Source organism: Plesiocystis pacifica SIR-1 (genome assembly GCF_000170895.1).
GTDB classification, from domain to species: domain Bacteria; phylum Myxococcota_A; class Polyangia; order Nannocystales; family Nannocystaceae; genus Plesiocystis; species Plesiocystis pacifica.
Window position 1 is genome coordinate 1 of the sequence record NZ_ABCS01000017.1, and the last position, 57671, is coordinate 57671.

Genomic DNA, 57671 nt, shown 5'->3' on the forward strand with positions numbered 1-57671 from the left:
CCACCGCCGGCCGGCGCAGGCGCGGCGGGCTTGGGCTTGGCCACGGGCCGCGGCGCGGGCTTGGGCCGCGGCGGCGCCTTCTTGCCCATGCCGGGGATGTCCGCCTTTTGGTTGGTCATCACCATCGTCTTGGCGCGGGGACGACCGCCGGGGCGCTTGCCGCCGGGGGGCGGTGGGCCGCCAGAGGGCGGCGGTGGACGTTTGCCTGGAGGCGGCGGCGGCTTCTTCTTGCCGCCAGGAGGAGGCGGAGGCGGACGGTTCCCCGGGGGCGGGCTCATGGCTTTCTTGGGTTTGTTCGCAGGGGCCGGCGGCGGCACCTGTCGCGCGCGCTGCTTCTCCGCCTCGATCTCTTTGGCGAAGTTTTGCTGCATCCACTCGGCGAGGTTCTTGCGGCTGTAGAACAGCCCCTCTTCGAACATGAAGGCTTGCAGCGCGTCGTGGAATTCAGCGGCGGTCTGGTAGCGCTGGTTGAGATCGGCATGCAGCGAGCGCATGACGATCTGCTCGAGCTTGGTGGGCACCGCGGGGTTGATCCGGCTGGGCGGGTCGACGTTGACGGTGCGGACCTTCTCGAGGGTCGCGAAGTCGGTCTCGGCCTGGAACAGGCGCTGGTTGCAGAGGATCTCCCACAGCACGGCGCCGAGGGAGAACACGTCGCTGCGCCGGTCGATGGTCGCGCCGCGGACCTGCTCCGGCGACATGTAGCCGAACTTGCCCTTGAGGATGCCGGCCTGGGTCTGCGAGGCCCGGCCGGCGGCCTTGGCCACGCCGAAGTCGATGAGCTTCACCTCGCCCTCGTAGGACACGAGGATGTTCGGCGGGCTCACGTCGCGGTGGATCAGCCCCAGCGGGCGGCCGTGGCGGTCCTTTTTGTTGTGGGCGTACTCGAGCCCCTCGCAGACCTGCATGATGATGTAGCAGGCCTGGGCCAGGGGCATGGGGCGCTTGGAGCTGCGCCCGAGCTCGAAGATGGATCGGAGGTCTCGGCCCGGCACGTACTCGAGCACGATGTAGAAGCTCTCGTCCTCCGAGCCGAGCTCGTAGATGGACGCGATGTTCGAGTGCTGAAGCTGCGCAGCGATGCGCGCCTCATCCTTGAACATCGTGATGAACTCTTCATCCTCGGCGACGTGGGGCAGGATTCGCTTGATCGCGACGACCTTCTCGAAGCCTTCGACGCCGCGAGACACGGCCTTGTAGACCTCTGCCATCCCCCCGAGGGCGATGCGGCCGAGAATCTCGTATTTGGCTAGTTTCTTGGGCAGGTCCAACAAGGAGCGCTCCCGCGGATTTGATCGCGCCGGTGGGGCGCAGCGAGGGCCCGATCTCACCTCTGCGGGCCGCAAAAGTCAATCCTTTCGCACATCTGCGCGCGCGCGCCGGGGATCGCGGGCTGCGACGGGTTCGTTTGCGCAGGTCATCGACCGCGGAGGATTCGTTCACCGGTGCTATGGTGCGCAGACATGGGTTCTGGCGACGAACACGACGGCGCGGTTGGGTCGCCCCCCGCAGCCGGGGCCCTCGCCGGTGTGACCGCGGAACCCGCGGTGGAAGCCCTCGATGTGGCTCCCGTGACCTCCGCGCAGCGCAGCGAAGCACTGGCCGCGGCCATCGGCGCGGGGGATCTCGACCTCCGCGCCGCGCAGCTTCAGCTGATCGCCGAGGTCGTGCGAGGGCCGCTCACTTCGAGCCTCGGCGAAGCATCGCTGACCGCCGAGGCCAGCGCGCGCCTCGAGCTGCAGCTCGTCGAGCTGCTCGAGGACGACCCCACCCTCGCGGACCTGCTCCGGGCCTGAGCCAAGCCCGACTAGCGAGCTGCTAGCCGAGCAGCTTGCGGACCTGCGGTGACACGAAGTGCTTGTCCGTGTCGAAGCGGCGCAGCGCGTCGGCCACGACCTGCAGGCGCTCCGGCGGGCGCAGCTTGCGGTCGACGATGATCCGGTAGCGCCCACGCACCCGGCACAGCCCCCCGACGCCCTGCACGAGGCCGCCCATGGGCTCGTAGCTGACCTGCACTTCGAGCTCGTCGGCGAGCTTCTCGAGTTCGGAGAGTTGTTCCTGGGCGTTCATGCGTCGGCGTCGAAGCTTGCCCCAAAGGGCCTCGATCGCCAAGACCAAAACCCGCTTCGAGACGCCCGCGAGGCCTCCCAAAGCCGGTTTTTGCAGGCAGCCCGAAGCGATCACGGCGCGATCACGAAGCGATCGCGCTCGGCCTCGGCGCGATCGCTCTCAGTGACTGTCAACGAATCCACGCCCCCGCTCGCGGGGGCGACCGCATGCCCTCTCGAGGGCACGAACTCCATTGCCCACCAAGCCAAAGCGGCGGAGCGGACAGCGACGAAGCGCCCCCGGTCCCAGCCGGCTGCGGGGGCAAAACAGCGCTCAGTGACTGTCAACGAATCCACGCCCCCGCTCGCGGGGGCGACCGCATGCCCTCTCGAGGGCACGAACTCCATTGCCCACCAAGCCAAAGCGGAGGAGCGGATAGCGACGAAGCGCCCCCGGTCCTCAGATGCCTGTGGGGGCAGAGCAGCACTCAGCCCTCGGCGCCCTCGGCCAGGGGCAGGGTGAAGTGGAAGGTGGTGCCCACGCCGACGATGCTCTCGGCCCAGATCTCGCCGCCGTGCGCCTCGATCAGCTTCTTGACGATCGACAGCCCCAGCCCCGCCCCGCCGTGCTCTCGGGTGGAGCTCGAGTCGACCTGATAAAAGGCGTCGAAGATGCGCGCGAGCTGATCCTCGGGAATGCCGATGCCCGTGTCGCTGACCGAGACGCGCATCGCGTCGGCGACCTCCTCGCCGAAGAAGTCCTCCTCGAAGGGCCGGCGGATCGGCGCGAGCTCGGCCCGCACGGCGACGTGGCCGTCGGGGCGGTTGAACTTGATCCCGTTGGTGACCAGGTTGATCAGCACCTGCAGGACCTTGTCGGGGTCGACGAGCATCAGCGGGAGGTCGTCGGCGAAGTCGCGGACGAGGTTGACGTGGGCGCGGTCGGCCGGAATCACCGCCGAGCCGAAGGCCCGCCCGACGACGTCGGCGAGCGGGGTCGGGCGCAGCTTCAAGCGCACCGTGCCCATCTCCATCTTCGACATCTCGAGGATCTGGGTGATCAGCCGCAGCAGCTCCTCGCCGCGGTCGAGGATCATGTTGGCGTACTCGGTCTGCTCCTCGTTGAGCGGGCCGGCGATGCCCTTGGCGAGCATCTCGGAGAAGCCGATGATGCTCGTCAGCGGCGTGCGCAGCTCGTGGCTGACCGTGGCCAGGAAGTTGCTCTTGAGCTGATCGACGTCGCGCAGGTGGGCGATGGCCCGCTCGAGCTCGGCGTTTTGCTGCTGCAGCGCGCGGTGGTTGGACTCGCTCGCGGCCAGGTGCATCTCCGAGGTCACCCAGGTCGCAAAGCCGGCCTGCAAGAGCGCGCCGACGGTCCCGCCGAGGGCTTCGGTGACCTCGGCGAGGTGCTCGGCGCCCTCCCCTGCCATGCCGATGACCAGGCTGCCGACGCGGTCCGCCCCGGCGTAGCACGGGCGGATCGCGAACTGCACCCCGTCGTGCTCGAAGGCCCGCTCGGCGCTGCGCAGGCCCTCGACGGCCGCCGCCGGCAGCTGCGACCAGCCCTCGACGGCCGGGCCGACCCCGGCGTAGCGGGCCCCCTCGAGATCGAAGATGCCGAGGCCCCGGACCGGCCCGAAGGCCCCGCCCAAATAGGGCGCGAGGGTGCGCTCGATGTCTTCGCGCCGGATCAGTCGCTCGAGGGGAGCACGACGATCGGACGCGCTGAGCGTCGCAGCCTGGCTCGCACCACTCACCCAGACCCCTTCGCCTGGAACAGGGACTCGATCTTCTCCATGAAGTCGCCATGGGTCACGCCAAAGCGCTCGGCGAAATTGAAGTTGGTCTCGAGCTTCTCCCAGGTCAGCGAGGCCAACCCCTGGAAGGTCTCGGCGACCCCCGCCCCCTCGATGGCGATGGCCGTGAACACCGGCTCCGAACCACGGGTGGCGATCTTTTTGATCGCGTCGTCGCTGCGGATCCCGGGCAGGTCGCGCTTGTTGAACTGGATCACCCGGGCGACGTCTTTGAAGTCGATGCCGTTCTCGCGCAGGTTCTGCTTGAGGTTGGCGAAGGACTCGTTGTTTTGCCGGGTCTGCGACACCCGCGAGTCCGCGATGAACGCGACGCCGTCGGCACCTTGCAACACGATCTTGCGGGTCGTGTTGTGGATGACCTGACCGGGCACGGTGAACAGCTTCAAGCGGATGCGGAAGCCGCCGCGCGTCTCGAACTCCAGGGGCAGGAGATCGAAAAACAGCGTGCGATCGTCACGCGTGTCGAGGGTGACCAGCTCGCTCTCCGTGTGCCCGAGCATGAGCCGGTGGAGCTGCTGGAGGTTGGTCGTCTTCCCGCTCAGCGCCGGGCCGTAGTAGACCAGCTTGAGGGTGACCTCGCGGTGCTGAATGTCGATGTAGACCATTGATCGGCGCGCCCACTGTACCGCGGACCGGGGCCGACCGGGGACAATTCCAGGCCGGGCGAAGGGCCTCCGGGGCCTCGCAACCTGTACCTTTGCCCCGTAGTTTGGGGCCAGCTTGCGCTCGCTTTGGGGCCAATCGGCGCTGCCCGAGCAGCGCCCGCTAGTTTTGTTCGCCCTCGCGCTCGTGGGCCGCGAGGGCCTCGAGCAGCTTTTTGTGCTCCGGCATGACGCCCTCCCGGACCATGGTCCGCTCGAGCTCCAGCAGCAGCTCGCGGGTCCGCGTCCCGGACAGGTCCCGGGGCGTCTCGACCACGAGCTCGACGAACTGGTCCCCCCGGCCGCCGCGGGTGTCGGGCACGCCCTTGCCCCGCAGGCGCAGCCGGGTCCCCGTGGCCACCCCCGCGGGGATGTCCATGTCGACCCAGCCGTCGATGGTCGGGACCGGCACCTTGCCGCCCAGGGCCATGCGCGGCAGGGGCACCGGCAAGCGGCACACCAGCTTGAGGTTGTCGCGGGTCAGCCACGGGTGCGGGCGGACGTTGACCTTGATGCGCAGGTCTCCGGGCTCGCCGCCGTAGCGCCCGGGCTCGCCCTGGCCGCGGAGCAGCTTTTCGCTCCCGGCCTCGGTGCCCGGGGGCAGGCGGACGTCGAAGGAGCGCTCGCGCTTGAGCACCCCCCTGCCCCTGCAGGTCTTGCAGGGGTCTTGCTGGATCATGCCCAGGCCGTCGCAGCGACCGCAGCGGCTGCGCCTCGACAGGAAGCCGCCGGTCTTGACCTCGCCCGTGCCGTCGCAGTTGGGGCACTCGATGGGCGGGCGGCCGCCCGGCTCGGTGCCCGATCCCCCGCAGCTGTCGCAGGCCCCGCGCCCGTCGAAGCGGATCGTGTGCGAGGAGCCGAGCACCGCGTCCTCGAGGTCGACGGTCAAGGTGTAGCGGACGTCTCGCCCGCGGCGCCGCTGGTGTCGCCGGTTGCCGAACACGTCGCCAAAGAGCGAGCCGAACAGCTCCTGGGCCGAGGCCACCGTCGGCGGCTGGCGGGCCAGGTCGAGGCCCTGCTCGAGCAAGCGGGTGCTGTGGTAGCGGGCCCGTCGCTCGGGATCGCTGAGCACCTCGTAGGCCTCCGAGGCCTGGCGAAAGCGCTCGTGGGCGTCGGGGTCATCCGGGAAGCGATCCGGGTGACTCTCGAGGGCGATGCGCCGGTAGGCCTTTTTGATCTCGGCGTCGTCGGCGTTGCGCGCGATGCCCAGGACCGCGTAGTAGTCGGGTTTCTTGGCCATTAGCCAGGCTCGTCGGCGAGCATCGCCTCGTAGATCTGGTGCGAGGAGCTCTCGAGGGCCGCGAGCGCGTCGCGGACGGCCGGGGCGTCGACCTCGGCCGCGGCCAACAAGCTGCGCAGCCGGGCGATGTCTTGGTTGATCGTCTGGCTGTCGGCGGCGGACAGGCTGTCCCCGAAGGCCTCGACGGAGCGCTCACAGGTGTAGATCAGGGTCTCGGCGCGGTTGCGCAGATCGACCAGCTCGCGCCGGGCGATGTCCTCGCTGCGCTTGGAGGTGGCCTCCTCGGCGAGGCGCTCGAGCTGGTCTTCGGTCAGGCCCGAGGCCGGCTGGACCGTCATCGAGGCCGACTTGCCCGAGCCCAGGTCCTCGGCCGCGACCGACAGGATGCCGTCGGCGTTGATGTCGAAGGTGACCTTGATCTGCGGGACCCCGCGGGGCGCCGGGGGGATGTCGGTGAGCTGCAGGCGGGCGAGGCTCTTGTTGTCGTCGGCCAGCTCGCGCAGACCCTGGAGCACGTGCACGGGGACCACCGGCTGGTTGTCGACGCTGGTGCTGAACACCTCGGACTTGGTGGTGGGGATGGTCGTGCCCTGGGGGATCAGCGGGGTGAACAGGCCGCCCGCGGTCTCGACCCCGATGTTGAGGGGGACGACGTCGAGCAGGACCACGCCCTTGACCTCGCCGCCGAGGATGCCGCCTTGGATGGCCGCGCCCGAGGCCACGACCTCGTCGGGGTTGAGGCCCGCGCTCGGCTCGCGCTCGAAGAACTCGCCGACGAGCTCGCGGACCAGGGGCATGCGGGTCTGACCGCCGACGAGCAGCAGCTCGTCGATGTCGTTGACGCCGAGCTCGGCGGCGTCGAGGGCCGCCTTGCACGGCCCGAGGCTGCGCTCGACCAGCGCCCGGGTCAGCTCCTCGAGCTTGTTGCGGGTAAGCTGCAGCTCGAGGTGCACGGGCTGCCCGTCCTTGGCCGCGATGAAGGGCAGGTTGATCTCCGTGTCGAGGGACCAGGACAGCTCGTGCTTGGCCTTCTCCGCCGCCTCCTTGAGGCGCTGCTTGGACAGCTTGTCGTTGCGCAGGTCGATGCCGTGCTCGGCCTTGAAGGTGATCGCGGCCCAGTCGACCACGGCGTTGTCGAAGTCCTCGCCGCCCAGGAAGGTGTCGCCGGAGGTCGCCAGGACCTCGAAGGCGCCCTCGCGCAGCTCGAGGACGGAGATGTCGAAGGTGCCGCCGCCGAGGTCGTAGACCGCGACGGTCAGGTCCTCCTTACCCTCGCGGCCGTAGCCGTAGGCCAGGGTCGCCGCCGTCGGCTCGTTGATGATGCGCTCGACCTCGAGGCCCGCGATGCGCCCGGCGTCCTTGGTGGCCTGGCGCTGGGCGTCGTCGAAGTAAGCGGGGACGGTGATCACCGCCCGGGTGATCTCGCCGTCGCCGACGAAGTCCTCGGCGCACTCCTTGAGCATGCCCAGGACCGCCGCGCCGATCTCCGAGGGCGAGTAGCGCCGGTCGTCGATGGCGATCCACGCGTCGCCGTTGTCGGCCGCGACGATCTCGTAGGGCAGGAACCTGGCCAGCTCCTCGACCTCGGGGTCGCCGAACTTGCGGCCGATGAGCCGCTTGGCGGCGTAGACGGTCTTGGCCGGGTTGGTGATGGCCTGGCGCTTGGCCAGGGTCCCGACGAGCTGCTCGCCCTTGTCGCTGATCGCGACGACCGAGGGGGTCGTGCGCGAGCCCTCGGGGTTGGGGATGACTCGTGTCTCGTCGTCCTCGAGCACGGCGACACAGGAATTCGTCGTACCCAAGTCGATGCCGATGATGCGATCGCCCATGCTCGCCCTATCCTACCCGGCCGTCGGCGCAGTCGCCTAGCCGGTTCTCAGTTGGCCTCGGGCTCGGCGTCGGCGTCGGAGCCCTCGCCCTCGCTGGCATCGGGGGCCTCGCCCGTCGAGCCAGGACCCGCGACGACGACCCGGGCCGGACGCAGGAGCTTGTCCCCGCGCCGGTAGCCCTTTTCGTACTCGATGGCGACGACCCCCGGGGGGTAGTCTGGCGAGTCGATCTGCTGCAGCGCGTCGTGGACGTTGGGGTCGAAGGGCTTGCCCAGGGTCTCGACGGGGGTGATGCCCTGCTTGGCCAGGGCGCTGAAGAACTCCTGCTGGACCATGCCGATGCCCTTGACGAGCTGGTCGTTGGCGTCGGCCGGGGCCACGCTCAGGGCCCGCTCGAGGTTGTCGCCGATGGGCAGGAAGCTCGAGAGCAAGTTCTGCACGGCGCGGTGGACCGCGTCGTCGATGTCCCGCTTGACCCGCTTTTTGTAGTTCTCGTGGTCGGCGATGGCCCGCAGCCACTTGTCCTTCATGGCCGCGGTCTCGGCCTGGGCCGCGGCCAGCTCGGCCTCGAGCTCGGCGACGGGGTCTGGGGCCGGTGCGTCCTCTCCCTCGGCCTCGGCCTCGCCGCCGTCGAGGTCCGCCTCGATGTCGATGAGGTCGGCGTCCTCGTCGTCGTCCCGAGCCGCGCGGACCTTGTCGACGGCCTCCTCGGCCTCGCGCATCGCCTGCTCGATGGGGTTGCTCGCCTGGGGCTCGCTTGCGTCCTGATCTCCGCTCATTTCGTTCCTGATCGCTGTGTCGCTCGGCCGCGGCGGGGGTGTGGCGCCCGCTCGCACTCGCGCAGTGGGGTCAGACCCCAGACCCCCGCGCCCGAGGACGCGAGGGTCACCCGCGAGCGGCCATCGCTCGCGCGGCGTATTCTACCAGAGGAATCACCGCCTCGTAATCCATGCGGGGACTCCCCAACAGGGCGACCGCGGCGGTCGCCGGTGGCCCCTCGCCCTCGCTCGCGCCCCCCCAGCGCAGGCGGCAACCCACGAGGGACAGCCCAGCCCCGACGGCCAAACCCGTCCCCAAAGCGGCGCCAGCCCCCACGCTCGACCCCGCGCCCAGGCCCGCAGCACCCAGCTGGCTCAGGCCCAGGTCGAGGCGCACGGCTGCGCGGTGTTCGCCAACGCGCACCCCCGCCGGCTCGGGGAGCAGCTGGCACAAGATCGCGGCGAGCTGCTGGTAGTCCTCGAGCAGGGCCAGGAGCTCGGCGATGGACTGGGGATCGGCCCCCGGCCCCGCGCTCACGCCCCCGTCGGGGCCGACCAGGCTGCCCTGCCCCGCGACCTGCATCCACAGGGGATCGAAGGAGGCGACGCACAGCAGCAGGCCCACGCGCAGGGCCTCGGCCATGCAGCGATCGAAGCGCTCGTGCTCGACGGCGAGCAGCTCGCGCAGCTCTCGGCTCGCCTCGGTCAACGAGCGGCCGACGGTGAGCTCGCGCAGCAGCCCCTGGATCCGCCGGAGCTCGCCCTCGGTGCCCAGGACCTCGCGCTGGAGCTCCACGGTGCGCACGGAGCTGGCCCCGTCGTCGAAGCCGAGCATGACCAGGACCCGGCCCTCGCCGTCGGCGAGGGGGACCAGCTCGAGGCCGCGGACCTGGGCCGGGCGGGGCTCCCCGACGAAGCCAATGGCCACGCAGCCGGCGAGGTGCGAGAGCACGCGGGCCATGGAGCGCAGGCCGGTCCGGGCGTCCCGGCCGCTCTCGAGCCCCGCGTCGAGGAGGCGGCGGTGCTCCGGGGGCGCGGGCGTGCGCGGCAGCTGCTCGACGTAGACCCGCCAGCCCTCGGCGGTCGGGACCCGACCGGCGGCGGCGTGGGCCTTGGCCACGAAGCCCAGGCGCTCGAGGGCCGCGAGCTCGCTGCGGATCGTCGCCGGCGACCAGTCGAGCCCGTGCACGCTGGATAGCGCCCGCGAAGCCACCGGCCGCCCCGCGAGGGCATGCTGGCGACACAGCGCGATGAGGATCTGGCGCTGGCGCGCGGTCACGGTGGCGTCCACGTCGGGTAAATTCTTACGCTTTTTTCCCCCGCCACGCACCTACAGGAGATCGACGGCGATAGTGTCGTGGACGAGCCAGCGGCCCGGAGCGACCCGCAACCGTGCCGCGGGGGGATCGCCCACCCACTCGAGGTTACCCAGGCCCACCTGGCGGGCGACCCGAGCCTCCACCCACGAGCGGGGCAGGCCAAAGCGGCGGGAGAAAGCGGCGACGTCCACGCCCTCGAGCCGGCGCAGCCCCAGCCACAGGCCCTCGGCCGCGGCGCTCTCCCCCTCGAGGCGCTCGTACTCCGGAGCCGCCCCCGACAGCCAGCGCTCGAGGCCCCGCGGGTTCATGCGCCGCGCGACCACGCCGCGCCCTTCGACGAGGCCGTGGCGCACGGACACCGCCGAGGGGCCGAGCGCGACGACGTCTCGCCAGCGCCAGTACTTGCCGTTGTGGATCGCCTCGGCGCCCCCCGGCGCCGCGTAGCTGGCGACCTCGTAGTGGCGAAAGCCCCGGGCGGCCAGGTGCCCCTCGGCGACCTGCAGCAGCTCGGCCTGGACGTCGTCGTCGGGCAGCTCGCGCTGGCCCCGGGCGACCAGGCCCGGCCAGGGTGTGTCCTCCTCGATGGTCAGGGCATAGATCGAGAGGTGGCCGGCGCCGGCCTCGAGCAACGCGTCGATCTCCCGGCGCAGACCCGCCGGCGTCTGCCCGCGCCAGCCGAGCATCAGGTCCGCGCTCGTGCCCAAGCCGGCGCCGTGGGCCCGACGCACGCACGCCAGGGCCTGCTCCCGCGCGTGCACCCGGCCGAGCTCGCGCAGGCCCGAGGCCGCGAGGCTCTGCACGCCCAGGGACACCCGCGAGACCCCGGCGTCGACGAGGCGAGCGAGCAGCGCGGCGTCGAGGTGCTCGGGGTTGAGCTCCACGGTGACCTCGTCGAGGGCGGCCAGGCGCAGCGCGAAGCGGGACTCGACCCACGCGAACAGGCGCTCGAGCCCGGCGACCCCGATGGCGCTCGGGGTCCCGCCGCCGAGGTAGAGGGTGTCGACCCGCCGGCCGGCGAGCTCCCCCGCCCACCGCTCGTCTCGCTCGGCCTCGAGGCCCTCGAGCCAGGCCGAGACCCGCGGCGCCAGGGCCCCGGTCTCGCTCTCGGTCTGGCGCAGGACCTCGAAGTCGAAGTCGCAGTACGGGCACGCCCGCGCGCAAAAGGGCACGTGGACGTAGAGCCCGAGCGCCTCGGCAGGGTCGGAGTCGGTCATCCCCGAGTCAGGCCCGAGTCAGTACAGCTGCTGGATGAGCTCACCGGTCGCGGGCAGCTCGGACCACAGCTCGACCTCGCCAGCCGCGGCGTTGCCGAGCTTGGCCGCGACGCCGCGCCACCACCACGAGGGCAGCTTGTCCATGTCGACGCTGTGGCTCTCGAGCAGGCTGGTCTGCTCCTCGATGGACTCGAGCATGGACTCGTGGAAGGCCTGCCCCCGGCCGCGCAGCTGGACGCCCAGGCGCCGAGCCGTGCGCAGCGGGGTCCCCTCTTCGAGGCTGTCGACGCAGCCCTGGAGGGCCTTGCCGACCACGCCGATGTCGGGGAACTCGTAGACCTGGCCGACCACCGGGACGGGCTCCCCGACGATCAAGGCCATGCGCGAGGCCCAGGCCGAGACCAGGCGATCGTGGACCTCGAGGGACTGGCCCACGTCCTGCACGACCTCGCGGCGGATCACCACCAGGGACTCCTGCGTGTTCGCGTACACGAAGGCGACCATGCCCGTGGTGATCAGCCCGAGGCTCGAGCGGAGCACGGCCTGAGCCAGGGCGGGGTCGAGGTTGGGCTGAGTCTTTGCGCGGCTCTCGAGCACGCGATCGGTGCTGCGCGCGTCGACGACGAGCCGGAGCACGAGCGAGAACCCGTCCATCGGCACGTGGTCGCCGAAGACCTGAAAGGCCGAGAACGCGCTCCACGAGGACTGAGTCGCCATGTCCCCGGACAATACCGCTGCGCTCACTTGGCGGTCAAAATCTCGTAGCCGAAGTACAGAATCGCCCCGAGCAGGATGACCACGCCGATCCAGATCACCGGGTTCCCACGGCGCGTCTGTTCCGTGACCACGCCCTTGCCGAAGGACCCGGTGTTGCCATCGAGAGCGCTGCCGGAGGAGGTGTGGCGCGAGGTGCTGGCCGGTCGAGCGCGGCTGCCCGTCCGCGAACCGCCGCGCGTCGCACGCGAACTGCCGCTCTTGGACTTCTTGACCGCGGGCGCGGACACGGACGGGGCCTTCTTCTTGGAGACCCCCGCCTGGGGCCGCACGCCCGAGTCCTCGGGGGTGTTCTGCTTGATGTCGGCGACCAGGTCCTCGAGGTTGCCGATGGTCATCGAGCGACCCCGGCGGGGCATCTCGTCCTCGGTCGCCCGGCCAGCGCCCAGGTTGCGTGCCCAGTCCGGGGCGTCGTCGCCATCGCCGTCGTCGCCGAGGGACTCGAAGGCGTCGAAGTCGAGGGCCTCGTCCTCGAGGTCGTCGTAGAGGTCGTCGTAGTCGACCTCGGCCGGCGCGCCCTCGCCGAACATCTCACTCATGAACGCGCTGATGCGCCGGGGGCTCACGCTCCAGCCCGCCTCCTGCATGAAGGCGTCGAGCTCGCGATACATGTGATCGCAGTTTTGGTAGCGGTCGTTGGCGTCGACCTCGAGCGAGCGCATGATGATCGCTTCGAGGGCCGGCGGGAAGTCGGGGTCGACGAAGGTCGGCGCCGGGATGTCGCCGCTCAGCACGCGCTCGCGGACCTCGGCCGGGCGGCCACGGAACAGGCGCTTGCCCAGGCACATCTCGTAGAGCACGACGCCGATGGCGAAGATGTCCGCGCGGCCGTCGAGGTCGGCCCCGTGGATCTGCTCCGGGGCCATGTAGGACAGCTTGCCGGCGAACTGCGCCGGGCCCTTGGACACCGCCGTGGCCCGCGTGGCCGCGATGCCGAAGTCGACGATCTTGCACAGGCCGTCGTAGCCGACGTGGATGTTCGTGGGGTTGATGTCGCGGTGGACGAGGCCGATGGGCTGGCCGTGCTCGTCGGTGCGGGAGTGGGCGTAGTTGAGCCCCTCGAGCGACTGCATGATGATGCCGACGCTCAGGTCCATGGGCAGCATGTTCCCCGTACCCACGGCGCGGCGCAGGACGGCGACGAGCTCCTCGCCCACGAGCAGCTCCATGGCGATGAAGTACTCGCCGCCGAGCTCACCGAGGTCGTAGGTGTGGACGACGTTGTTGTGCGTCAGCGTCGCCGCGACGCGAGCCTCGTCCAGGAACATCTGGACGATCTCCGGGCGCTCGACGAACTCTTCGCGCAACCGCTTGACGACAAGCTCTTTGGCGAAGCCCTCGATACCCGTGTACTGGGCGCGGTAGACCTCGGCCATGCCGCCGGTGGCGATGTGTTCGACGAGGACGTACTTGTCGCCGAAGGGCGTGGGCTCGATGTTGCTCAAAACGCCGGAAGCTTAGACGATCCACTCCAGGGCCCACAAGGGTGAGACGGCGGGCCCGCGCGGCCCGCAGGAGGGGCCACGCGGCCTGCCGAGCCCCTGCGAGGGCCGCTCGGCGGGGCCGAGACCGACAAACCCAACCCTCGGGCCGGAGCTGGCGCGGCGGTCCTGACCCGCGGTCGTGGCTTCGCACAGGGGTCCCCGAGGGCTCGTGACCTGCCCGGAACCCGCCAGCCGCGCCAGCGCCATTCCCCGAGGCCAATGGGATTTACTCGCCGCCTCCGAGCCCCACTTCGGTCCGGGGTGCGAGCGTCCGCGCGGCGTCTCCGAAACCCCCGTGCGTCCGGGTTCGCGGGCGCGCTTGCGAGCATGCGGGGCCCCTCGGGATCGACTCGGGATCGACTCGGGATCGACGCGTCCCGCGTTTGGGGCCGTCGACGACGAACCCCGGAGCGCGCCGGTCACCGTTCGTCACGCGACGCGGCGGTGACAGCTGCGTCCCTTACGGTCGGCCGCTCGTCCCCAAAGCTGGTGTCTGAGGCCAGCAATCGTGAACGTCAGCACCGAGTCCACTCCCCCCACCGAGATCACCTTCAGCGTCGAGAGCGACACCGACGCCGCGCGCATCACCGCGGTGCTCGAAGCCCTCGGCTACACCGTCCACCGCATCCTGCTCGAGGGCGAAGCCGCCAGCCGCCTGGCGTGGGCCGTCGAGCGCCTGGGCGAGCGCCTCTCGCTCACTCCGCGTGAACAGGACGTGCTCGCGGGCATCCTCGAGGGCCACGACAACGAGGGCCTCGCGCAGGTCCTCGGCGTGCGCAAGGCGACGGTCAAGTGGCACCTGCACAACGTGTTCGCCAAGGCCAACGTCGGCAACCGCGAGGCCCTGCTGCGCCTCGCCCTGCAGCTGGGTCAGCCCGGCGCCGGGTCCAGCGGCGACGAGGGCAGCTCGGACGCCGAGCGCGTGCGCGAGGCCCTGGCCTCCCTCGACGAGCAGACCCCCCGCCACGCCGCGGGCCCCGACGACATCACCCGGCGCATCGAGTAGCCCAGCCGCCCGACCCAGGGCGAGCGCGGCACGACGGCTGACGAGTACGGGGAGGGGGGCGCCAACGGGGCGTCCCTCTTCCCGTGTCCCTCGACGGCAAAGACGCGATCAAAACAGGAAGGGGATCAACGCCTTGCGCTCGGGCGGGTAGTCCTCGAAGGTCGCCTGGTACCAGCGGTGATTCGAGCGCGCCCGCGGCCCGATGTTGGCCGCCGTGTACAGGGCGAAGGCCAGCCCCGGCAGCGACCAGGTCGCCACCGCCCAGCCCGTCCACTCGAGGATCTCGCCGAGGTAGTTGGGGCAGGACACGTACTCGTAGAGCCACCCCCGAGGGATCTTGTAGCCCGACTCTCCGGGCTCGCGCAGGGCGATCAGCATCGCGTCCGCCTTGAAGTTGATCGCCCAGCCAGCGAGGAACATCCCCGCCCCCAGCCACAGCCGCCAGTCCATGAGCCACTGCGGGTCGTAGCTGCCCCAGTGGGAGATCCAGCGCGCGTTGATGTAGGCGTTGATCAGCTGGAACAGCGCCCCCATGGCGCACACGAACACCGGCATGCGCTTTTCGCTGCGGGTCCGGAAGGGGAACACGTAGGTGCGCTGGACGTAGTGGAACTGCCACAGGCCGAGCAAGATCAGCGGCACGGTCTCGAAGCGGTGCTGGCCCTGCATGTAGATCCAGCAAAACACCACCACCGCCGGCGTCTCCATCAGCACCCAGCCCCAGCGCGAGGGCAAGCTCGGGCCCCAGCTCTTGCTCGTGTGCCGGCCGTAGGGCGCCGTCATCACGCTGGTCGAGATCAACGTGACCACGGCGAGGCCGATGAGGATCCAGGTCACCAGGCGATGAATCTCGGGCGTGTCTCCCACGCCCGCGGGCATACCACGCTGGGCTCAGCCTTGGGTTCGAAACCAGGCCAGCGTATCGGCGACGGTCTCCGCCAGCGGCCGGTTGCGGTGGCCCAGCTCCGCGCGGGCCTTGGCACTCGAGATCGAGCGGTTGGCCTGGAGGACCTCGATGGACTCCCGGGTGATCTTGGGCTCGGTCCGGGTCAGCCGGGCCCAGGCCTTGACCGCGGGCACCCCCGCGAGGGCGACCCAGGGCGGCAGGACCAGGCGCGGCGCTCGGCGACCGCCGACGGCCTCCACGGTCCGGGCGATCTCGTGGAGGGAGTACCAGGCCCCGCCGACGATGTAGCGCTCGCCCTTGCGCCCGCGCTCGAGGTCCGCCGCGGCGATCAGGCTCGCGCACAGGTCCCGGGCGTCGACGCAGTCGAAGCCGCCGTCGAGCACCGCCGGCAAGCGCCCGCGGGCCAGGTCGCGCACGACCTCGCCCAGGCGCGAGGGGCCGTAGTCGTGGGGCCCGAGGATGCCCGAGGGGTTGACGATGACCGCGTCGAGGCCGGCCTCGACCCCGCGCAGGACCTCGCGCTCGCCGAGGGCCTTGCTGCGGTCGTAGGCCGGGTGCCCGGGCGAGTCGCCGATCTGCGGGCGGGCCTCGTCGAGCACCGCGTCGAGGGGCTCTTGGTCGTAGGCGTGCACGGAGCTGGCGTGGACCAGGCGCTCGACCGCGCGGTCGAGGCAGGCCTGGACGACGTTGGCCGTGCCCGCCACGTTGACGTCGTAGACGAGGCCCCCGCGGTCGCCGTCGATGGAGATGACCCCGGCGAGGTGGTAGACGCGGCGCGCCCCCGCGAAGGCCGAGCGCAGGCTGTCGAGCTCGGTGACGCTGCCGTGGGCGAGCTCGATCTTCCCTTCGAGCTCGGCCAGGGCGGCGCTGCTGCGGTGGACCACGGCGCGGACGGCCTGGCCCTCGGCCACGAGGGCGCGGACGAGGTTGGCCCCGAGGTGGCCGCTGGCTCCGGTCACGACGACGGTCATCGCCGGGACGCTAGAGCACCGCCCCCGCGAGCGGTGGTGGCCCAGGTCACAGCCTCAGCCCGCCTCGCCCGTGTCCGTCTCGTCTGCGCCCGTCTCGCCTGACTCGGGCTCCGGCTGTGGCTTCGCCAGGGCATCGAAGGGGCCGTCGTGAGCGACCATGGCCGCCAGCGCCGTCGCCAGGGCGTCGTGGTCCCAGTCGACGGCGTAGACCACCTTCGCCCCCTCGCGGACCCCGAGGCCGTACTCGTCGTAGCCCGAGAAGCGCCCGATCTCGATCTGCGCCGTCACGGCCCCGTCGCGGCGCCGGTAGGCGTGCTCGTAGATCACCGCCACGGCGACGCGCGCGTGGGCGTCGGCGCCCTCGAGCGCCCCTTCGTAGCCCGCGCGCTCGAGCTGACCCAGATCGACGAAGGCCCGCAGCCGCCCCGCCGACAGCTCGGTCTGCACGGTCCCCTCGGGCAAGCTCGGCAGCCGCGGCCCCCACTGCTCCGGCTCGACCCCGGGCGGCAGCGAGAAGGCCTCGAGCAGCCGCGTCCCCGCCTCGACCGCCACGGGCGGCGCGTCGAGGCGCCAGGCCGGCGTCCGCAGGCTCCCGTCCTCGGTGTCGCGCAGGTGCGCGCGGACCTTCGGCGCGATCGTGGCCGCGAGCTGATCGCCGACGGCGTCGAGGGCCCAGGCCGCCGGGTGGACGCCCAGGACCGAGGCGTTGGAGAAGGGCACGACCTCGAGGTGACGATCGAGGATGGCGTCGCCGACCTCGACGACCTCGACCCCCCGGGCCCGCGCGAGGGCGTGGAAGCGCTGGATCCTAGGCAGCACCGGCCGGAGCCCGTCGCGGTTGCGGATCATGTAGGGCGCGGTGTCGAGGATCAGCAGCAAGCTGTCCCAGCGCGCCGCGAGGGCGACCATGTCGTCGAGGACGGCCTGCATCTGCGCCTCGGTCGCGTCCTCGGCCAGGAAGATCGAGCTGTTCGTCTCGAACACGAGCACGTCCGGGCGCCCGCCCGCGTCGTAGAAGTTGGTCGCGAACTCGACCTGCTTGGTCGCCACGCCCCCGGGGAAGGTGCGCATGTAGGTGTCGAGGGCGACGCGATCGCGGGTCGAGAGCACGTGCTCGAGGCGCTCGGCCAGGCGCCGGCCCATGGAGTACTGGGTGTCGATGTCGGCCATGGCCAGCATCGAGGAGCCGAGCATCAGGACCTGGTAGGGGCCCTCGCGCGGGACCGGCTCGGCCCCCGCGTCGACGAAGCGATCGGGGGAGAAGCGGGCGAAGGTCCGCTCGCCCGCCGAGACCCCGAACAGGTCCCGGGGCTTGCCCGTGTCCACGCTGCTGATCTTCGCCACGCCGAGCAGCCCGTCGCCCATGCGGACCAGCCGAGAGCGGCCGCTCTCGAGGTAGTAGAGCGAGGCCGAGCTCGGATCGAGGGCCATGAAGCCCTCGTGGAAGGCGCTCGAGTAGCCCAGCGTGCCCTTGTTGTGGTGGTAGTAGCCCGTCGCCGCCACCCGCGGCTCGAGCCAGGGGTAGATCAAGCCCTCGTCGAGGTCGAGGTAGCGCAGGTGCACGCGCTCGGTGATCGGGTTGGCGTACTTGCCCTTTTGCCGGTGCGGGGTGCGGTCCTGGATCAACAAGCCGCCGTAGCGCTCGACGTAGATCAGCTCGACCACCTGGCTCAGGTGGACCTCGTCGACGCTGAAGGGGAAGTGCTTGCCCTTGATCTGGGGGAACACCCGGTCGGCCGTGTTCGCGTAGACGAGCTCGAGGGGGCTGGCGAGCTCGGCCTCGAAGGCGCGCACGGCCGCGGCGAGGTCGAGGCGCTCGGTCCGGCTCGCGCCCTGGGGAAGGCGCCAGATTCGACCGTCCTTGCCGGCGAGGTAGAGGTCCCCCGTGGGCGACAGGGCGAAGGCGCTCAAGGGCGCGCTGGAGTCCGTCTGGAGCAGGACCTGCGTCGCGCCCGGGCGCGGCCGGACCTTCGCGCTCGCGTCGGCCGCGGGCTCGAGGGCCTCGAGCCCCTCGACCTCGATGGCGATGAGCTGCTGCCGCTGGCCCCGGGAGCCCAGCGCGAACAAGCGCCCGTCGTGGGCCTTCATCGAGCGGGCGCGCACGCCTCCGGGCAAGCGGAGCAGGGTCTCGAGGCGGCCGTCGACCACCCGGCGCAGGACTCGACCGTCGTCGTCGCCGAAGTAGGCGGCGTCCCCGAGGATCGCCGGCGCCGCGGGCCGGTGCAGGAGCGGGCCCATGCCCAGGGGAGGCTCGGGCTCGAGCGCCTCGTTCCCCTCATGCCCCTCGAGGAGGCGCTCCCGGGCCCGCGCCCGCGCGGACACCTCGGGCTCGCCGGCGAGGGTCCGGACCACCCGCAGGTCGCCCCGGAGCTCGCGCAGGACGTGGTTCTCCGCGTCGGCGATCACCACCCACCGGCCCTCCGGCGCCACCGCCAGGCCGCGGACCCCTCGAAAGCGAGCCTGCCACGCCGCCCCGTCGGCGTAGCCCGTCTCGATGCGCGCGACCAAGCTGGTGCTGCCCCCGTCCCGCGCGATCAGGCTGCGCGGATCCGGGCTGCGCTCGAGGCCCACGCCGAGCTGGTGCAGGAGGTTGGTCGCCCACAGCCGGTTGCCCTCGGGGCGCAGGTGCACGTGGTCCCAAAACAGCTCCGAGGCGAACATCGGGTGGTCGAAGGGCAGCAGCTCCACGCCCTCGCCGTCGACGTCGACGAGGGCGTCCACGGCCGCGAGGTAGGCCCCCTGCTCGGCCTCGCTCAGGTGCGCGGCCCAAAACGCGTCCTCGACGGGGGTGGCCACGAACACCAGGTGACGACCGCGGGCCCGGCAGCGATCGGCGATGGCCCGGACGGCCGCGGCCTGCTCGGCCTCCGCCTCGACGGCCAGGTCGCCGTAGTGCACGCCCAGGCGCGCGAGGGCCTCGAGGCGATCGACCTCGCCCTCGCCCGCCTCGCTGGCCTCGGCCTCCGCCTCGACCGAGGGCTCGAGCCCGGCCCGGGCCCACGCGAAGCGCTCGCGGTGACGGTACACGGGGATCCACGGACGCAGCGCGCTCAGGGCCCGGTCGCGGCTACGCCCGATCGTCTCCAGGAGCCCGCCCTCCCCTGCTTCGCCCGCTCCTTCACCGCTCGACAGCTCCGCCAGGAAGGGCCGGCTGAACGCGCGCTGCTCGGCGTAGCTGGGCGAGAAGTGCCGCGGCGAGAGCTCGACGACCAGGCCGACCTCGCCCCCGGGGTCGCGCGCGTCGAGGGCCTCGACCACGGCGAGCATGTCTACCGGCAACATGCCGTCGAGGGCGACCTGATCGAAGGCCACGTCCTCGGTGAGCGCGGCCTCGCGGCGCAGGTAGTCGAGGATGCGGTGCTCGTCCCAGGTCGCCAGCTCGCGCTGGCCGGTGTCGCCGACCAGCACCGAGTCGCCGAGCAACAACCACCGCCGGCTGGCGTCGGCTTCGCTCAGCGCCGCGATGCGCCCGCGGACGTCCTCGGCCGAGTCGAGGCGCGGCGCCTCGACGGCCGGCCCCGCGCTGCCGGTCAGCAGCAGCTCGGCGAACAGCACCAGCGCGACCAGGCCCACGAGCAGCTGCCGCGGCCAGGGGGCGACCAGCTTGGGGTCGGCCGGCGCGTCGGCGTCCGTGGTGTCGCGTGCGTCCTGCATGAGCCAAGAGAGAAGTCAGAACTGAAAGTAGATGAACTGCGGCGCGACGTCCCGGGCCAGGAGCAGGGCGGCCACGGCCATGGCCGCGTAGACCACGATCGACAGCCCCGTGGACTGGTGCAGGCGCTCCATCGCCTCGCCCTCCCGGGCGAGGAAGGACGCGGCCAGCACGGCGTAGAAGAAGCACACCAGCGCGACCTCGACGCGGGCCATGCCCTCGGCGGGGATCCGGGCCATGGCGCGCAGCAAGGTCCCGGCGTCGGCGGCCGCCTCGATGCGAAACAGCAGCCAGCCGAGGATCACCAGGTGCAAGGTCAGCGCCCAGGCCAGCGCGGCCATCAGCCGGGGGTAGCGCTCGCGCAGGGCGACCACCGAGCGGCGGTCCCGAGACTGGTGGTAGCCCAGCAACAGGGCGCCGTGGAACAGGCCCCAGAGCACGAAGTTCCAGGCCGCGCCGTGCCACAGCCCCGACAAGAACATGGTCGCGCCGAGGTTGAAGAGCACCCGGGACTTGCCCGCGCGGCTGCCCCCGAGGGGCTTGTAGACGTAGTCGCGGAACCACTCCGAGAGCGAGATGTGCCAGCGCCGCCAAAAGTCCGAGGCGTTCGCGGCCAGGTAGGGCTGGTCGAAGTTCCACACCAGCTCGACACCGACGAGGCGCGCCGCGCCCTTGGCGATCTCCGAGTAGGCCGAGAAGTCGAAGTAGATCTGGAGCGTGAAGCAGTAGAGCGCGGCCAGAGCCGCCCCCCCGCTGGCCCCCTGCGGGTCGGCGAACACCGGGTCCACGGCCAGGGCCAGGTAGTCGGCGATCACTACCTTCTTGAACAGGCCGAACACGATCAGCCGGGTGCCCACGGCGAGGTCTTCGGCCGTGGCCCGGCGGCGCTCGAGGGCGGCGATCTGCGGCAGCAGCCGCCCGGCTCGCTCGATGGGACCGGCGATCAGCTGGGGGAAGAAGCTGACGTAGAGCAGGAAGCGCAGGGGCGAGCGCTCGGCCTTCAGCTCTCGACGGTAGACGTCGATGCTGTAGCTCATGGTCTGGAAGGTATAGAAGCTGATGCCCGGGGGCAGCACGACCTCGACCCAGCTGCCGGGCTCGACCAGGCCCGCGGCCGCGAGGTTGTCGAGGAAAAAGCCCTGGTACTTGAAGTAGCCGAGGATGCCGAGGTTGACGATCAAGCTAATGGCCAACAATAGCTTGCGGGCCCCCGCCCGCTCCTCGCCCTCGCTGCCGTCGAAGCGCTCGAGGCCCAGGCCGATGGCGTAGTCGGTCATCCCCGAGATGAGGATCAGCCCCGTCATCGGGACGCTCCACGCCGCGTAGAACACCATGCTGGCCAGGAGCAGCAGCCCCGCCCGCCCCTTGCCCGGCAACAGCCACACCGCCGGGACCACGAGGGCCAGCAGAAGCATGAACTCGATGGAGTCGAAGGTCACGGGGCTCGGGTGAGGACAAAGAGCGCAGGGGCTCGAGTGCGCCTGCGCTCATACCACGGGTATCGCTGCGTCCGCGGGCTCTGCCCCCGCGTGCCTGCGCTTCGTGCTACGAAAAGCCGTGGCCCCCGCCCTCGTCCTCGCCCTCGTCTTCGCCCCGCCGCCGGAGCCCGCGGACGCAGGGGCACCCGCCGAGCAGCTCAGCGTACCGCCGCCCCGACCCGTCGAACCCGAAACCGAGGTCGAGGTCGAGGTCGAGGTCGAAACCGAGGTCGAGGTCGAGGTCGAGGCCGACACCGCAGACAGCGAGCCCGCCCCCGAGCCCCCGGGCGACCCCACCTGGCAAGCCACCGGCTTCGTCGACGTCGCCTACGCGTTCAGCTCGAACTGGGCCGACAACCACGTCTACCGCGGCATGGTCACCAACCCCCGGCTGACCGAGCTGGGCGTCAACGCCATCGGGGCCTTCCTGCGCCACCCCCTGACCGAGCGCCAGCCGTGGTGGCTCGAGGTCGGCCTGCACGCGGGCGCCTCCGTCGACGCCCTGACCGCGGGCGAGCCCGTGGCCGGCGGCGAGGACGGGGCCTTCGCGGGCCGGGAAGTCTACAAGCACATCGCCCTGGCCAACGCGGGCTTTCGCGTGCGCCGGACCGGCACCTCCTTCGGCGCGGGCGTGTTCGAGGGGCCCCTGGGCATCGGCTCGTTCTGGACGATCAACAACGCCAACTACACGACCAGCTGGGAGAGCAACATCGTCCCCTACTACCTCTCGGGCGCGCGCTTTGGCCAGGACCTGCCCGCCAACTTCCACGTCGACGCCTGGGTCGTCAACGGCTTCCAGGCCTTCTCCGACGTCAACAACGTGCCCAGCGGCGTGCTGACCCTGAGCTGGTCGCGCCCCGACCCCGACCCCGCGCTCGGGCCCGCCGCCAGCAAGCGCACCGGCGTCGACGCGGGCACGGGGGTCTACTTTGGACCCGAGGGCCCCTCCCTCGAGCCCGAGGACTGGCTCGTCTACTGGGACACCTACCTGAGCTTCGACTTCGGCGAGCGCTTCCACCTCGCCGGGGTGTGGGACCTGGCCTTCGATCGCCCCGGCCGCGCCCGCGACGATCAGTCGATGTACACCGGCGGCGCCCTGTTCTTCAGCGCCACCGCCTACGAGCGCGAGGGCGTCGCCCGGCTGAACTTCGCCCTGCGCCCCGAGGCCTCGTGGGACCGAGACGGGCGCTTTTACGGCGTCGACCAGTGGCTGCTCTCGGGGACCGCGACGGGCAACCTGTGGCTGTGGGAGCACCTGCTCTTGCGCTTCGAATACCGCTACGACCACAGCACGGCGGCGGACGGCTTCTTCTTCCGCGAGACCGCGATCGCGCCCCAGGACAGCCCCCTGGCCATCAGCCAGCACACCGTATTCATGGCTCTAGCTGGGCGCTGGGACTTTTGGTTCGGCCGACCCCGCGATTAAGTCGTGGACATGGGGCAGGCTCGCCTGGGGTAGCATCGAGCCGTGGCCAAGACCCTCAAAGGCTTCGGGTGGTTTTTCCTCGTGCTCGCGGCGATGAGCGCGGCCTGCTCCCCCCTGGCCTTCGCCGACAACGAGTCGAGCGTGGCGATCACCTTCCTCGTGTTCGCCAGCTTCCTCGGCATCCCCGGCGCGGTGTTCATGTACCTCGGGCGCAAGCGGGCCCGCGAGGACCTCGAGCAGCAGATGATGGTCAGCTTCATCCGCACCCGGGACGCGTTCACCATCGACGAGCTCGCCGCCCACATCGGCAAGGCGCCAGGCGTCGCCGAGATCGCCCTGAGCCGCGACATCGCCCGCTTCCACCTGCCGCTGTTCATGCACCGCGCCACCGGCCGGTACATGCGCCTCGATCGCGTCCAGAAGCAGGCCCGCGTCGCCGAGCGCTGCCAGAGCTGCGGCGCCTCGATCGGCCACCAGATCGTGTTCGACGGTGAGCTGCTCAGCTGCCCCTACTGCGGCAGCACCGTCGAGACCCACGCCCCCCGGGCCGAGGAGCAGCGCTGGCAAGCCCCGGCCCAGGCCGGCCCCTGGGCCCAGACGCAGTGGTCGGGGCCGCCCGCTCCCCAGGCGCACGGCCACGCGCCAGCGCCCCACGACGCCCCCGGCCACGGCTACGCCCCGCCCCCCAACTGGAACCCCGGCGCCCCGCCGCCCGGCGCCCCGCCGCCCGGAGCCCCCCAAGCGCCCGGCGGCTGGGGAAAACCACCAGGTCACTAGCTCCGCTCGCGCGCGAGAGCGCCATCGCCCCTCCGACTCTGCGATGATGGTTCCGACATGTCCGAGGCGACCGATCCGATCACCGCCAGCGTCATGGACATGACCCACGGCGGCCCCGCCAAGGGCCTGTCCGTCACCCTGTCCAAGCAAGCCCGCAGCCGCTGGGAGGTCATCGGCCGCAACCGCACCGACTCCGAGGGTCGCGTCCACGGCCTGCTCGCCCCGGGCAACCTCGAGGTCGGGGTCTACCGGGTCCGCTTCGAGACCGCCGACTACTTTCGAGCCAAGGGCATCACCGGGTGCCTGCACCCGTGGATCGACGTCGTGGTCCAGGTGACCGACGCCAACGGCCACTACGGCGTCCCGCTGGCCGTGAGCCCCTTCGGCTACTCGACCCACTGCGGGCGCTGACCGCTGCTGACCATCGCAGCAGATTCAGGGCCAGGCCACGCGGGTGTGCCAGATCTCGACGTCTCGCTCGGGGTACTGGCCGCAAGTGGCGAACTCCACGAAGGAGCCGGCGCCCCCCAGGAGCTGGTCGTGGTAGGCCGCCGACTCGACGAAGAGCGCGGAGGGAGAGCCGAAGCCCTGGCCGCCGTCGGGGAGCTCGATGTCCAGGCTGTCCGCGGACGCCCAGTCGACGGGCCCGTCGAGGGCGTCGATCTCGACCGCGCGCAGATCGACGCCTCCGCCTGCCCCGGCGCTGCCGCGGACCAGGACCAGGGGACCCCCGGCCGGCGCGAGCCAGCGCGCCCGGTAGGTGTCCGGCACGATCGAGGCGGGCGTGTCGTGGTCGGCCCACGACGCCCCCGCCGGGCGATGGAAGTAGGCCGCCGCCCCGTGGGAGGTCCGCGCGAGCACGTGCGCGTCCCCGCTGCGGGGGTCCACCCACACGTCGTTGCTCGACACGATCTCGAAGGCCTCGTCGGCGCTGCGCAGCTCGTGGAGCGCCGGCAGCTCGCCGAACTCGAACTCGGCCACGCTCGCGTGGAGCTGGCCGTCGGGGTAGGCCCCCGTGTAGCCCTGGCCCACCGCGACGACGGAGTTGGGCCCCGCGAAGGCGGCGTGCACGTAGGCGAAGTCATTGTACTCGGACAGCTCGAGCACGAAAGGGCCGTTCCAGCCATCGCCAAAGTCCACGGTGTAGATCCACTCACCCGGCAGGCCATTGGGCCCGACCACGGTGAACCACACCAGCTTGGCGCCCGTCGGGGACAGCGCGGCGCCGACGTAATTCGAGGACGGCGGCGTCGCGTAGGGGCCACCAATCGAGATCGCATTGCAGGCGAAGTCGTCGAGCTCGGGATCCGCCGTGTCGAAGTAGCACTCCTCCAGCGCGTGCTGGTCGACGTTGACCGAGTAGGTGAAGATCGTCGTCCCGCGCAGCACGCTCGCCGAGTTTTGCTGCACGCGATCGCCGTGGTCCTGGGCCGCGACCTGCGTCCAGCCCTCGGGGTCTTCGCGGTAGTAGAGCACCTCGCGGTTGTGCTGAACGTCCTCCCCCGCGTCGACGGTGAACCACAGCGTGTCGTCGGGAGCGCGCATCAGCCCCCGCAAGTGTGGGCCCCAGCCACCAAACATGACGCCCTCATAGCGGCGGTTTTGATCGCTCAGCAGCGCCGTGAGCTGCTCGGGCACGAGCTCCGAGGCCGTGTCCGTCTCCTCCGCGTCGGTGCTCTCAGACTCGCCCTCGGTGGACGTCTCGGCGCCCTCCGAGCTCGACGACTCCGACTCCGACTCCGACTCGCTGTCCCCCGAACCCAAAGACGTGGAGGAAGAAGACGACGAGTCCGCCCCCTCGCTGCCTCCGCCGTCCTGCCCGAGCGCGTCGCCCCGCCCCGCCCCCTGCCCGACGCAAGCGAGGCCCGGCGCGAGCATGAGGCAGAGGACGACCCGCGCGAGCTGCACGCCTCGAGAGTACCGCGCCCAATTGAAGACGGGCGAAGCCCCCCGGTCCGAGGCGCCCGTGGTTTGAGGGGTCAAAAGGTTCGTCTACGGGGTGTGAGGGGGCTGGTGCCCCTCCGTCTCCCGAATGTCTCCAAGCCGGGGCCCGGCCTTGGGCTCAGCCGGCTTCAAGACCGGGGCCGGCTGCTCGAGCAGCGCGATCGCGGCCTCGGTCGCTCCCGGGGACAGGTGCATGTAGCGCTGCGTCGTCACCAGCGACGCGTGCCCCGCGAGCTGCTGGATCACCCGAGCTGCCGCCCCGCGCATGGCGAGGTGACTACAGAAGGTGTGCCGCAGCGTATGCGGCCCTCGACGGCGCAAGTTCGCGGCGTCCTGGGCCTTCTCCAACATCGTCCGCCCCGTCTGTCGCGAGGTCGGGATCTCCCGCCCCTCGGTTCCCCGGTACAGCACGCGCCTGTCTCAACGAGCGGACATACGCACCAAAGCGGGCCCTCGACCGGCTCACTGGACACGCCCCCCCTGCCGGAGACGGTAGCGCGTCGAGCTGGTCCGACCGACGCGCTCGACCACGCCGGATTCGATGAGCCGAGCGAGCGCGGCCTGGAGCTTCCAGCGCGGCCCGCCCACGAGGTCGCGCAACAAGCCCGAGCCTACCCAGCCCTCTCGGCTGTTCTCCGCGTGGACCCCAGCCCGGGCCTCTTCGAGGACCTCGCGCACGAAGGCGTCGAAGTCGGGGCCGACGGCGTGGGTGGCTGCTTCGAGGCGAGCAGCGTCGGCGCGGCTCACCGGAGCTCGCGCAGGTGGACGACCGCGCAGGATGACGACAGGATCCGCGAGGACAAACTCCCCGAGCTGCAAGTCGCGCAAGACCGGGGCGTAGCGCCCCTCGCCCTCGATGTGCTCGAGCAGCTGCCCCAGCGTCCAGCTTGGGTGGGCCCGCAGAGCCTGAACGACCGCGCGGCGCTCCACTTGATCGAGGAAAGGCGCGAGGATCGAAGCCAAGTGATGCGTCGCCACTTCTTAGTTTCATCAGGCGAAGGAGCTGGAAGTTTCAACAGGCCTGAAAATTCGATGAACGGGTATGGAGTGTTGCCTATCTCCCGCCCCATCCGATGTGCCGGGTTTCGACCAGAAGATGTGCTTTCGGCTTGACGCCCTCCCTTGGGATGGTGTGGTCCAGCAGGGAGGAGAGAGGCCACAACGCCCCCAGCGACCGCTTCGGTAGTCACCGGGCGCCGCCGCGGTACTGTCCGTGCATGGCGAACGTCGATGAACTGAGCGCCCACGATCTCTTGACCGAGAACCTCCGTCGACTGACCCAGCTCGGCGGGATCCCGTTGACGGTCGTCGCGGATCGAGCTGGCATTAATCGTCGAGAGTTGTTCGCGGTGATGGCCGGAGAGATTGACCCAGACCTCGACTGGCTCTGCCGACTCGCTGCCGGGGTGGGTGTCCCGCTGTCGACCTTGTTCCTCGAGCCCGAGCCTCAGCGCGACGAGCTGCACAGCTGAAGCTGCTCGACCCGACTCTCCTTTACGACCTTTCCGCTCCTCCCTGCCATATGACTGGTGAGGTTATTCGGGTGGGCAATCGTGAATCGTTTCAGTATGGGACGTACTGACGCCGGTCTCTCGACGTCATGACATTCAAGATACCGCTGCGACCAAAGCGCACGAGTCTCACTCGCGCCTGACCATCACTCGAGCCCGCTGAGAGCGGCGCTGAGACTCTACCGGTATGCTCACAGCCTGATCGTCATTTTTCGATGTCGCGAACCAAAAGGGAACGGAATTTTCAGAGTTCGGCACTCAGCTGAATCCAGGACTGAAGCGTGAACGAAAAATTCCAGCAGTAGCGTAAGAGTCACCGTCCGAGGCACTTCATATTCCACGTGCATTTCTGATCTTCATTGCTAGCTTGCACACCCAAGCATCGAGTCTCCCCCGACTCGCCGACAATCATGCCCAGCTACACGATCTCCGGCCGTGTGGTCGCGCAGGACGGCTCGCCCGTCGTCGCCGCGACCATCTCCCTCTTCGAGCGCTTTGACCTCACCACCGATCGCTCGGTGGGTTCTCCTGCCACCACGGACACCGACGGTAGATACACGATCGAGTGGACGGAGGCCGAGGCTCCTGCCTCCCCCTGGGACTTGTTCGTGGTGGCGGATGACGGCGACGAGACGGCCCAGTCAAGCCCGCTGTGCGACCTCGAGGACTCGGCGACGATCGACCTGGTCCTCGGCGAAGGCGCATACGTGGGCCAGAGCGAGTGGACCCGCCTGTTGGCCAAGCTCGCCCCGCTCTTGGGCGGGACCGGGCTCGAGAGCGTCCCCGCAGATCGCATCGAGTGGCTGTCCAAGCGGGCGGATGTCTCCCCGGTGCGCCTGGGTCAGGTGATCCAAGCGCACCGGCTCGCCGACGGACGCACGGTCCGAGCGGCGAGCTGCTACGCGTTCATGCGCGCCGGGCTCCCGGCGGACATGCCCGGCATGCTGCGCGCTGGCGAGGCTGCGTGGGAGTCGGCGCTGCGCGGGGCGTGGACGCGACAGGTCATCGATCTGCCTGGAGACGGCTCCGAGTCCGCGCAGACGACCGAGGTCGCGCGGGAGGTCGACGCGATGCGCGAGCTCCTCGTCGACGCGGCCCTCGACGCGAACGCGGGGACGAATCATCGCGCCTTGTTCGACACGGCGGGGCTGAGCGAGGCGGACCAGCGCACCTTCCACGAGGCCTGGCAGACCCACACCGGAGACTCGGCCAGCTTCTGGACGGGCCTGGAGCAGACCCTCGACGCGGGTCGAGCAGCGAGCTTTCAGTTCACGATCCGGGCGGCGTCGCTGGTCGCCAACCACGTCCCGACCCTCGCCGGGCTCCAGGCCGAGCGCGTCGCGGGGACCTTCTCGACGACCGTGGAGCTCGCGGCGTGGTCGTCGAGCGACTGGGACAGCTTCCTGGTCAACCGCGCGGTGAGCTTGCCCGCAGACCTGCCGGGAAGCGACGCCACCGAGCAGCGGCAGCGCTACGCCAAGAGCCTCGCGCGCGCAGTGGAGGACCGCTATCCGACCGCCTTTGTTCGTCACAGCCTCGTGCGCGACGCGGGGGCAAGCGCGGCTCCGGCCTCGTCCGAGCACGTGGCGACCTTCCTGGGAGACAACGCCAGCTTCGACCTGCTGCGCTCGACCCTCTCGGTGCACCTGGCCGAGAGCAGCGACCCTTGGCCCAACATCGCCCCGGCCGATCAGGACGCGGCCCGAGCCAACGTCGCGCGCTTGCAGCGAGTGTTCCGCTTGGCGCCTCGGATGGAGCGCTACGCGACCACCAAGGCGCTCCTCGACCAGGGCGTCTCCGCGGCGGCAGACGTCGTCGGCTACACCCGCGAGGAGTTCATCGGCCAGTTCGCCGCGGGCCTCCCGGGTGAGCTCCACGATCCGTCGTCGCTGGCCGCCAAGATCTGGGACAACGCGACGAAGATCCACGCGCTCACGATCGGCGCGGCCTCGCAGCTGGCCCTCGCCAACAGCCAGGCCGACTTTGCGCCGGTGACCATGGCGGGGAGCGACGCCTTCGCGGAGTCGACCTCCGGCCTCGCGGAGCTGAGCACGATCCTCGGCGAGCTCGACTACTGCGCCTGCGAGCACTGCCGCTCGGTGTTCAGCCCCGCCGCGTACCTGGCGGATCTGCTCCACTTCTTGAAGGGTCGCCCCGCCGAGGCAACGGCCCCCGTCGACAACGCCCTCGAGGCCCTCAGCGCGCGGCGGCCCGACATCGCGCGCATCCTCCTGGACTGCGCGAACACCCACACCCCGCTCCCCCATATCGACCTGGTCAACGAGCTGCTCGAGGCGACGCTGAGCCAAGCTCCGAGCCCGTGGAGCCCGTGGCACCAGACCACCTGGACGCAGGAGGAGCTGCGGGCCCACCCCGAGCACCTCGACGCGTCGGCCTACGACGGCGCGGCCGTGGTGGCGACGGCGGTCCACCCGTGGAGCCTGCCCTTTTCGCTGCCGACGGTCGAAGCGCGGGTCTACCTGAAGCACCTCGGGGTCGAGCGCCACTCGCTGCTCGAGCGCTTCGAGAAGGTCGCCCCCGACGAGGCCGCAACGCGGGCCCGGGCTGGCGAACGCTTGGGTCTTAGCGCGCTCGAGACCGAGATCGTCGCGGGGACTTACGCCGGCAACGCGTCCGCGGACGGCCGCGAGTATTGGGGCTTTAGCGCGGGCGCAGCCACCGACAGTTGGGTCACCGACCTGAGCAGCGACGTGGGCGAGCTCCTGCGACTGGGCGGCTATACCCTCGATGAGCTCCGCGCGCTGCTGGCCCTCGACTTCATCAACCCCGACGGGGCAGCGAAGCTCCAGTGGGCCGAGACCTGCTCCCTCGACGACGCGACGCTCGGCTCCCTGGACGCCGCGCTCCTCGATCGGCTGCATCGCTTCACCCGACTCCAGCGGCGCTGCGCGATCCCGGCGCGCATGCTCAACGTCCTGCTGGTCGACGCCTGCGGCCAGCTCCCTGGACGGCGCGGCGCTCTCGACCCTCGCGGACGCCGTCGTGCTGAAGGCCCGGCTGCGCCTCGACTGGGACGAGCTGGCGTGCTTTTGGTCCACGGTCATCGACGCGCGGGCCTACGAAGACGCCCGCGCGCTCTACGACCGCCGCGTGCGACCCAAAGGCGCGGAGGTCCACGACTCCTTCAACTCCGTGGGCGACGGGACGCTCCAAGGGGAAGGCCAGACCAACTTGGGCGCGCACCTCGAGGTCGTGCTGCCGGCCTTACAGCTGAGCGAGGCGGACTATCAGCGCCTCGTCGACTCTGAGCTTGCCGGCGACGCGCTGACCTTCGCCAACCTGACGGGGTTGCTGCGCTGCGCGTTGCTGGCGAAGGCGCTGCGGCTGAGCGTCGAGAAGCTCGTGACCCTCGCAGGCGTTAGCGCGGGGTTGCTGGCGAGCGATCCCTTCGCGTCGTCCGCGGAGACTCGGCGCTTCGTCGCCATGGTCGACGGCTTGCGGGCGAGCGGCGTGACGAGCGCGGAGCTCGATTGGCTGCTGCGGGACGTCGGCGAGGGCGTGGACCTCGGGCAGATCGGGCTGGACCTGGCGGTGCTCGGGCGCGGCCTGGCGGTCATCGAGGAGGAGTGTCAGCAGCTCGTCGATCCCGACGGCGCCGCGCTGGCCACCAACGTCGACGCGCTCTTCGCCGACGCGAGCGTGCAGCAGCGCAGCGACCTGCTGGCGATCGTCGAGGGCAGCTCCCAGGACGAGGCGACGATCGACGCCTTGTTCGTCGCCGCCCTCGACCTCGACGCGGGCGCGGCCAAGGCTGCGCTGCTCGACGACCAGAGCCCCAGCTACATCGGCGCCGACGTGCCCACGCGCCGGGCGTGGCTCCTGGTCGTAATCGTCAGCGTGCTGCGGCGCCGGGCCCTGGTCGTGGACACGCTCTCGGCGAGCTTGTCGATCCCCGCCGCGCTGGCGAGCGAGCTGGCCTTTGGGCTGCTGCACGAGCCGGGCACGACGACCCTCGCGGGCGTGAGCTTGATGCGCACCACGGGCGCCGAGCCTCCCACCACCGAGCCTCCCACCAACACCTGGCTGCGCCTGGCCAAGGCGGCCGCGGTGTGCCAGCAGCTCGAGCTGGGCGCGGACGAGGTCACCTGGTACTCGGGCCGCGGGGACTGGCTGGACCTCGACGCCCTCCCAGTACAGACCGGGGACGCAGCGGCGAGCTTCGACGCCTGGAACCGGCTGCGCGAGGCCCTGGGCCTGCGAAGCGCCTGGAAGCGTGAGCCCATGGCCCACGCCAGCGTCGTCGGCGAGGCCAGCTTCTCAGCCGCCGTGGCTCGCCTGGCGCAGCTGTGCGGCTGGGACGCGAACGCGCTCGAGGCCGCCGCGACCAGCTTGGGCTACGGCCAGGTCGCGGACTTCGAGAACGAGCGCGCGCTGCAGCGGCTGCGGACGATCGCCGAGACCGGGGCGCGCGTGGGCCTGGGCGTCGACGTCCTCGACGGCTGGGCGTCGCAAGCCCCCGACGTCGCCCAGGCCACGGCGATCAAGCGGCCGCCCGCGCCAAGCACGACGAGGCCAGCTGGGCAAAGGTCGCGGCGCCCTTGCGCGACGCGATCCGCGAGCAGCAGCGAGACGCCCTCGTCGACGCGGTACTGGCACAGCTCCACCCTCGCACGCGCCACGACGTGTTCGAGCACCTGCTCATCGACGTGGAGATGAGCGCCTGCATGCAGACCTCGCGGATCAAGCAGGCGATCAGCGCGGTGCAGATCTACGTCCAGCGCGTGCTCTTGCACCTCGAGGCCGAGACTGTCGTGCTCGCAGACGACGCGATCGAGCGCTGGGAATGGATGAAGAACTACCGGGTCTGGGAGGCGAACCGGAAGGTCTTCCTCTACCCGGAGAACTGGCTCGAGCCCGAGCTTCGCGGCGGCAAGACGCCCGAGTTCGAGACCCTCGAGGCGACGCTGATGCAGGGCGTGCTCGAGGACGAACCGATCGAAAAGGCGCTGGTGAGCTACGTCGACCGGCTCGATCGGGTGTCGCGGCTGGAGATCGTCAGCGTCTACGAGGAAGAGGCCACGGGGGAGCTGTGGGTGCTCGGGCGCAGCGCGGGCAAGCCCTACGACTGGTTCGTCCGGCGTCGGCGCAACGGCGGCGCGTGGCAGGCCTGGGAAGAGGTGCCGCACAAGATCGACGGCGACGCGGTAGCGCTGGTCGTCGAGCAGCGGCGGGCGCATCTGTTTTGGGCGGAGAAGCAGTCGGGTCAACAACAAGGGCAGACGACCTTCCGACTCAGCCACATCGAGCGCTCGGAGGACGGCTGGGGCAAGGTCACCGTATCCGACGAGAGCAAGCCGAGCAGCTATGGCCTGCCGAATCAGCGGCTTCAGGTGTGGAAAGGCAATCACCACTTCGCCATCGCGTTGCTCGTGAAGCACGAGGAGTCCCCGACGGTGTTTGTGCCTGCGTTGTTCTCGCATGACCTGCATGACGGCGACATTCGCTACCGAGGAGCACTCCTCGAGCACTCGAGCTTTCACGTCGGCGAGAGCGTCTCCTCTTTGCTGAACAACACCCTCATCAGCCTCCAGCCCGGCTATGAGCTCGATGGTCAGCGCTACTTGAACACCTTGTTCACCTCCGAGCCGGGGGCCCAGGTCCAAGGCGACCAGGTCATCGAGGGCGGTACGCACTTTGAGCAAGGCACCTTCCGCGCCCTGCTGTTCGCCGACCGCTCGTCGAGCGAGGACGAGCCTGCCATGGTCCATCAGGCGGATCTTTGGACCTCCGAAGCAGGCGACCGCTTCCGGCCGGTCGTCTACGACGATCGCAAGCGCAAGTACCTGCTCGAGCCCCAAGCGGTGTACGACCTCGAAGGTGCGTCACCAGGCGCTCTCGGTCTGGCTGTGGCCACGGACTACCTCGGCGAATGCCCGCCTCCGCGAGCTGTCACGCCTCCCACAGCGCGACCGCCCCGAGCCAAGACGCAGGCCCTCAAGGACGGCCTCACGACGCTGACGGTCTGGAACGGCGTCGTCCCGGGTCAGGTCGAGGGCCTCGAGCCCGCCAACACCTACGACGCCGGCACCCTCTTGGAACAAGCGACCGCGATCCCCCAAGCGGGCGTCGGTCCGAGCGACCTTCAAAACAATTTCCCCGCCTCGCAGACCGCCTTCACCCTGGGCATCGAGCCCCTCTACCACCCCTACGCCCGCGACATGGTCGAGACCCTCGCGCGCCAGGGCCTGCCGGGCCTCTACGCTCCCGCGCCCAGCTCCGCGCTGTTCCGTCAGCAGGGCAGCTTCGACCCCTTCACCGCCGACGAGCTCGACCTCAACCCCGCGCTCGTCGACGACCCGGCCAGCCTCGCGCACAGCCTCGAGCACTTCGACTTCCGCTTCGACAGCCCCTACGGCCTCTACAACTGGGAGCTCTTCTTCCACGTGCCCATGCTCGTCGCCGCCAAGCTGACCGCCGAGCAGCGCTTCGAGGAGGCCCAGCGCTGGCACCACAAGGTCTTCAACCCGATCCAGCTCGTGACCCCCGGCGAGGGCGAGAGCCCCGCGTCAGGCTTTTGGCGCATCAAGCCCTTCGTCGAGCAGGCGGCGCAGCTGGCTGTGGATCAGTTCCAGGCCATGGCGGGCGTGGGTGTCAACGCGGCTCAGCAAGCCGCCGCGATCGAGGCCTTCACCGAGCAAGTCGGCGTGTGGGCGGACAACCCCTTCGATCCCCACGCGATCGCGAGGATCCGTCCGGGCGTGTACCAGCGGGCGCTGCTGCGCAAGTACCTCGACAACCTGATCGCCTGGGCCGATCAACTGTTCGCGCGCGATACCATTGAGTCGATCAACGAGGCCACGGTGCTCTACATCCTCGTCGCGCAGCTCCTGGGCGATCGGCCGCAGGCCGTACCCGGGCCACAGAGCGACGCGAAGACCTTCGAGGAGCTCGACGCCGCGGGGCTCGACGCCTTCTCCAACGCGCTCATCGAGCTCGAGAGCTACATCCACCTCCCCACCCAGGCACTCGAGAAGCTCGGCTGTGACGAAGACATCGAGCCGGGACCTTGGGCCCGCGTCCCCGTGCTCGCGCGCTCGTGGCACTTTTGCTACCCGCCCAACGCGGAGCTGCTGAAGTACTGGGACCTCGTGGACGACCGGCTGTGGAAGATCCGCCACTGCCAGAACATCCGCGGCGTCGCGCGCAGCCTCCCGCTCTTCCAGCCGCCGATCGACCCGGGCTTGCTCGTGCGCGCGACCGCGGCCGGGGTCGACATCCAGTCGGTGCTCGCCGAGCTCGACTCGGGGCTGCCGCCTTACCGCTTCCGCTCGGTCCACGGTCGCGCCGTGGCCTTCGCGGGCTCGCTGCGGGCGCTCGGCGGGGAGCTGCTGTCCGCGCTGGAAAAACGCGACGCGGAGGCCCTCGCCCGGCTGCGCTCGGGGCATGAGCTGGAGCTGCTCGACCGGGTGCTCGAGGTTCGGGAGCAGCAGCTCGAGGAGGCGCGGACGCAGCTGAGCTCGCTGCTCGCGGCCAAGGAGACCGTCGAGCAGCGACAGGCTCACTACGCGAGCTTGATCGAAGGTGGACTGTCCGAGCGCGAGCGCGCCCACTTCAAGTGGGCCAACCACGCGTATGAGAACCGGCAAATGGCCGGAGGAATCTCTGCGCTTGGTTCTGTCCTCGGGGCGATCCCCCAGATCGAGGCTAGTCTGACAGACCCAAAGGCAGAGTTTGGTGGCCTCCACCTGTCCAACATCGTCGGAGCCGCAGCTGGCGTCCAATCTCTCATCGCCGCGGGGTTCGACCACCTCGCCAACAAGGCCCAGCTCTACGGCAGCTTCGACCGCCGCAGGCAAGACTGGACCCTCCAGCGCGACCAAGCCGACAAGGAGCTCGCCCGCCTCGAGCGCGATCTAATCGCCGCCGAGATCCGCGTCGCCCTGGCCGAGCGCGAGCTCGACAACCACAAGCTCCAGCTCGAGCAGTCCCGCGAGTACGACCAGACCATGCGGGACAAGTTCACCAACCGCGAGCTCTACGACTGGATGGTGGGCCAGCTCTCGACCCTCTACTTCCAGACCTACCAGCTCGCCTTCGACCTGGCCAAGCGCGCCGAGCGGGCCTATCGCCACGAGCTGGCGATCACCGACGACCAGGCGATCATCCAGTACGGCTACTGGGACAGCCTGCGCAAGGGCCTGCTCGCCGGGCAGCGCCTGCTCCACGACCTCGAGCGCCTCGACCTGGCCTACATGGATCGGGACATCCGCGAGTTCGAGCTGCGCAAGAGCGCGTCCTTGGCCGAGCTCGACCCCGCCGCGCTCCGAGACCTGCAAGAGGCCGGCGAGGCCAGCTTCGAGCTGCCCGAGCTGCTCTTCGACCTCGACCACCCCGGCCACTACCTGCGCCGGATCCGGGCGGTGCGCGTGACCATCCCGGCCGTCGTCGGTCCCTACACCAGCTTGGGCGCGCGCCTCGAGCTCGAGCAGCACAGCACCCGCGTCAGCCCGCAGCTCGCCGACACCGTCACGGGCTACGGCGGCGGCGAGGCGATCGCCACGAGCACGGCCGTCGCCGACGGCGGCCTGTTCAACCTCGACTTCCGGGACGAGCGCTACCTGCCCTTCGAGTACGCCGGGGCCGCGAGCGCCTGGAAGCTGACCCTGCCCCAGCAGGTCCGGCAGTTCGACTACCGGACGATCTCGGACGTCGTCATCCACGTCGACTACACCGCCCGCGACGGCGGCTCGACCTTCCGCGGCGACGTCGAGAGCAACAACGCCACCGCGCTGACCAGCACCGGGCCGTGGGCGCAGCTGCTGGCCATCCACGACGCCTTCCCCAACGAGTGGGAGCAGTTCCTCCGCGCGCCCGAGCCCGGCGAGGGGCCCCAGGTGTTGACGATCCCGCTGACTCTCGAGCACCTCGACTACCTCGCGCAGCAGCGCGGCGTGGACGTCGAGGGCCTGAGCGTCGGGCTGCTGCTCACAGACGGGGCCACCCCCGCCGCGCTGCCGGTGACCCTGAGCCCGGGCGGCGCAACGACCCTCGACATCGACGGCCTCGTTCTTAGCAAGGGCCTCGACCTCGCTCCCGCGGTCGAGCTTGGTCCCATCACCCTCAGCGTCGACGAGAACGCGGCCCCGGCCAGCCTCGCCGATCCAGACGACAGCGGGCGCCTCGATCGCAGCAAGATCGCCGGCCTCGTGCTCATCGTCCACTACGTCCACAAGTCCTGAGCGAGGCCCAGCCATGAGCGACGAGAAGTTCAAAGGCCCAGGCCAGACCTCGGGACCCTCCCTGCCGATCCACGGCCCGCAGCCGCGGGAGCCCTTCAACGCCGGGGTCACCCCGGGCCGCGACGCCCCCGGCATGGGGGTGCAGTCCAAGGACGACGCCAACCCCTTCACGGGCCAGCTGCGCTCGCCCTTTGGCGGCGGGGCGGACTCGGGCCAGGTCGCTCCGACCGCGACCTTCGCCCCCTCGATCAGCCTGCCCACCGGCGGCGGCGCGCTGCGGAGCATCGGCGAGAAGTTCTCGCCCAACCCCTTCACGGGAGGGGGCTCCATGGCGGTGCCGATCGCCACCTCCCCGGGCCGCGGAGGCTTCGGCCCCTCGCTGTCGCTCAGCTACAGCTCCGGCCTCGGCAACGGCCCCTTCGGCCTGGGCTGGATGCTCGGCGTCCCGGCGATCTCGCGCAAGACCGACAAGGGCCTGCCCGAGTACCGCGACGACGACCCCGACCTGACGCGCCGCGACACCTTCGTGCTCGCGGGTGTCGAGGACCTCGTCCACGTCCTCGACGAGCAAGGCGAGCCCTGGGTGACCGTCCGTGACGGCCACCGCGTCCACCGCTTTTGTCCCCGAGTAGAGGGCGGCTTTTCTCGGATCGAGCGCTGGCGTTCGCTGAGCACCGGCGAGGTCCACTGGCGGACGCTCAGCCCCGGCAACGTCACCAGCATCTTCGGCAAGAGCGCCTCGGCGCGCATCAGCGACCCCAAGGAGCCAAGCCGAGTCTTCTCGTGGTTGCTCGAGGAGAGCCACGACGATCGCGGCAACATCGTCGTCTACCGCTACAAGCAAGACGACCTCGAGGGCGTCGACACGCACGCGCCCTATGAGCGTCCGCGCATCGAGGAGAACCCCGTCCAGGCCCAGCGCTACCTCGAGCGCATCCTCTACGGCAACGCGACGCCCTTCCAACAAGGCGGGTGGCTGTTCGAGGCCGTCCTCGACTATGGCGAGTACGGCACGGATCAGCCCAACGACCAGCTCGAGGTCTCCACTACCCCCGTCCGTCCCTGGCCCGCGCGCCTCGACACTTTTTCCACGCATCGGGCGGGCTTCGAGCTGCGCACCCGTCGGCTGTGCCGGCGCGTGCTCATGTTCCACCACTTCGCCGAGCTCGGTCCGGGCCCCACCCTGGTCGCCTCGACGGACTTCATCCACGCCGAGGATCCCGCGCTGACGCGGATCGTCGGCGTCGTCCAGCGCAGCTACCTGCGGGACGAGCAGACCGGCTTCTACGACTCCGCGGCCCTGCCCACGCTGGAGTTCGACTACAGCGAGCCCGTCATCGACGAGACCCTCCACGAGGTCCGCGATCCGACCACGCTGCGCAACCTCCCCGCGGGCCTCGACGGCCGGCAGCACCGCCTCGTCGATCTCGACGGCGAGGGCCTGCCGGGGATCGTCACCGAGCACGCCGGCACCTGGTCCTTCAAGCGAGGTCTGGGCGACGGTCGCTTCGGCGCGCCCGTGGTGCTGCCCTCGCGCCCCACCAACCTCGCCGCCCCGGGCACGCAGCTCATGGATCTCGACGGCGATGGGCGCAAGGAGCTCGTGTCCTTCGTCGCGCCCACGCCGGGCTTTTTCCGGCGCACCGCCGACGAGAGCTGGGGCAGCTTCCAGCGCTTTTCCTCCGTCCCCAACATCGACTGGCAGAGCCCCAACGTCCAGCTGCTCGATCTGAGCGGCGACGGTTTTCCCGACATCCTCGTCGATCGCGGCCGCGACTTCGTCTGGTACCGCAGCAAGGGCGCCGAGGGCTTCGAGGCGCCGCGCGTGGTCCCCAACCCCAGAGACGATCGGAGCCGGCCCGTGACGTGGTTCTCCGACGCTCGCACGGCGATCCAGCTCGCGGACATGACCGGCGACGGCTTGGTGGATCTGGTCCGGATCCGCAACGGCGAGGTCCTCTACTGGGCCAACCTCGGTCACGGCCGCTTCGGGCCGCCGGTGCGCATGGCTGGGCTGAGTCCCTTCGCGCCTGGGAAGCTGTTCGAGCCCAGCCGCCTGCGCCTGGCGGACGTCGACGGCAGCGGGGCGACGGACATCTTCTATCTGGACGACCGTGGCGCGAGCTACTACCGCAACCTCGCGGGCAACACCTTCGCGGCCAAGCAGCGCCTCAACCGCTTCCCCGGCCTGCGCAGCGTCGACTGGGCCGAGGTCGTCGACTTCAAGGGCACCGGGACGGCCTGCCTAGTGTGGTCGAGCGCGCTGCCCTCGGGGCGCGGACCGCAGCGCGGGGGCCTGCGCTACATCGACTTGATGAGCGGCCAAAAGCCGCACCTGCTCGTCGCCTCGCGCAACAACATGGGCGCCGAGACCCGCGTCGCCTACGCGCCGTCGACCAAGTTCTACCTGGTCGACAAGGCCGCGGGTCGGCCCTGGGCGACGAAGCTGCCCTTCCCCGTGCACGTCGTCGAGCGTGTCGAGTCCCTCGACCACGTCTCGCGCCAGCGCCATGTCCAGCGCAGCGCCTACCACCACGGGGTCTTCGACGGCCAAGAGCGCGAGTTTCGGGGCTTTGGCATGGTGGAGACCTGGGACACGGAGTCCTTCGAGGAATTTTCCCAGGATGGCCTGTTCGCCCTCGAGCAGTTCGACAATGTCGTCGAGGAGGGCCTGCACCAGCCGCCGGTGCACACCAAGACCTGGTTTCACACCGGGGCCTACCTGGGCGCCGAAGACCTCGCGGCCAAGTTCGAGGCGGAGTATTGGGCGGGCGACGTCCAGGCGCCGTCGTTGCCCAAGCCCTCGCTCCCCGCGGGGCTGACTGGCCAAGAGGCGCGCGAAGCCACGCGAGCGTTCGCGGGCATGACCTTGCGCAGCGAGGTCTACGCCCTCGACGGCTCGCTCGAGGCCTCGCTGCCCTATACCGTCAGCCAGGCGACCTTCGAGGTCCGCCAGCTCCAACACCGCGGCCCCAACCGCTACGGCGTCTACCAGGCCCTCCCGCGCGAGTCCGTCGCGCTGCACTACGAGCGCGTCGCCGACGACCCCCGCGTCGCGCACAGCTTCGTCGTCGAGACCGACGCCTACGGCACACCGCTGCGCAGCGCGGAGCTCGTCTACCCGCGCCGTGTGCCCCAGTACCCCGAGCAGGGCCAGCTGCACGCGACGCTCAGCGAGGCGAGCGTGGTCCACCTCGACGGCCTCGACGACGCCCTGCGTCTCGCCGTGCCCGTCGAGGCCCGTGCCTACGAGCTGACCGGCCTCGACCTGGGAGGCAGCCTCTACACAAGCTGGCAGGCCGTCCGCGACGCGGCCGACACCGCTACGGAGCTCGCCTTCGAGGCCACGCCGACCCCCGGCCAGCTCCAAAAGCGTCTCCTGACCCACAGCCGCACCCGCTACCTCGCCGACGACCTCTCTAGCCCCCTCGCGCAGGGCGTCGTCGAGAGCAAGGCGCTGGTCCACGACAGTCAGGCCCTCGCCATGACCGAGGCCCAGCGCCAGGCCGTTTTTTCCAGCCTCACGGGCGCCCCCACCAACACCGAGCTCCAGACCGAGGGCGGCTACCTGCTCGAAGGCGGCAACTGGTGGCTGCGAAGCGGCCACCCCACCTACGACGCGAGCAAGTTCTTCGCCGTCACGTCCGTCACCGACCCCTTCGGCCACACCTACAGCACCGCCTACGACGCCTACAGCCTGCTCACCACCTCGAGCACGGACCCGCTCGGCAACACCGTCACCGCCGAGCACGACTACCGCCTGCTCACCCCCTGGCAGCTCACCGACGCCAACGGCAACCGCACCCAGGTCGCCTTCGACGTCCTCGGCTTCGTGAGCAAGACCGCCGTCATGGGCAAGATTGGCGACAGCGACGGCGACACCCTCGCAGACCCCACCACCACCTTCGAGTACGACCTGCACACCTGGCAGACCACGGGCAAGCCCAACTGGGCCAAGACCCGAACCCGTGAAACCCACGCAGATCCAAGCACCGCCTGGCTCGAGCAGCGCACCTACTTTTCTGGGGCCGGCCAGACCCTGATGGTCAAGGCGCAGGCCCGCCCCGGCCTCGCTCCTTCCCGCGACGCCTCGGGAGCCCTCATCCTCGACGCCGAGCAACAACCCGTGCTCGTCGACACCAGCCCGGCCCTGCGCTGGGTGGGCAACGGCCGGGCCATCCGCGACAACAAGGGCAACGTCCTCGAAGCCTACGAGCCCTACTTTTCCAGCACGCCAGAGTTCGAGGACGAAGCCGAGCTCGTCGAGCAGGGCGTCACGGCCGTCAACCACTACGACCCCCTCGGCCGCCTCACCCGGACCGACCTACCCAACGGCACCTTTTCCAGGGTCGAGTTCACGCCCTGGCAGCAGACCGCCCACACCGTCAACGACACGGTCCTCGACAGCAGCTGGTACGCCAGCCGCTTCGACTACGCCGGCTCCGACGTCGCTCTGCTCAAGGAAAAACGCGCTGCTCTCGAGGCCGCCAAGCACGCCAACACCCCCAGCGTCACCCACCTCGACAGCCTCGGCCGACCTTTCCTCGCCATCGCCCACAACAAGGACCTCCAGGGCAACGACGAGTTTTTCCAGACCAAGTCCGTTCTCGACATTCAGGGCCATGTCCTCGATGTCATCGACGCCCGAGGAAACTCCGCCGAGCGCCGGACCTACGGCCCCCTCGGCCAGTCGCTGAAGGTCGAGTCCGTCGACGCCGGTGACCGCTGGCACCTGCGCAACGCCCTGGGCCAGCCCATGCGCAGCTGGGACAGCCGCGGCCACCGCTTCCGCGTCACCCACGACACCCTCCACCGCCCCGTCGACCGCTTCGTCTCCCACGCCGGCGCCCCCGAGCAGCTCCTGGGCCGCACCGTCTACGGCGACAGCCTCGCCACCCCCGAGGTCACCAACCACCGCGGCCGCGTCTACCGGGTCTACGACGGAGCCGGCGTCGCCACGACCGAGGCCTTCGACTTCAAGGGCCTTGCCCTCAGCGAGACCCGCCAGCTCGCCCTCGACCCCAAGACCACCCCCGACTGGAGCCCGCTGACCCCCCACGCTACAGTGGACGCCATGGCCACCGCCGCCGCGCCCTTGCTCGACGCCGAGACCTTCTCGGCCAGCAGCCAGCGCGACGCCCTGGGCCGCACGATAGAAGCCATCTCCCCCGACGGCAGCCGCACCCGCTACGCCTACGACGAAGGCGGTGGCCTGCGCCAGGTCACCCTCGAGCCTCGCGGCGCGACGCCTGCCCAGACCGTCGTCGGCGACATGAGCTACGACGCCAAGGGCCAGCGCCTCCAGGTCGTCTACGGCCCTGCTGCCTCGCCGACGAGCACCACCGACTACACCTACGACCCGCAGACCTACCGGCTCACCCGGCTGAAGACCACCCGCGGCTCGGACAGCGAGCGGCTCCAGTCGCTGCACTACCACTACGACCCCGCCGGCAACATCACCGACATCCGGGACACCGCCCAGCAGACGGTCTTTTTCCAGAACACCGTCGTCGAGGCCGCGAACAGCTACACCTACGACGCCGTCGGCCGGCTCATCGAAGCCACCGGCCGCGAGCACGCCAGCCAGGGCACGGCCCAGCGCACCCACGCCCAGCTCCCCGTCGGCCCCCAGCCGATGACCTCCGACCCGTCCGCGATGCGGCGCTACACCCAGCGCTACACCTACGACGCGGCCGGCAACATCCTCAAACTCCAGCACATCCCCAGCTCCGGCACGGGCTGGACGCGGCACTACGCGTACGCCACCGACGGCAACCGCCTCCTCTCCACCTCCGCCCCCGGCGACCTCCCAAATCCAGGTGGCGGCCCCTACTCCCACAGCTACACCTACGACGCCCACGGCTCCATGGTCACCATGCCACACCTGCCGGCGATGACCTGGAACCCCCTCGACCAGCTCCAGCACGCCACCGCGGGCACCCAGGAGGTCTATTTCCAGTACGCGGGCGGCAGCAACCGCAGCCGCAAGTTCACCGAGCACGCCGGAGGCACCACCGAAGAGCGCATCTACCTCGGCCCCTTCGAGCTCTACCGCAAGCGCATCAACGGCCAGCTCGACCTCGAGCGCGAGACGCTGCACGTCAGCGACGGTACCGGGCGCATCTGCATGGTCGAGACCAAGACCGCCGATGCCGGAACACCCGTGCCCAGCCCCACGCCGATGTGGCGCTTCCAGCTCAGCAACCACCTGGGCTCGACTGCCACAGAGGTGACTGAAACCGGCGCGGTCATCTCGCACGAGGAGTACCACCCCTACGGCACGAGCGCGTATCGGTCGGTGGACTCGAGCATCGACGTCTCTGCACGGCGCTACCGCCACACGGGGATGGAGCGGGACGAAGAGACGGGACTTGGATACCACACGGCGCGCTACTACGCGCCCTGGCTGGGACGATGGACCGCGGCGGATCCATCCGGCCTATCGGGAGGAATAGACCGATACTGTTACGCCGCTGGAAACCCTGCGCGGAACACCGACCAGAATGGGAAGCACCCCCCCGACGAAAGCGAAACTCTTGACTCTCAGTGGGCGGCCTCGAGTGCACCTACAGAGGGGCCCGGCTTCACAGAGACCTACCTCGGACAGAGTATCCATGTCTCGACTGAGGCGTATACAGGGAGCGTATGGGTGGCCGCCGATGAAAACCCCCAGGAGGTCATCGCGCAGAAAGTCGCTAGCGAGGAGGCCCGACTGAGTAGTGCCGCGGAGCCTGAGCGAACACCGGCGCCCGCCCACACGGCGACACCGGCCACGTCGACCCCAGCCCAACCTGCTCAACTCTATGCCCTCCCTCCTGTCGTTCCAAAATACCAACGCTCAGAGGGAAACTTCGGTCGACAGTTTGAAGCCGCAGCCCAAGAAATGACCCTAGCGTCGAACCCACTCGGCGGCAGGATGCTGATGGGAGGATTTTGGTTAGCCCTCGCTCCAATGGCATTGGCTGAGGACTTCGGGGAAGCCCTCTACAACGTTCCCTACCACGCGGACCTCATGGGCCAGTACGCGGCAAGGATGTACCTGGAGCCGGATGCAGAGCGAGCGCTCGGTGACTTCGGGGCAAGCTTCCAGCACTTCACCGCGGGCTTTGGCGGGGCCCTGGAGTGGGCGACGGTGGGGGTTGGTACATTTTCGAGTATCCCTAGGCGAACGATGAGTCCGTCAGCACCTCCTGCCGCAGAGGGGGGAAGGCCTGTCACATCAGAAGGCACCGCGAACCGTACCCAGTTTGAGCAGCTGAAAGCAGATCTGGCGCAACAAGAGCTTGCAGGTGCAGAGCCGGTCGGAAGTGCACTCAAGCAAGCGGGCCCATTCTCCCCACGAACCTTTGGAAGCAACATAGACATATCCCATGCGTCACCCACATTTGCACGGGACATGGTGTCTCAAGGACAGCACTTCACGATTCGCGGCGGAGATGGGGTAACCCGCAACCTCACACAGGTCATAGGTGAAGTCGATGGGGTTGAGGGGGTTTTTGAGTTCATCGTTGGGCCTAAGGGGCTAACTCACCAAAGATTCATTCCCGGTGGAAAGATCACCGGATTTCCGAACCAGAGGCCATGAGCAGCAACAGAAACATACCCCTTGAGTTCATTCGACGGCGTCATGTTCTCACTTGGCGCGAAGTCGAAGTAGGCGTTCGGGAGCAATGGCTCCGGCGAGGAGATGCCGTGGCCATCGCAGTGGAGCAAGTCGAGCGAGGGGGCGAGGCGGGCGATTTGTTGGACTTGGCCGGAGTTCTCAGGGATGACGAGGACCAGGTTGCAGGGCTGCTCTCAGCTTTGGTCTCCCGCGTCCCTGGAAACTCCGAACAGGACGCCAGGCTGACCTGGATGCGCATTCTGCTCGCATGGGCCTACGAAAAACGCTCTAGTTTCTCGGACCCACTCAGCATTGTGGAACAAGTCTATGTGGACTTCGGGTACCCGAACGAAATAAGGCATCTTGTCCGTTACAATCCTCCTGATGATTCCAGCTCCGAAAATGGGGAAAGTTACCTTCTACGTATGTGGGGGGAGTACGTGGGTGGGGCATAGGCATAGCTCACGCGGGGCACGAAGCCGCAGAGGACCACTCCGTGAGGACAAAATCCCCAAGCTGAAGGGGCACACAAGACGTCGATAGCCACGTCCTCGACGTCATCGACGCCCGAGGAAATTCCGCCGAGCGCCGAACCTACGGCCCCCTCGGCCAGTCGCTGAGGGTCGAGTCCATCGACGCCGGCGACCGCTGGCACCTGCGCAACGCCCTGGGCCAGCCCATGCGCCGCTGGGACAGCCGCGGCCACCGCTTCCGCGTCACCTACGACACCCTCCACCGCCCCGTCGACCGCTTTGTCTCCCACGCAGGCGCCCCCGAGCAGCTCCTGGGCCGCACCGTCTACGGCGACAGTCTCCCCAGCCCCGAGGCCACCAACCACCGCGGCCGCGTCTACCGGGTCTACGACGGAGCCGGCGTCGCCACGACCGAGGCCTTCGACTTCAAAGGCCTTGCCCTCAGCGAGACCCGCCAGCTCGTCCTCGACCCCAAGACCACCCCCGACTGGAGCCCGCTGACCTCTCACGCTACAGTGGACACCATGGCCTCCGCCGCCGCGCCCTTGCTCGACGCCGAGACCTTCTCGGCCAGCAGCCAGCGCGACGCCCTGGGCCGCACGATAGAAGCCATCTCCCCCGACGGCAGCCGCACCCGCTACGCCTACGACCAAGGCGGCGGCCTGCGCCAGGTCACCCTCGAGCCTCGCGGCGCCACGCCGGCCCAGACCGTCGTCGGCGACATCACCTACGACGCCAAGGGTCAGCGCCTCCAGGTCGTCTACGGCCCTGCTGCCTCGCCGACGACCACCACCGACTACGCCTACGACCCACAGACCTACCGGCTCACCCGCCTGAAGACCACCCGCGGCTCGGACAGCGAGCGGCTCCAGTCGCTGCACTACCACTACGACCCCGCCGGCAACATCACCGACATCCGCGACACCGCCCAGCAGACGGTCTTTTTCCAGAACACCGTCGTCGAGGCCGCGAACAGCTACACCTACGACGCCGTCGGCCGCCTCATCGAAGCCACCGGCCGCGAGCACGCCAGCCAGGGCACCGCCCAGCGCACCCACGCCCAGCTCCCCGTCGGCCCCCAGCCGATGACCTCCGACCCGTCCGCGATGCGGCGCTACACCCAGCGCTACACCTACGACCCGGCCGGCAACATCCTCAAACTCCAGCACCTCCCCAGCTCCGGCACCGGCTGGACCCGGCACTACGCGTACGCCACCGACGGCAACCGCCTCCTCTCCACCTCCGCCCCCGGCGACCTCCCAAATCCAGGTGGCGGCCCTTACTCCCACAGCTACACCTACGACGCCCACGGCTCCATGGTCACCATGCCGCACCTGCCGGCCATGACCTGGAACCCCCTCGACCAGCTCCAGCACGCCACCGCGGGCACCCAGGAGGTCTATTTTCAGTACGCAGGCGGCAGCAACCGCAGCCGCAAGTTCACCGAGCACGCCGGAGGCACCACCGAAGAGCGCATCTACCTCGGCCCCTTCGAGCTCTACCGCAAGCGCATCAACGGACAGCTCGACCTCGAGCGCGAGACGCTGCACGTCAGTGACGGTACGGGGCGCATCTGCGTGGTCGAGACGAAGACGGCCGATGCCGGCACACCCGTGCCCAGCCCCACGCCCATGTGGCGCTTCCAGCTCAGCAACCACCTGGGCTCAACCGCCACAGAGGTCACTGAGACGGGCGCGGTCATCTCGCACGAGGAGTACCACCCCTACGGCACGAGCGCGTATCGGTCCGTGGACTCTAGCATCGATGTCTCCGCTCGGCGCTACCGCTACACGGGGATGGAGCGGGATGAAGAAACTGCGCTGAGCTATCACTCTAGTCGGTACTACGCGTCTTGGCTCGCTCGCTGGATCTCCGCTGACTCTCTTGGGCGCGCAGAAGGGATGTGCCGATATCGGTATGTTCGAAACAGTCCTCCAAGCAAGCAAGATCTGAAGGGTCAACACGAGTACCCCGTCACGCGTAGCGAGTCAGAGACATACGCGCACCCCGCGGCGGCTAATTATGAGGGAGAATGGGTACCGATCTCCGAAGACGACTCTCTCGGTTGGGTATACATGCCCAAGGACCTGCTCGAGCAACCATCGGATGTGAGGACGGGTCGTCCCAGTGAGCGTAGTGCAGATGCGAAGACTGATGGGCAGTATGAGGCCGAAGCGATTGAGGAACTCGAAAACGAGTTAGACTCTGAGGATGCTCAGCACTATGACCGACCTCTGATCGTCGAGTTCATTCCGTGGCTTGGTCTCTACGATATCAAGCACGACGCTGCGCAGATGGGTGCTGCTTGGCAGTTGGGCGATGAAGACCGCTTTGGTCGCGCAGCGCGCTCTGTTCTCTTTGATATAGGGTCGATGTTCATCGATACAGCGACTCTAGGGGCAGACAGGCTCGTCATTGGTGGCAGCCGAAGCCTGAGCAAAGGGACAGTGCTGAGTGCCAAGGGTGTCGAGGATGTTGGCATCGCCGAGGGCAAAGCTGCTATACGCGAAGGAGAGGGGGCTGGTGCGAAAGCAACGTCTTCTGCAGGGGAGGGAGGGCGAGCAAAGGCTCATGAAAATTCGGCCGGTGAGACCGTGGATCGTGAGCTTGTCAAGGACGAAGATGCCCTCCTGCAAGTGGCCGAAGACGCGGCCGGAGGTTCACTCGACAACTTCAGAGAGATGAAGCCAAACGGTGGCAGTCTCCTGATGGTAATAGGCGGATTGAATTTAACCTTGACGGGCACGCAAACACAAATGAAGGCTCCCATGTGACAGTCCGAGACTTCGACGGGAGTCGCCACAGCGTCACAAAAAAGGTATTTATCGAGGGGTGGGAGAAATGGTTTTGAACAAAATGTCAATCCAAGATGCCTGTCGTCTAGCGGGGGACATGCTTGGAGTCGAAGCAGGGCTTTCATCGCTCACCCCGGACGTTCTCAACGCGAACATTTCGGCTCTCGTTTGGGACCCGCTGTCAGATTGGGAGTCATTGGACGACACCGAAATTGCCAAAACAACGGGACTTCTGGACTGGTTCGCTCAGGGAACTCTCGTTGTGGTCACAGAGGCATCCATTTTCGGAGGTGTTGGGGCGTTCGTTACCCCAGCGAGCAAACTCACCAGCCTCATCACTGAGCATCTCAGGTTACAGGGAGAGGCTTTCTTCAACGGCGACGTCGTCATTCTGGCGCCCGATGCGCCTGCGGTTTGGATGTTTCATCATGAGGGGGTTTTTGCGCGCGTTCGGCTAAGCCCGCCCTCCGTCAAAGCTCATCCGCCGAAGCCTGAAGAACCGGGCGGAGAGTAATTGGGCTCTCCCAAGGGTGGGTCCAAAACGGGTAGCCGTGGGCATGCGTTCTGCGCTACCGCACCTGCCGCGTCCGCTGTCCCCACCCGCGGTATCAAGGGGCGAGCCTTGGAACCTGACCCGCCCCGGACGATCCGCGAGGGCACCTCCGCGAGGCCCTCAACAACGGCCGCCTCGAGGGCCTCAACGTACGCCTTCCACTCGGCCAAGTCACTGTTCGCCACGCTCTTTACATCTACCCCTTCTGGATCCACTAAACCTTGAGAAGAGCCAGCGATCTTGGATCGTCTCCAGGATATCTCCAAAACCACGCAGGAACGAGTTGGGACAAGGCTCCACCAGCCTCCCCCAAAACTCCCTTAAACCCAGGCGCCCGCCGGCCCTACCGAAGATCCACGCCCGCGTCGTTCGCTGAACAGCTGAAAACGCCGGGCGAGCCGCCTGCGGGGGCAAGTCAGCGCGGCTTGACGCGCAGGGTGAACTCGCCGAGGAAGGGCACCAGCCCGCCGTCGCCCTCGGTGCACGAGTTCATGTTCGCGCCCTCGGCGTAGCTGACCTCGTAGTCCTGGCCCCAGTTGGCGAAGGCCCGCGGCATGTCGTTGTAGGCGCCCTTGTAGGGCATCGCCATGATCTTCGGGTTGAGGTACCAGTTCGGGTTGTCCGGGTAGACGATGATGCCGTAGCCGTTGCCCAGGTCCGTGTTGCAGGTGTAGACGCCGGCGTCGGCGTCCTTGCCCGAGATGAACAGCATGTCGCCGTTGTCGAGGGGGATCAGCTGGGAGTGGCCGTTCTCGTTGTACTCGGTGGTCGAGGGCCCGAGGGAGGTGATGTCGTCCTGGGTCCAGGTCCCGACCTTGGTGCCCTGGGCCTCGTAGATCACCGTGCCCTCGGTGTTGCGCAGCTTGACGATGACCAGGTCGCCCTCGGTCATGATGCACTCATCGAACCAGTCGTTGCCGGTGACGTCCTCGTCCTCGGTGTTGGTGATGATCGCGCAGAATTCGGCCAGGCAGTCCGAGTCGCAGCCGTCGTCGGACACGAGGTTGCCGTCGTCGCAGACCTCGCCGTTGTCCGTCCACACGTAGCCGTCGCCGCACACGGCGTCCTGACACGAGCCCGGGCACTCGTCGTTGTCGTTGTCGTTGGCGTCGTCGCAGGTCTCCTCGCCGTACCAGATGATGCCGTCGCCGCAGGTCGCCTCGACGCAGGTGTTCAAGCACGCGTCGTCGTCCTCGAGGTTGCCGTCGTCGCACAGCTCCTCGCCCTCGAACACGAAGCCGTCGCCGCAGTAGGCGAAGTGGCAGACGGCGCAGGCGTCGTTGTGGTTGTCGTTGCCGTCGTCGCACTGCTCGCCGGGATCGATGACCCCGTCGCCGCAAGTGCTCAGCGCGCACAGGTTGGTGCAGTCGTCGTTGTCGTTGTCGTTGCCGTCGTCGCAGGCCTCGACGCCCTCGTTGACGATGCCGTCGCCGCACACGTTCTCGGTGCAGTCGTTGAGGCAGTAGTCGTTTTGGTTGTCGTTGGCGTCGTCGCAGTCCTCGTACTGCTTGTGCACGTAGCCGTCGCCGCACGCCGCGATCTGACACTCCGGCGTGCAGCCCTCGGTCTCGCCGTTGCCGTCCCCGAAGTCGCACTGCTCCCCGTCCTCGACCACGCCGTTGCCGCACTCGGGATCGGCCGGGGTCTCGTCGGTGCCCTCATCCTCCTCGGTCTCGAGGTTGCCAGCCTCGAGGCCCGCGCTGAAGGTCTCCTCGTCGCCCCCGGTGCAGCCCGTCGCGCTGCCGAGCACGAAGAGAGTCAGGCCGAGCACGCCGGGCGCGACGACCGTCGACGCGCGGCCGCGGGAAGGGCTAGTCAGATCATGCATGCCGACACGCTATCCGAGGGCTGTGGCCGACTCAAGCGGCTGACGCACGCTCAGCCCGAGCGCCGGGGGGACAGATCGATCTTGATGCCTCCTTGCGAGCCCGCCGCAGGGTCCTCGGGCGTCGCTGTTCCCGCGCCCGTGTCCTCCGGTGATGATTTTTTTCCAGGCGCCGGAGTGACCGGATCGGGATCCACGATGGAGCCAGCCTCGCCCGGGCCCGAGAGCTCCTGGGTCGGGCCTAGGTCCATGGGCCCGTCGGGGCTGCCTCCCCGGGGAATCGCCACGTCCTCGCCGTCCGAGTCGCCCGCGTCAGAACCCGTTCCCGAGCCAGCGACACCGCGCGCCGAGCCGTCCGGCGCGTTCTCGAGGCGGTCCTCCTCGACGGCGAGCTCGGCCCGGCGGCGCTCTCGCTCGGCCAGCTCCTCGAGCTCGATGATCTCGAGCCAGCGATCGTCCTTGCCGCTGACCTGGCCGTCATCGTCGACCGCGAACTCGACCACGATCTCCGCCGGGCGCACGAAGGCCTCGGGCTCGGAGTAGATGCGCACCCCACGAAAGGCCTGGGCCACGCACGCGCTGAGGTCCGGGGCGAGCTGCCCGGGATCGACGCGGTTGACGATGGTGTCTCCGTCGCGGTCGAACAGGTTCACCCCGGACACGCGGTACTCGCCCGCGGGCAGCCGTCCCTGCAGGCAGGGCTTGGCCCGGCGCGCGGCCTCGGCCTGCTCCCGGCGCAGGCGCTCGTCAAAGCCCTCGGTGTTGGCCAGGCTGAACACGCCGAGGCTGACCCAGTAATAAACGTCGATCGAGTAGGCGAAGCTGTCGCGGCTCTCGGGGAAGCGCTGGCTCTCGAGGACCTCGCGCAGGCAGCCCTCCATGTGCTCGTCGACGAAGCCCGAGTCGAGCACCTCGGTGCTCATGACCTTGCCGTCGATGGCGATGCGCGTGCGGATCTTGATCTGCCCCTCGGGGACCTCGACCCAGCCCGCTTCGCCGTCGACCTCACCGGTCTGCATGGTCTGGATGGCCCGCTCGACGAAGCAGATGGCCGCGGGCAGGCGCAGCTCCTGGGCGATCTCACCGAGGCGCACGCGGTCGATGGAGCCGATGCCCGAGCCGCGGGGTTCGAGCAGCACGCCCTCGGAGGACATGCGCACGGCGTCGCGCAGGTAGTCGTCGGCCTGACCGCGGGTCGCCCGTCCGGTCTGGACCGCCCGGGACCCCGTGCAGCCCAGGCTCATGACCAGCGCGGCGAGCCCTGCCAGAACCGTGATTCGCGCTCGCCCGCGCTGCGTCGCTCGACCGTGCATCCAAGTCCTCATCGCGTGCGAAAAGGTTTTCTAACACCCGCGCCGCGAGGGCAAGGCCCGCTTTTGCTTGCACCAGCCCTCCCGGTCCTGGATAGTCGCCCGGCACCATGGCAGACCTGGCCAAGACACCCCTCCACGGCGCCCACGTTGCCGCCGGCGCCAAAATGGTCGACTTCACGGGCTGGCACATGCCCGTGCAGTACAGCGGGATTCTCAAGGAGCACCGGGCGGTGCGCAGCTCCGTCGGCCTGTTCGACGTCTCGCACATGGGCGAGATCGACTTCGCCGGCCCCCGCGCCCTCGAGGCCGTGCAGCGCCTGGTGACCAACGACGTCAGCAAGCTCGTCGACGGCCAGGCGCTCTACACCGCGACCTGCCGCCCGAGCGGCGGCATCGTCGACGACTGCATCGTCTACCGCCGCGGCGCCCAGGAGCTGCGCATCGTCGTCAACGCCTCGAACATCGCCAAGGACGAGGCCCACTTCCGCGAGCACGTCGGCGGCTACTGCGAGATCGTCAACCGCTCGGCGCAGACGGCCCTGATCGCCGTCCAGGGTCCGCAGGCCCGGGAGCTGTGCGCCAAGCTCGGCGGCGAGTCCCTGCTCGCCATCGAGGGCTTCCACTTTGGCCCGGGCCAGATCGCCGGGCACCCGGTCATCGCCGCGCGCACGGGCTACACCGGCGAGGACGGCTTCGAGCTGTTCGTCGAGTACGCCGGCGCGACCCCAGTGTGGGAGGCGCTCATCGAGGGCGGCGCGACCCCCTGCGGCCTGGGCTCCCGGGACACGCTGCGCCTCGAGGCGCGACTGTGCCTCTACGGCAACGACATCGACGAGACCACCACGCCCTACGACGCGGGCCTGGGCTGGGTCGTCAAGCTCAAGGCCGGCGACTTCGTCGGCCGCGACGCCCTCGTCGCGCAAAAGGCCAAGGGCATCGAGCAAAAGCTGATCGGCTTCGCCATCGAGGGCAAGGGCACGGCCCGCCCGGGCTGGGACATTCGCGCCCTCGACGAGGACGGAAGCCCCGGCGACGCGGTCATCGGCCGGGTGACCTCCGGCGGCCCCGCGCCCACCGTGGGCGGCTCCATCGGCATGGGCTACGTGCCCAAGGCCATGAGCAAGGCCGGCACCAAGATCGCCGTGTGCAGCAAGCACAAGTCCCTGCCCGCGACCCTGGTCAAGGGCCCCTTCTACAAGCGCCCCCAGTAGTCGCCCGCAACCCACTCGCCCAACGCCCAGCCAAGAGAGACCTGCCATGAGCCTCCCCGAGAACCTGTCCTACACCAAGGAGCACGAGTGGGCCCGCCGCGAAGACGACGGGACCATCATCGTCGGCATCACCGCTCACGCCGTCGAGCAGCTCGGTGACATCACCGCCGTGACCCTCCCCGACGTCGACGACGAGGTCGATGCCGGCGAGCGCTTCGGCGACATCGACTCGGTCAAGGCCGTGTCCGACCTCTACGCGCCCATCGCCGGCAAGGTCGTGCGCGTCAACGAGAGCCTCGAGGACGAGCCCGAGCAGATCAACGACGACCCCTACGGCAAGGGCTGGATGGTCGCGATCACGCCGAGCGACGCCGATGCCTTCGGCGCGCTGATGAGCGCCGCGGACTACGCGAAGCTCATCGCAGAGGGCTGAGAGCTTCCACAACCCGACCCCGCGAGCAGCATCCGGCACCGGCTGGGTGCTGCGCTTCGTTTGGGCCGCGAGCGGAGCGCGCAGGCCTGACGCTCCGGCGTCGATGCTGATACCTTCTCGACCATGGATGACGCCCTCGCCATCGAGCCGAAGCTCGATCCGAGCCTGGCCGAGTATCGGGCTGAGTACCCCATCCTCGAGACCACGACCTACATGAACTCGAACAGCATGGGCGCGATGCACCGGGACACCGGCTTCGCCCTGCGCGAGTACACCGAGACCTGGGCCGTCGAGGGCGTCGAGGCCTGGGACAGCTGGCCGGCGCTCATCGACGAGGTCGCCGACACGGCCGCGCAGTTTTGGAACGGCGGGAAGGGCAACACCACCCTCGGCGAGAACGTGGCCACCTTCCAGGCCCGCGTCGCCACGGCCCTCGACTACAGCGAGCGGCCCAAGGTGGTCATCGAGGAGCTGATGTTCCCCAACGTCATCTACGTGTGGGAGCGCTTTCGTCGGCTCGGCGTCGAGCTCGAGCTCGTGCCCAGCGAAGACGGCATGCACATCCAGACCGAGCGCATGCTCGAGGCCATCGACGAGCGGACCAGCTTGGTGTCCATCTCCCACGCCGTCTACGTCTCGGGCGCCCTGCTCGACGTCGCGGCGATCTGCGAGCGCGCCCACGAGGTCGGCGCGCTGGTCATGTGCGACGTCTACCAGACCGCCGGCGTGCTGCCCATCGACGTCCAGGCCTGGGACCTCGACATCCTCGTCGGCGGCAGCCACAAGTGGCTGTGCAGCGGGCCCGGGACCTGCTTTTTGTGGGTCAAGCCCGAGCTGCGCGACCGCCTGGCGCCGATGACCACGGGCTGGATGGCCCACCGCGACCCCTTCGAGATGGCCCCCGCGCCCATCGACTACGCCGAGGGCCCGTGGCGCTTCGTCGCCGGCACCCCCTCGGTGCCCGCCTACTACGTCGCCCGCAACGCCTACCGCAACCTGCTCGAGATCGGCCCGGCCCGGATCCGCGCCCACAACCTCGCGCTGTGCCAGCGGGTCATCGACCGGGCCCAGGCCGCCGGCTTGACCGTCCACTCGCCCCTCGAGCACTCGGCCCGCACCGGCTTCGTCGCCGTCGACTTCCCCAACAGCCAGCAGGTCAGCCGGGCGCTCATCGAGGAGCACTACAAGCACGACTGGCGCCCCGGCTGCGGGCTGCGGATCGGGCCGCACTTTTACAACACCGAGGCCGAGGTCGAGCGGATGATGGACCGCATCATCGCGCTCGCGGCCAAGGTCTGAGCCTCGGCTGACGCGGCGCCTCAACGGCGCGCGTGGACGAGGTCGTGCTCGATGAGCGAGCGCGCCATGGCGACCACCGCCGCCTTGGGGTCCCGCGGCTCCCACTGGAACACCCGCTTGGCCTTGGCGCAGCTGACGTTCTCCCGCTCGCCCAGCTCCTCGACGGCGTAGCGCACCGTCGAGTCGAAGCGGCCCAGCGCGCGCAGGGCCCAGTCGGGGATGCGCCGCTGGGGGATGCGCCAGCCCTCGGGGCCGAGGTGCTCGGCCAAGGCCGCGGCGATCTCGACCATGGACATGTGCTCGAGGGCGAGGATGAAGCGCTGGCCCGCGGCCTTGGGCTTGGCCAGGGCGCGGACGTGGAGCTCGGCGACGTCGCGGACGTCGATGGGCGCCCAGCCAAGGTTCGGCACGCCGGGGACCTCGCGGGCGAGCAGCTTGCGGACCGGCTCGGCCGAGGCGCTGACGCTGCGCGGGTGGAGGAGCGGCCCGAACACCATGCCCGGGCACATGGTCACCAGCTCCAGGCGCAGGTCCTGGACGAAGCCCCACGCCGCGCGCTCGGCCAGGACCTTGCTGCGTTGGTAGGCCGAGCAGCGCTCGGGGATGGACCAGCTGTCTTCGTCGTAGACGACGCCCTCGTCCCGGGGGTGCCCGCGGTCGATCGCCGCGGTCGAAGAGGTCAGGACCACGCGCTCGGTGTCGGGGGTGCGCGCGGCGTAGCGGAGCACCCGCGAGGTCCCCTCCCGGGCCGGCCGGACCAGCGCGTCGGGGTCGGCGATGTAGCGCCCGGGCACCGGCGAGGCCACGTGCAGCACGTAGCGACAGCCGGCCATGGCCTCGTGCCAGCCCTCCTCCTCGAGCAGGTCCGTGACCGCGAAGTCGAGCTGCTCGACGCTCCGAGCCTCGGCCTCGGCCTCGCCGAAGCTCGGGACCATCGCCCGCCTCAAGGTCGCGCGCAGCTCCTCGGCGCGGCCCCCATCGCGCAGCGTCCCCCGGACCGCGTAGCCCTGACGCAGGGCCTCGAGGGCGCAGTGCAACCCGATGAAGCCGGTGACGCCGGTGATCAGGACGCGGTCCACGTCCCCCGAGTATAGCGGCTTACTTTAGCCGTCGTGGACGACGCCACGCCCTCCCTGCCCCACGTCCACGACTCCTTTAGCCGTCGTGGACGACGCATCAGCTTTGGACTTCGGGCTCCGCGATCGGAACGAGGCGCGAGCGCATGAACGCGACGCGCTCGTCGAGGGTGCGCTCGGGCGCGCCTGGCAATTCGACCATCGCCTTGGCCAGCACGCGGTAGCGCCCGGTCATCAGCAGCACCCAGATCAGGAAGAAGTCCAGGCCGCGGAACACGATCGCGTCCTTCTCCCCGTAGAGCGCCTTGTTGGTCTCGAACTCCCCCGGGTAGTCGCTCCAGTGGCAGCGCGCCTTGACGTGGTGATGGATGTGGTAGCCGTCGTTGAAGCAGCGCCGGTTGTAGCGCGACTCGATGCAGGTGATCGAGTTTCGGTACGCGCACTCCGGGTGCGCGGGGTCGACGAAGGCGTGCTGGGCCCAGTTGCCGGCCATCATCAGGGTCCGGACCATGAGGACGGGGATGATCCACACCACCAGCGTGGCTCGCCAGTCCACGAACACCGCCATGGCCACGACCAGGCCCCAAAAGCTCAGCTCGCCCACGAGCACCCGGCGCGCCATCTTGGGCTGATCGCGGTCGTAGAAGTAGCGCGGCAGATCGACGACGGTCATCGCCATGAAGCGGGCGTAGTAGCGCAGCCAGTCGCCGAAGCGATCGCGCTGGAAGGGCAAGGTCGTGCTCAGATCCCGGTGCAGGTTGTTCTCCGGGTGGTGCATGCCCATGTGGTGGCAAAAATAGGTCTGCGGGGTCTCGCCGAAGAAGGGCCCGAGCAGCCACGGGATGACCTGGTTCAGCGCCTTGTACTCGCGCCGAAACAGGATCCGGTGCGAGGTGCAGTGCAGCATCAGGATGAAGCGATCGAGGGTCCACAGCGCCCAGATCAGCAGGTAGGCCGCGGCGGCCGCCCAAAACCACGGGCCCGTGAGCACCAGCTTGCTCAGGGGAAAGAGCGACAGGCCCAAGGCGATGGTGACCGCGCAGGCGACCATCAAGTGGACGAAGGGCAGGTCCCGAGGGTCTCGGATCATGCGCAGGGCCAGGCGGTCCCAGGGCGCGGGGCGCTCGGGGAGGATCGGCGGCCCCGGGTCGGGTCGGGCGGTCGCGGCCATCCGACGCACGCTAGCAAGCAGCCTCGATCCCAGACATGGGGGCGGGGGGGCTCGGGCCGTGACTCAGCTCGCGCTCAGGCCATGGCGCGGGCCTCGCGTCCCCCCTCGCTCAATCCCCATGGGGCTGCTTGCGGACCTCGAAGCGGCGCTCGCTCCCGTCGAGGACCGGCAGCGGGGGCTGCTCCGGATCGATGAGCCACTTCAGCTCGTCGAGCTCTTCCTCGATGTTGCCCTCGGCCCGACCCGCGTCCGCGCCCTCGACATCGATGTCGTTGCGCTCGATCCCAATCTGGATCTCGCGGTGGCCGTCGGGGCGGTCGCGGACCTTGACCACGACCTCGTCCTCGTCGAAGCCCTGGGCGTAGAGGCGCACGAGCAGCTCCTCCCGGGCCGCCTCGACGTCGGCCTCGCTCAGCGCGAGGTGGAAGGTGCGGTGCGCGAGGCGGCGGGCCCAGACGGTCTCGACCGCGCCCTCGAGGGGCCGCTCGATGACCTCGACGTCGGCGAGCAGCTCGGGGAACTCGGCGCGCAGCTCCTCCTCCAGGACGCCGTAGGGCAGGTCTTCGCCCCACAGGCGCACGGCCAGGCGGGTCGAGCTCGCCTCCACCCCGCCCCGCTCCGTGCGGACCTCGTGGACCATCATGTCGACGCGCTCGGCCCCGCTGGCCTCGGTCAGGAACTCGGCCATGGCCTTGGCGGGCAGCTCGGCGTGCTCGCCCTCGACGGTCAGCTCCACGCTCAGGCCGAGGTCGACGGCGTAGCTCGTCGGGACCACGCAGGCCGCGAACACGGCGAGCACGGCCACGCCCGCGACCAGGGCCAGGCGCGCGCTCGCGGCGAACCACGCCAGGCCCTGGACCAACGCCAACAGCCCGCCCTCGCCGTCCGCGGGGTCCCGATCTTCGAAGCAGCCCGACCACATCCCGAGCAGCTCGGCCTCGAGCTCCGGCGTGGGCTGAGGGATCTCGAGGGGCTCGCCGTCGAGGGGACGACGCTCGTGGAGCTCGCGCAGCAGCGCGTCGAGTTCAGATGGCATGGCGCACCTCCTCCGACTCGAGGCTGGCCGGGCTCAGCGCTCGGTCTTGCTGGGCCGTCCGCTCGCGCAGGTCTCGCAGCGCCCGGGACAGGCGCTTGCGCACCGCCGCCTCGCTGATGCCCAGGAGCTCGGCGATCTCGCGGTGGCGCAGGTTGTCGCCGTAGCGCATCGCGATGAGCTGGCGGATCTCGACGGGCGCCTGGGCCAGGGCCGCGTTGACCCGCGCGAGCCGCTCGTTGGCGAGCAAGCTGGCGAGGGGCTCGTCCTGGCCGTGGAGGCCGTCGGCGACCTGCTCGAGGGCGACGGGTCGCTTGCGCGCGCGGTAGTGATCGATGACCGCGTTGCGAGCGATGCGCAGCACCCACGGCCGGACCTGTCCGCGCTTGGGGTCGAAGTCCGCGAGGTGCTCGACGACCCGCCGAAACACCTCGGCGACGAGCTCCTCGGCGTCCGCCCGCGAGTCCACGCGCCGGGCGATGTAGCGCGCGACGAGCGGGTGCAGCTCCCGGTACAGCCGCGTGAACGCCCGCCGATCCCCCCGCACGGCGCGCCACACCAGGCGCGCCAGGGGGTCACGGGCGTCGAACAGACTCATCTCCCGACCCTACGCGAGGAGCGAGGATCCGTGACCGAGAAATCTCAAAAAGGTGTTGGCACAGGCGCAGGAGCGAGCCTAGCGGAACAGGCGACTCATGGACTCGAACCAGCCGGGCTTGCCCACGAGCTGCTCGAGCTCGCCGTCGTCGAGGTAGACGCCGCCGCACGAGAAGCACTTGTCGACCTTCACGCCGTTGAACACGACCTCGTGGAGCTCGGCCCCACACTTGGCGCAGCGCATCCAGTGCAGCTCCTTGAGGCGCTCGCGCTCCTCTTCGGCGAGCTCGGAC

At 69.5% G+C, this 57671-nt stretch carries 40 protein-coding genes (1 of these 40 running past the window's edge); 15 read left to right on the plus strand and 25 right to left on the minus strand.

The features are described from left to right. Positions 1–1211, minus strand: a 1211-nt coding sequence (locus PPSIR1_RS10950; RefSeq protein WP_157595427.1) for a serine/threonine protein kinase, incomplete at its 3' end; no start/stop codon positions are given. Between the two features lie 360 nt (positions 1212–1571). On the opposite strand from PPSIR1_RS10950, the gene PPSIR1_RS10955 reads away from it, so the two are divergent. Then, positions 1572–1796 (plus strand): hypothetical protein, encoded by a 225-nt coding sequence (locus PPSIR1_RS10955; protein ID WP_006971112.1) that lies wholly within the window; start codon positions 1572–1574, stop codon positions 1794–1796. A 22-nt stretch (positions 1797–1818) separates the two neighbouring features. Here PPSIR1_RS10955 and PPSIR1_RS10960 read toward each other — a convergent pair whose 3' ends face one another. The 10 genes from PPSIR1_RS10960 to PPSIR1_RS42415 all read right to left on the minus strand — a co-directional run bounded on the left by PPSIR1_RS10960 (position 1819) and on the right by PPSIR1_RS42415 (position 13085). After that, a complete protein-coding gene (locus PPSIR1_RS10960) occupies positions 1819–2070 on the minus strand; it encodes a hypothetical protein (RefSeq protein ID WP_006971113.1) in 252 nt (83 codons plus the stop codon). A 466-nt stretch (positions 2071–2536) separates the two neighbouring features. After that, positions 2537–3805 carry a sensor histidine kinase gene (locus PPSIR1_RS10970; protein ID WP_006971115.1) on the minus strand — a complete coding sequence of 423 codons (1269 nt, stop codon included), beginning with the start codon at positions 3803–3805 and terminating at the stop codon, positions 2537–2539. Further along, complete coding sequence (locus PPSIR1_RS10975; RefSeq protein ID WP_006971116.1) at positions 3802–4470, minus strand: GTP-binding protein; 669 nt, start codon at positions 4468–4470, stop codon at positions 3802–3804. Before PPSIR1_RS10975 ends, PPSIR1_RS10970 begins: the two co-directional genes overlap by 4 nt. A gap of 160 nt (positions 4471–4630) precedes the next feature. Next, entirely contained in the window at positions 4631–5746 is a 1116-nt protein-coding gene (dnaJ, locus tag PPSIR1_RS10980) for a molecular chaperone DnaJ (RefSeq protein WP_006971117.1), read from the minus strand. Next, positions 5746–7575 (minus strand): molecular chaperone DnaK, encoded by a 1830-nt coding sequence (gene dnaK / locus PPSIR1_RS10985; RefSeq protein ID WP_006971118.1) that lies wholly within the window; start codon positions 7573–7575, stop codon positions 5746–5748. The genes dnaJ and dnaK overlap by 1 nt, the downstream gene beginning before the upstream one ends. A 47-nt stretch (positions 7576–7622) precedes the next feature. Beyond that, on the minus strand, positions 7623–8354 hold the full coding sequence (locus tag PPSIR1_RS10990) for a nucleotide exchange factor GrpE (RefSeq protein WP_006971119.1): 732 nt from the start codon (positions 8352–8354) through the stop codon (positions 7623–7625). Between the two features lie 106 nt (positions 8355–8460). Continuing rightward, a complete protein-coding gene (locus PPSIR1_RS10995) occupies positions 8461–9624 on the minus strand; it encodes a heat-inducible transcription repressor (protein ID WP_006971120.1) in 1164 nt (387 codons plus the stop codon). Between the two features lie 39 nt (positions 9625–9663). Beyond that, a complete protein-coding gene (locus PPSIR1_RS11000; RefSeq protein WP_006971121.1) occupies positions 9664–10866 on the minus strand; it encodes a coproporphyrinogen-III oxidase family protein in 1203 nt (400 codons plus the stop codon). A gap of 18 nt (positions 10867–10884) precedes the next feature. Next, positions 10885–11583 (minus strand): hypothetical protein, encoded by a 699-nt coding sequence (locus PPSIR1_RS11005; RefSeq protein WP_006971122.1) that lies wholly within the window; start codon positions 11581–11583, stop codon positions 10885–10887. A 23-nt stretch (positions 11584–11606) separates the two neighbouring features. After that, positions 11607–13085: a serine/threonine protein kinase gene (locus PPSIR1_RS42415; protein ID WP_006971123.1), complete on the minus strand. Its 1479-nt coding sequence runs from the start codon at positions 13083–13085 to the stop codon at positions 11607–11609. 547 nt (positions 13086–13632) lie between these two features. Here PPSIR1_RS42415 and PPSIR1_RS42420 point away from each other — a divergent pair. Further along, entirely contained in the window at positions 13633–14130 is a 498-nt protein-coding gene (locus PPSIR1_RS42420) for a helix-turn-helix domain-containing protein (RefSeq protein WP_006971124.1), read from the plus strand. A 108-nt stretch (positions 14131–14238) separates the two neighbouring features. Here PPSIR1_RS42420 and PPSIR1_RS11020 read toward each other — a convergent pair whose 3' ends face one another. From PPSIR1_RS11020 to PPSIR1_RS11035, 4 genes are read right to left on the minus strand one after another with little or no spacing between them, the layout of a single operon-like run. Next, a complete protein-coding gene (locus PPSIR1_RS11020; RefSeq protein ID WP_198154492.1) occupies positions 14239–14997 on the minus strand; it encodes a DUF1295 domain-containing protein in 759 nt (252 codons plus the stop codon). Between the two features lie 24 nt (positions 14998–15021). After that, on the minus strand, positions 15022–16008 hold the full coding sequence (locus PPSIR1_RS11025; protein ID WP_006971126.1) for an NAD-dependent epimerase/dehydratase family protein: 987 nt from the start codon (positions 16006–16008) through the stop codon (positions 15022–15024). Positions 16009–16062: 54 nt separating this feature from the next. Further along, a complete protein-coding gene (locus PPSIR1_RS11030; protein WP_006971127.1) occupies positions 16063–19662 on the minus strand; it encodes a hypothetical protein in 3600 nt (1199 codons plus the stop codon). 15 nt (positions 19663–19677) lie between these two features. Next, positions 19678–21099, minus strand: a complete 1422-nt coding sequence (locus tag PPSIR1_RS11035) for an MBOAT family O-acyltransferase (RefSeq protein ID WP_006971128.1) — start codon at positions 21097–21099, stop codon at positions 19678–19680. A 118-nt stretch (positions 21100–21217) separates the two neighbouring features. Between PPSIR1_RS11035 and PPSIR1_RS11040 the strand changes: the two genes are divergently transcribed. The 3 genes from PPSIR1_RS11040 to uraH are packed head-to-tail and all read left to right on the plus strand — an operon-like array spanning position 21218 to position 23752. After that, the gene (locus PPSIR1_RS11040; protein WP_006971129.1) at positions 21218–22564 is read left to right on the plus strand and encodes an outer membrane beta-barrel protein; all 1347 of its coding nucleotides are present in this window, start codon (positions 21218–21220) and stop codon (positions 22562–22564) included. A 42-nt stretch (positions 22565–22606) separates the two neighbouring features. Further along, on the plus strand, positions 22607–23341 hold the full coding sequence (locus tag PPSIR1_RS50735; protein WP_006971130.1) for a TFIIB-type zinc ribbon-containing protein: 735 nt from the start codon (positions 22607–22609) through the stop codon (positions 23339–23341). Positions 23342–23398: 57 nt separating this feature from the next. After that, positions 23399–23752, plus strand: a complete 354-nt coding sequence (gene uraH, locus PPSIR1_RS11050; RefSeq protein WP_006971131.1) for a hydroxyisourate hydrolase — start codon at positions 23399–23401, stop codon at positions 23750–23752. Positions 23753–23776: 24 nt separating this feature from the next. On the opposite strand, the gene PPSIR1_RS11055 is transcribed toward uraH, so the two are convergent. The 3 genes from PPSIR1_RS11055 to PPSIR1_RS11065 form a co-directional block, all read right to left on the minus strand. Further along, the gene (locus tag PPSIR1_RS11055; protein ID WP_006971132.1) at positions 23777–25249 is read right to left on the minus strand and encodes a hypothetical protein; all 1473 of its coding nucleotides are present in this window, start codon (positions 25247–25249) and stop codon (positions 23777–23779) included. 84 nt (positions 25250–25333) lie between these two features. Continuing rightward, positions 25334–25696, minus strand: a complete 363-nt coding sequence (locus PPSIR1_RS11060; RefSeq protein ID WP_006971133.1) for a tyrosine-type recombinase/integrase — start codon at positions 25694–25696, stop codon at positions 25334–25336. A gap of 51 nt (positions 25697–25747) precedes the next feature. Further along, entirely contained in the window at positions 25748–26215 is a 468-nt protein-coding gene (locus tag PPSIR1_RS11065; protein WP_006971134.1) for a hypothetical protein, read from the minus strand. A 287-nt stretch (positions 26216–26502) separates the two neighbouring features. On the opposite strand from PPSIR1_RS11065, the gene PPSIR1_RS11070 reads away from it, so the two are divergent. From PPSIR1_RS11070 to PPSIR1_RS47685, 7 genes are all read left to right on the plus strand, one after another. Continuing rightward, positions 26503–26757 carry a helix-turn-helix domain-containing protein gene (locus PPSIR1_RS11070; protein ID WP_086001225.1) on the plus strand — a complete coding sequence of 85 codons (255 nt, stop codon included), beginning with the start codon at positions 26503–26505 and terminating at the stop codon, positions 26755–26757. A 449-nt stretch (positions 26758–27206) separates the two neighbouring features. Continuing rightward, positions 27207–30065, plus strand: coding sequence for a Tc toxin subunit A (locus PPSIR1_RS11075; protein ID WP_006971136.1), 2859 nt, complete (start codon positions 27207–27209; stop codon positions 30063–30065). 1290 nt (positions 30066–31355) lie between these two features. After that, the gene (locus PPSIR1_RS11080; protein ID WP_006971138.1) at positions 31356–35996 is read left to right on the plus strand and encodes a Tc toxin subunit A-related protein; all 4641 of its coding nucleotides are present in this window, start codon (positions 31356–31358) and stop codon (positions 35994–35996) included. 13 nt (positions 35997–36009) lie between these two features. Then, positions 36010–43581, plus strand: a complete 7572-nt coding sequence (locus PPSIR1_RS11085) for a SpvB/TcaC N-terminal domain-containing protein (RefSeq protein WP_006971139.1) — start codon at positions 36010–36012, stop codon at positions 43579–43581. After that, positions 43578–44054, plus strand: a complete 477-nt coding sequence (locus PPSIR1_RS45920; RefSeq protein WP_086001215.1) for a DUF2247 family protein — start codon at positions 43578–43580, stop codon at positions 44052–44054. Before PPSIR1_RS11085 ends, PPSIR1_RS45920 begins: the two co-directional genes overlap by 4 nt. 224 nt (positions 44055–44278) lie before the next feature. Continuing rightward, a complete protein-coding gene (locus PPSIR1_RS11090) occupies positions 44279–46846 on the plus strand; it encodes an RHS repeat domain-containing protein (protein WP_006971140.1) in 2568 nt (855 codons plus the stop codon). A gap of 118 nt (positions 46847–46964) precedes the next feature. Further along, positions 46965–47381: a hypothetical protein gene (locus PPSIR1_RS47685; RefSeq protein ID WP_157595428.1), complete on the plus strand. Its 417-nt coding sequence runs from the start codon at positions 46965–46967 to the stop codon at positions 47379–47381. Between the two features lie 454 nt (positions 47382–47835). Here PPSIR1_RS47685 and PPSIR1_RS11095 read toward each other — a convergent pair whose 3' ends face one another. Then, positions 47836–49248 carry a DUF4215 domain-containing protein gene (locus PPSIR1_RS11095; RefSeq protein WP_157595429.1) on the minus strand — a complete coding sequence of 471 codons (1413 nt, stop codon included), beginning with the start codon at positions 49246–49248 and terminating at the stop codon, positions 47836–47838. 50 nt (positions 49249–49298) lie between these two features. Continuing rightward, positions 49299–50558: a hypothetical protein gene (locus tag PPSIR1_RS11100; RefSeq protein WP_157595430.1), complete on the minus strand. Its 1260-nt coding sequence runs from the start codon at positions 50556–50558 to the stop codon at positions 49299–49301. Positions 50559–50665: 107 nt separating this feature from the next. Here PPSIR1_RS11100 and gcvT point away from each other — a divergent pair, with 107 nt between their 5' ends. The 3 genes from gcvT (at position 50666) to PPSIR1_RS11115 (ending at position 53501) form a co-directional block, all read left to right on the plus strand. Then, positions 50666–51769, plus strand: coding sequence for a glycine cleavage system aminomethyltransferase GcvT (gene gcvT / locus PPSIR1_RS11105; RefSeq protein ID WP_006971143.1), 1104 nt, complete (start codon positions 50666–50668; stop codon positions 51767–51769). 46 nt (positions 51770–51815) lie between these two features. Beyond that, on the plus strand, positions 51816–52202 hold the full coding sequence (gene gcvH / locus PPSIR1_RS11110; protein WP_006971144.1) for a glycine cleavage system protein GcvH: 387 nt from the start codon (positions 51816–51818) through the stop codon (positions 52200–52202). A 123-nt stretch (positions 52203–52325) separates the two neighbouring features. Continuing rightward, positions 52326–53501 carry an aminotransferase class V-fold PLP-dependent enzyme gene (locus PPSIR1_RS11115; protein WP_006971145.1) on the plus strand — a complete coding sequence of 392 codons (1176 nt, stop codon included), beginning with the start codon at positions 52326–52328 and terminating at the stop codon, positions 53499–53501. Between the two features lie 20 nt (positions 53502–53521). Here the strand turns inward: PPSIR1_RS11115 and PPSIR1_RS11120 are convergent, their stop codons facing one another. From PPSIR1_RS11120 to PPSIR1_RS11140, 5 genes are all read right to left on the minus strand, one after another. Further along, complete coding sequence (locus PPSIR1_RS11120) at positions 53522–54580, minus strand: SDR family oxidoreductase (protein WP_006971146.1); 1059 nt, start codon at positions 54578–54580, stop codon at positions 53522–53524. Between the two features lie 97 nt (positions 54581–54677). Beyond that, complete coding sequence (locus PPSIR1_RS11125; protein ID WP_006971147.1) at positions 54678–55748, minus strand: fatty acid desaturase family protein; 1071 nt, start codon at positions 55746–55748, stop codon at positions 54678–54680. 109 nt (positions 55749–55857) lie between these two features. Further along, positions 55858–56784, minus strand: a complete 927-nt coding sequence (locus PPSIR1_RS11130) for a hypothetical protein (protein ID WP_006971148.1) — start codon at positions 56782–56784, stop codon at positions 55858–55860. Further along, positions 56774–57379 carry an RNA polymerase sigma factor gene (locus tag PPSIR1_RS11135; protein ID WP_006971149.1) on the minus strand — a complete coding sequence of 202 codons (606 nt, stop codon included), beginning with the start codon at positions 57377–57379 and terminating at the stop codon, positions 56774–56776. Before PPSIR1_RS11135 ends, PPSIR1_RS11130 begins: the two co-directional genes overlap by 11 nt. Positions 57380–57457: 78 nt before the next feature. Next, positions 57458–57671 carry the 3' portion of a TFIIB-type zinc ribbon-containing protein gene (locus tag PPSIR1_RS11140; protein ID WP_006971150.1) on the minus strand. 83 nt of this gene lie beyond the right edge of the window, so the window shows 214 of its 297 coding nt (coding positions 84–297); its start codon lies off the right edge, out of view; its stop codon occupies positions 57458–57460.

Excerpts from the sequence above, each read along its gene's own strand:
- PPSIR1_RS47685 (WP_157595428.1), top strand. The coding sequence starts at position 46,965 with ATGCTTGGAGTCGAAGCAGGGCTTTCATCGCTCACCCCGGACGTTCTC.
- PPSIR1_RS11025 (WP_006971126.1), bottom strand. The coding sequence starts at position 16,008 with ATGACCGTCGTCGTGACCGGAGCCAGCGGCCACCTCGGGGCCAACCTC.
- gcvH (WP_006971144.1), top strand. The coding sequence starts at position 51,816 with ATGAGCCTCCCCGAGAACCTGTCCTACACCAAGGAGCACGAGTGGGCC.
- PPSIR1_RS11070 (WP_086001225.1), top strand. The coding sequence starts at position 26,503 with ATGGCGAACGTCGATGAACTGAGCGCCCACGATCTCTTGACCGAGAAC.
- PPSIR1_RS10990 (WP_006971119.1), bottom strand. The coding sequence starts at position 8,354 with ATGAGCGGAGATCAGGACGCAAGCGAGCCCCAGGCGAGCAACCCCATC.
- PPSIR1_RS11000 (WP_006971121.1), bottom strand. The coding sequence starts at position 10,866 with ATGACCGACTCCGACCCTGCCGAGGCGCTCGGGCTCTACGTCCACGTG.
- PPSIR1_RS45920 (WP_086001215.1), top strand. The coding sequence starts at position 43,578 with ATGAGCAGCAACAGAAACATACCCCTTGAGTTCATTCGACGGCGTCAT.
- dnaJ (WP_006971117.1), bottom strand. The coding sequence starts at position 5,746 with ATGGCCAAGAAACCCGACTACTACGCGGTCCTGGGCATCGCGCGCAAC.
- PPSIR1_RS11100 (WP_157595430.1), bottom strand. The coding sequence starts at position 50,558 with ATGCACGGTCGAGCGACGCAGCGCGGGCGAGCGCGAATCACGGTTCTG.
- PPSIR1_RS10960 (WP_006971113.1), bottom strand. The coding sequence starts at position 2,070 with ATGAACGCCCAGGAACAACTCTCCGAACTCGAGAAGCTCGCCGACGAG.
- PPSIR1_RS10975 (WP_006971116.1), bottom strand. The coding sequence starts at position 4,470 with ATGGTCTACATCGACATTCAGCACCGCGAGGTCACCCTCAAGCTGGTC.
- PPSIR1_RS11075 (WP_006971136.1), top strand. The coding sequence starts at position 27,207 with ATGCCCAGCTACACGATCTCCGGCCGTGTGGTCGCGCAGGACGGCTCG.
- uraH (WP_006971131.1), top strand. The coding sequence starts at position 23,399 with ATGTCCGAGGCGACCGATCCGATCACCGCCAGCGTCATGGACATGACC.
- dnaK (WP_006971118.1), bottom strand. The coding sequence starts at position 7,575 with ATGGGCGATCGCATCATCGGCATCGACTTGGGTACGACGAATTCCTGT.
- PPSIR1_RS11095 (WP_157595429.1), bottom strand. The coding sequence starts at position 49,248 with ATGCATGATCTGACTAGCCCTTCCCGCGGCCGCGCGTCGACGGTCGTC.
- PPSIR1_RS11135 (WP_006971149.1), bottom strand. The coding sequence starts at position 57,379 with ATGAGTCTGTTCGACGCCCGTGACCCCCTGGCGCGCCTGGTGTGGCGC.
- PPSIR1_RS11125 (WP_006971147.1), bottom strand. The coding sequence starts at position 55,748 with ATGGCCGCGACCGCCCGACCCGACCCGGGGCCGCCGATCCTCCCCGAG.
- PPSIR1_RS11030 (WP_006971127.1), bottom strand. The coding sequence starts at position 19,662 with ATGCAGGACGCACGCGACACCACGGACGCCGACGCGCCGGCCGACCCC.
- PPSIR1_RS11115 (WP_006971145.1), top strand. The coding sequence starts at position 52,326 with ATGGATGACGCCCTCGCCATCGAGCCGAAGCTCGATCCGAGCCTGGCC.
- PPSIR1_RS11005 (WP_006971122.1), bottom strand. The coding sequence starts at position 11,583 with ATGGCGACTCAGTCCTCGTGGAGCGCGTTCTCGGCCTTTCAGGTCTTC.
- PPSIR1_RS11130 (WP_006971148.1), bottom strand. The coding sequence starts at position 56,784 with ATGCCATCTGAACTCGACGCGCTGCTGCGCGAGCTCCACGAGCGTCGT.
- gcvT (WP_006971143.1), top strand. The coding sequence starts at position 50,666 with ATGGCAGACCTGGCCAAGACACCCCTCCACGGCGCCCACGTTGCCGCC.
- PPSIR1_RS11090 (WP_006971140.1), top strand. The coding sequence starts at position 44,279 with ATGCGCCGCTGGGACAGCCGCGGCCACCGCTTCCGCGTCACCTACGAC.
- PPSIR1_RS11085 (WP_006971139.1), top strand. The coding sequence starts at position 36,010 with ATGAGCGACGAGAAGTTCAAAGGCCCAGGCCAGACCTCGGGACCCTCC.